Genomic DNA, 57,235 nt, shown 5'->3' with positions numbered 1-57,235 from the left:
ACAGGCTGTGTTACGTGCGCGGTCCCGCCGGCATCATCGTCGCGCTGGCAGAAGACCTGCGCCCCCGCATGTAGCTAGGCTGTGATCCTCGGGCGCGCAGAGAGTGTCCGTCTCACCCGGCGTCGGAGGCGGGCGGAGGGATGACGCACAGCCTTCTCTGACCGGCGGTTCCGGCTCAACGGTCGCCGGCGTCGGCCACGCCGTCAGGCACGCGAGACTCCGTCAGACCGCCTCCTCGTCGGTCCTCGACGTGCTGCGCCGTGCTGCCGTTCCAGAGCGTCCAGGCCGGGTTCTTCCTGCGGCCGAGCTTGACTTTGCCGAGACCGGGCGCAGAATGGGCGCAGTTCACACCAGCACACCATCCCGATTCCCGCAGGAGGTAGAGGATGACGGCCATCCCCGACGTTGCGCCCACCACGTCCTACGACATTCCCGCCATCATGGCCGGCCTGTACGGCGACGGCATCATCGGCCTGAAGGGCGCTTTTTCGCGCGAGTGGGTCGCGCATCTCGGCACGGAACTGCCCCGCCTGTACGAGGCGGCGCTCGCCCGCCCCGGCGGCGCGGTGGGACGCGGAACCAACCGGCACTACGTCGAGATCCACCCCGAGGACATCAGCGGGTTCCTGGACCTGGTCACGCACCCGTGGGTGACGACGGTGTGCCGGAGCGTGCTGGGACCGGAGTACAAGATCGTGGAGATCGGCTTCGACGTGCCCAATCCGGGCGCCCGGGACCAGCCGTGGCACCGCGACTTCCGCGCCGGACCCGAGACACTGGTGGACCGCCGCCTGAACTCGCTGGCGTTTAACCTCACCACCGTGGATGTCGAGCCGGACATGGGGCCTTTCGAGATCGCGCCCGGCACGCAGTGGGACGATCCCAGCGCCTTCGACCACGGCATGTTCCCGCCGGTGTCAATGTTCCCCCGCTACGGAGCGCTGGCGCAGCGCAAGCTGCCGAAGATGGGCGACATCTCCGTGCGCTCGGCGCTGACCATCCACCGCGGCACGGCCAACGTCAGCACCAAGCCCAGGCCAGTCCTGGTGCTGGGCGTGGACGCGCCGGGCGCCGGACACGACGAGTTCCACGACCTCCAGTTCACCCGCGCGTACTACGAGCAGTTGCCGGAGGACGTCCGGACGCACCTGATCTGCCGCGTGGTGGAGGAACTCGAACCCATCATGCAGGGGCACACCATCGAGGGCCTGATGATGGGTGACGCCTGAGCGTGCGCGAATTCAACGCGGTGGTGGCCCATTTCGGCGGCGCCGCGCTGACCGGTCGCCTCCAGGCGCTGGAGGGCGGCCGCGGCCTCATGCGGATCGCCCTCGACCCGGTCGGCGGTGACGCCGCCCTGCAGGAGGGCGCCGAGGGCGTGCTGGAGATGCACGACGGCGCCCGATTCCGCGTGAGTGTCCAGGAGAAGCTGGCGGACGCGGGCGAGTGGCGCGTGAAGCTGATCGGCCGGGCGTAACAGAGAGAAGGCCGAGCCCGAAAACCGGCTTCCAGTCATCGACCATGTGAGGCACAGCGCCCTGGAGCGGCCAGCTCTGCCGTGACGGGGCCGCCGCTTCCGTGGTCGGCTGCAAGCCTTCATCAGTCCACTCGTCACGGTCCCATTTCGCCGGGGGCCGTGACCCGTCAGAATGGGCCACACGCATGAACAGGAATCTGGATGGCCCGGGCCGCCGGACACGCCGTGACGTCCGGCTGGTCCGGCGCGGTCGCTGGTCCGACGGCCTGACCATGTCCACTGTTCCGGACGCCGCTCGTCACAAGGATGGTCCATGGCCCGAGTAAAGATCGCGTACATCGGCGGCGGCAGCACCCGCGCGCCCGGCACCCTCGCGTCGTTCATCCGGCAGGCGGGGAATTTCGCCGGCTCGGAGATCGTCCTGCACGACCTGGACGCGGAGCGGCTCGACCTCGTGTGCGCGCTCGCCCGGCGCATGGCGGCCGTGCAGGGAGCGGACCTGACCTTCACGGCCACCACGGACCGCCGGGCCGCGCTGGACGGCTGCGACGCCGTGCTGTCCAGCTACCGTCCCGGCGGCTTCGAGGCCCGCGCACTCGACGAACGCATCCCGCTGTCGCACGGCGTGGTGGGGCAGGAAACGCAGGGTGCCGGAGGCTTTTTCATGGCCCTGAGGGCCGTGCACGTGGCGCGCGGACTGGTCGCGGACATGGAAGCGGTGTGCCCGCAGGCGTGGCTGATGAACTACACCAATCCCGTGAACATCGTCGCCCAGGCGGTCGCGGACCACTCGCCCATCCGGGTCGTGTCGCTGTGCGAGGGTCCCATCGTGTTCCCGCGCGAGATCGCGGCCCTCGCCGGCCTCGATCCGGACCGCGTGCGGGCCACCATGGTGGGTCTGAACCACGCATGCTGGAGCGCGGATGCTACGTACGGCGGCGCCTCCGGCACCGAGCCGCTGCTGCCATTGCTGGCCGCGGCGCTGGACGGTGAATTGCCGGATGTGGGGGCGCGGCGCTGGATCGACCTGGCCGTGACGCTGGGCACGGTGCCCGCGTCGTACATGCGGTACTACTACTTCGAGCGCGAGATGGTCGCCGAGCTGCGCGCCCAGCCCACCACGCGCGCCCAGGACATCCTGGCGGAGGTACCGGAGTACTGGGCGCATTACCGCGAGCAGCTCACGGCCGACGCGCCGACGCTCGACCCGGAGCGCTCACGCGGCGGCATCTTCGAGCTGGAGGTCGCGGTGGACGTCATGGACGCGCTGTTCAACGACCGCGCCGAGGTGTGGCCGTGCAACGTCGTGAACCGGGGCGCGCTGGCGGACCTCCCGGACACGCTGGTGGTGGAGGGGCCGTGCGTGGTGGACGCCCAGGGTGTGCGGCCCGTCGCGGGCCACCGCGTGCCCCCCGCGGCCCGCGCCCTGACCGGCGCGCTGGGCGAGTACCAGCAGCTCGCCGCGACCGCCGCGTGGCGCGGGGACCGCCTGGACGCGCTGCGGGCGCTGGTCAGCAATCCGCTGGTGCGGACGCTGCCGCTGGCCCGGACGCTGTACGACGAACTGGCCGCGGCCCACCGCGCGTGGCTGCCGGACCGGCTGTGGTGACGCCGGGCGTCACCGTTCACGTCGTGCCGGACGCGCCGGCGCTGGCGGACGCCGCGGCCGAATGGCTGGCCCAGCGCATCGCCCGCACGCCAGCCCTCACGGTGCTGGTCGCGACCGGCCAGACGCCGATGGGCATGTACGCGCAGCTGGCCGAGCGGGTCCGGGCGGGCACGCTCGACTGCTCCGGCGTGACGGCCGTGCAGCTCGACGAATACGCCGGCCTGCCCGAGGGCGATCCCCGCAGCCTGCGGGCGTGGATGCTGCGGTCCTTCGTGACGCCGCTGGGCGTGCAGACCGTCGTGCCGCTGCTGGACCCGGCGGCCTTCACTGGCCGGCTGGCGGCGCTGGGCGGGCTCGACGTGGCGGTGCTTGGCCTGGGTCCGAACGGCCACGTCGGCTTCAACGAACCGCCCAGTGGTCCTGACGCGCCCACGCGGGAGGTCGCCCTGACGCCCGAGAGCCTGCGGAGCAACGCCGCGTACTGGAGTGGGCTGACGGTGCCCACACGGGCCGTCACGGCCGGCATGGACGTGATCCTCGGCGCCCGCGAGACGCTGCTCCTCGTCAGCGGAGCGCACAAGTGCGCCATCCTGAGCGAGGCGCTGGACGGCCCGGAGACCCCGCTGGTGCCGGCGAGTTTCCTGCGCCGAACAGCCCTGACCGTCCTCGCGGACCGGGACGCCCGGCCGTGACACCGGTGGCGGACGCCGTGCTGGGCATCGACGCGGGCAACACGAAGACGGTCGCGCTGCTGATCGACCCGGCGGGCCGCGTCCTCGGCTGGGGCCGCGCCGGGCCGTCGAACATCTACACCGGCGTTTCCCAGGCCCTCGAGAGCCTCGAGCACGCGGTCACGGCGGCCCTCGATCACGCAGGCCTGCGGGGCCGCCTACTGCGGGCGGCAGTCCTCAGCGCGAGCGGGGCGGACTGGCCGGAGGACTTCGCGCTGCTGCGCGGCGCCATGGCCCACCGGGGCTGGGCCGCGCAGATGGACGTCGTGAACGACGCGGTGGGGGCACTGCGGGCCGGTTCCGTGGACGGCCTGGGCGTGGCCGTCGTGTGCGGCACGAGTTCCGGCACCGCCGCCCGCGCGCCCGGCGGCCCCGTGTGGCATTCCTCGTTCTGGCAGGAACCCGAGGGCGCCGAGGACCTTGCCCGGCAGGCCCTGCGCGCCGTGTACCGCGCCCACCTGGGCATTGACCCGCCCACCACCCTCCGTGCCCGGGCGCTGGCCCTGTTCGGGGTGCCGGACGTGGCCGCCCTGATGCACCGGGTGACCGGACGCACGCAGGAGCCGGTGCTCCAGCCGGGCCGGTTCGCCCGTGCGCTGCTCGACGAGGCCGACGCGGGCGACGCCACCAGCCGCCGCATCGCCGTGCGGCACGGGGAGGCGCTCGGGGACTACGCCCTCGCGGCGGCGCGGCAGGTGGGCCTGCACGGAGGCTACCGCCTGGTCACCACCGGCGGCGTCATGCGCCACCCCAGCGCCCTGCTGCGCGGCGCGCTGGTCCGGCAGGTGCAGGCGGGCCATCCCGACGTCACGTGGCAGGCCGGCGCCCTGGAGCCGGTGTGCGGCGCAGCGCTGCTGGCCGCCGAACTGCACGGACCACCCGTGACCGCGGAGCAGTACGCCACTCTTGCGGCCACCACCCCGCATGCGGGCGTCTTCGAGACCTGACGCCTCTGCCTGTCGGCCGGCGACAGTCTCGGCCATCCGCCTGAACACCTCTCCAACGCGGTGGATGTCGGTGCGAACTCTCGCAGAGCACGTGGCATGGTGGCTTGCGGTGCTGACCGCCGAACGTCACGGCCTTGTGGACGATCCCATTGCCAGCGGGCAGGGAGGGTTTTTGTGGGCCGGCTCTGCCACAGGCCGAAGGCAATCACTGCATCCCGTAGACCCCTGACGCACCGGGCTCGACTGGACACGCGTCCAAAAACGCTGAATGACCCTCGTTTCAGTTGACCTGCACCGTCCGGGGCCCGAATCCCTTCCAGGGTCTGTCGGCGGTTTGCCCGCTATGGTGAGGCATGACCTCCGAGCCCGGTACCGACCTCGGGCCCCCCTCGTCCCTGATGGAGTACGTGCAGGGCGTCACCGAGGCTCTCGCGGCGAGCTGGACGCAGCGTGCGGTCGTCGAGATCATCCTGTCGGCGGGCCGGCAGGCGCTGGGCGCTGTCTCTGGAACTGTGCTGCTCGTCGAAGGCGCCGGCCGACAGCTGTCGGTCGCCGGCCGTCACGGCCACGGGGACCGCAGCGTGTGGCAGGACGGCCCGGTCGACGGGTATCCCCTGATCTCGGACGTCCTGCGCGGGCGGGAAGCGCTGTATTTCGAGCACCCCGGCGCGTTGCAGGCGGCCTACCCGGACCTCGAACACCGGACTGGCGCGCACGCAGCGGTCGCCACGGCGGCGCTCCCGATGTTCCTGGATGGCCGGCCCCTCGGGACCGTGGTGCTGGACTTCACGGAGCCGCACCCGTTTCCGCCGGCCGAGCGGCGGTTCCTGACCATCCTGGCGGCGCAGTGCGCGGTGGCGCTGGGCCGGGCGGAGGCCGTGCGGAAGCTGGAGGCGCGGGTCGAGGACCGCACCCGGCAACTGGAGGAGGAACGCTCGGCGCTGGAGGCCTTCACCCGCTTCACGGAACTGGTCGGCACCGAGACGCACGTGGAGACGCTGGTCCGGCAGGCCATCACCCTGCTGCACGAGACCTGCGACGTGGACGTCGCCTACTTCGAGCGTGAGGGAGAGCTGTTCAAGGCGACCGCGTGGAGCCACTGGGTGGACGTCGCCCTGCTGGCGCAGCTCCAGCGCGGCTTCCCACTCCAGCACTCCGAGATCGCGCAGGTGCTCCGGCGCCACACGGCAGCGTTCGTGGACCGCTGGAACGAGACGCCGCTGCTGATCGAGCAGACGGGCATCTTTCACGCGGTGGCCGGGTACCCGTACTTCGTGGAGGGAGAGTTGCAGGGCGTGCTCATGATGGCGTCGACAACGACGGCGACGTGGGCGGAGCGCGAAAAGGGCATCTTCCGGGCAGTGGGCCGCAGCCTGGACCTGGCCCTGGGCCGTGCCCAGCAGACCACCGCCCTGCGGGAGCAGCGCGACGCCCTGGACGCGCGGACCCAGGAACTCTCGGTCGCCAACGCGGAACTCGAGGCCTTCAGCTACTCGGTCTCGCACGACCTGCGCACGCCGGTGCGGCACATGTTGGGATTCCTGCACCTCGCCCGCGAGGCCCTGGGCAGCCACCTCGACGATCGGAGTGCCCGGTACCTCGACGTGGTGGGACAGGCCGGCATGCAGATGAACGCCCTGATCGACGCCATGCTGCACCTGTCGCAGGCGGCCCAGAGACCGCTGCAGCCGCAGACGGTGGACCTGGGCGACGTCATGGCGCAGATCCAGACGACGCTGCTTCCCGATCTGCTCACCCGGCGGGTGCAGTGGGAGGTCGCGCCCCTGCCCGCCGTGCACGGCGACCGGGACGCCCTGAAACAGGTCCTGACCGAGCTGACCGAGAACGCGCTGAAGTACACCCAGACCCGCGATCCGGCGGTCATCCGGGTGTGGGCGGAGGACGGCGGCGACCGCTGGGGCGTGTACGTGCGCGACAACGGCCTGGGCTTCGATCCGCGCTACCACAACCGCCTGTTCAGCATGTTCCAGCGGCTCCACACCGCCGACGAGGTCAAGGGCACGGGGGTCGGGCTGGCCAGCGTCCGCCGGCTGATCCTGAAGCACGGCGGTCAGGTGTACGCCGAGGGCCGGGTGGGCGAGGGTGCCACGTTCGGCTTCACGCTCCCCAAGTCCCGGCCGGCAGGGCCGTCTGTGCCTCGGCCCCGCGACCAGCAGGCGTGACGGCCGGCCCCGGTGTGCCACAGTGACGGCGTGCAACGTTCACCGAGGTGCGGGCCATGACCGGGGTCTCTACTAGCCCGACCCTGAGGGCGCTCATCGATACCATCCTCCCGGCCGACGATGCTCCGTCCGGGTGGCACGCCGGCGTGGGCGAGTTCCTGACCGGCATCTTCGGGCGTGACCTGCGGGCACGCCGCGCCGAGTTCGGCCGGGGCCTGGCCGCGCTGGACGCCGAGGCGCAGGCCCGGCACGGGCAGGACTTCGCGGCGCTGGGCGAGGACACGCAGCACGCCCTGATCCACGACCTGCTGGCCGGCACGAGCGCGGCGGACTGGGAGGACCTGAACCCGGCCGCGTACCTCCAGTGGACGATCCAGCTGTGCATGCAGGGGTACTACGGCGATCCCGGCAACGGCGGCAACCGAGATGGTGTGGCGTGGCGCACGCTGGGCTACCACCGTCTGCCGGACGGCGCGCAGTGGCCCGACGTCCGGGCAGAGCGGCCCGCCCTGACGGCGTGGGACGACCTGCACGCCGAGTACGACGCGGTCGTGGTGGGTGCCGGGGCTGGGGGCGGCGTGGCCGCGTGCGTGCTGGCGGAGGCGGGGCACCGGGTGCTGCTGGTCGAGCGCGGCGCGTGGCTGGGCACGCACGACCTGCGGGACGACCACCTGCGCAGCGCCCGGCTGTCGCTGGGCTACGAACCCGCGACCGGCCCGCCCCTGCACGGGAACCCGCGGGTGGCCGGGCACGCGGCGGTGCCGCCCAGCGATCCGCGCTGGCTGAACAATGCCATGACCGTGGGCGGCGGCACGCGCGTGTACGGCGCGCAGGCGTGGCGCTTCTCGCCCGAGGACTTCCGCATGGCCAGCACCTACGGGGTGCCGGAGGGCAGCGCCCTGGCCGACTGGCCGATCACCTACGACGACCTCGAACCCGACTACGAGCGCGCCGAGTGGGAGCTGGGCGTGTCCGGCGACGCGGCCGGGAACGCGTACGCCGGACCGCGCCGGCGCGGCTATCCCATGCCGCCGGTGGGGCCGAACGGCACGGTGCCCGCGCTGACCCGGGGAGCGCGGGCGCTGGGGCTGAGCACCTCGCCCGTGCCGCTGCTGATCAACTCGGTGCCGTATGGCGGGCGCGGCACGTGCCTGCAGTGCGGGGCGTGCGTGGGCTTCGCGTGCCCCGGCGAGTTCAAGACCGACACGCGCAATACGGTGATCCCCCGTGCCCTCGCCACCGGACGCTGCGACCTCGTGACGGGCGTGCAGGTCGAGCGCGTCATCACGGACGCGGCCGGACGGGTCACGGGCGTGGCGCTGGTGACCGGACCCGCGGACGCCGCGCAGCGCCGCACGGTTATGGCGGGGCAGGTGCTGCTCGGCGCCGGCGCCATCGAGACGGCGCGGCTCCTGCTGAACAGCGCGACCGCGCGCGAGCCCCACGGGTTGGGCAACACCCACGACCAGGTGGGCCGGCACCTGCAGGGGCACGTGTACGCCGGCGCCTTCGCAGTGTTCGATGAGCCGGTGCAGGACTGCCGCGGCCCCGGGCCGAGCCTCGCCACGAACGACTACCGGCACGGCAACCCGGGCATCGTTGGCGGCGCGATGATCGCCAACGACTTCGTGCCCATGCCGCTGTACGTGTACACCATGCTCACCGCCCTGAACCCCGAGCTGCCCACCTGGGGCGCGGCGAGCAAACGGGCGATGCGCCACCTCTACCCGCGCCTGGCGCTGGTGTTCGGCCCGGTGCAGGAGGTGCCGAATCCGGATGCCCGCGTGACTCTCGACCCGGACGTGCGCGACGCGTACGGCGTTCCCGCCGCGCGGCTGAGCGGGAATATCCACCCGGAAGACCGCCGCACCGCGCAGTTCATCGCGGAGCGCGTGACCGAGTGGGTGACGGCCAGCGGCGCTCGCGACGTGATTCCGCTGGTATTCGCGCCGGCCGAGGGACCCAGCGGCGGGCAGCACCAGGCCGGCACGTGCCGCATGGGCGACGATCCGCGCACCTCCGTCACGGACGCGTGGGGGCAGGTGTGGGGACACGACAACCTGCACGTGGTGGACGGCTCGCTGCACGTCACGAACGGGGGCGTGAACCCCGTGCTGACCATCCTGGCGCTCGCGTACCGCGTCAGCCGCCACGTGGCCCAGCGGATGGGCGCCGCGACGGGCTGAAGCCCTGCACGCGGGCCGCCCTTAGAGGTACCGCAGCGGGCTCAGCCTTGAGGCATGCACGGCAGGCGGCACTGCGGCCAGCAGGCCCAGCGGGATCAGCCACAGGGCGCGCGAGGCCAGCGCCCAGGTCAATTCGGGTGGGGCAAGCGTGAAGCCCAGCTGCGCGCCCAGGACGTTGCCGCCCACCCCGCTGACGAGCACGGCCAGCCCGAGCCCCAGCAGCACGCCCAGCGCGACGGTGAGGCCCGTCTCGACGAGGACCAGTGTGAAGACCGTGGCCCGTCCGGCCCCCAGGGTGCGCAGCAGCGCCACGGTCTTCGTCCGCTCGACGCCGGACGCGTAGACGCTCAGCCACACGGTGAGCGCGGCGATCCCCAGCACGAGCACCGAGAGCGCCGTGTAGGCCGCCTGCCCCTGGAGCAGCACGTTGCGCGCCTGCGCGAACACCTGCCCCGGGAAGACCGCCATCGCGTCCCGGCCCGCGTTGACGCGCTGGGCGACGGTGTAGATACCCGCCAAGTTCTCGGCGGAGTACAGCACGGCCGTGACCTCGCGGCTCGCCTGGGCTCCCTCGCCGTGGACCTCCCACACCGTCTCGATGGGCGTCAGGACCGCGCGGTCCACCGGGCCGCCCGTGGGAGCCAGGATGCCCGTCACGGTGTAGGACTCGTCGTGGTGGTCGCCCGACTCGCCGCCCGGCCCCTCTTCGTGGTCGGCCTCGTCGCGCAGGCCGTGGGCACCCTTGAAGGTGCTGCCCACGCGCAGACCCGCCGCCTGCGCCACCCGCGCGCCGAGCACCGCGTCGTGTTCGCGCGCGAAGACCTGACCCTGGGCCACCCGGAAGTACGGCGGCAGGGCGGGTTTCAGGCGCTGGTCGAAGAACTGCGCGGTCGTGCCCACGATGGGAAAGCCCGCGTAGTTGTCGCCCAGCGCGATAGGCACGGCGCGGCGCGTGCCCGGCAGCGTGCGCAGGTCCTCGTAGACGCGGTGCGGCACGTTGCCGATGGGCACGTCGAGGTAGAACAGCGTGGACATCACCGCCTGGGTGCCGCTGCCCGGCGCGGTCACGAGCAGGTCGAACACCTGCGCGGCGTCCTGCGCGCCCCGCTCGACCTGCCGGGTCACCAGCGGCACCACCAGCGCGGTCGCGGTCGCCAGGGCCACGGCCAGCACCGTGAGCAGCAGCGCCCCGGCGCGCGCCCGCAGGCCGCGCAGGGCCGTCCACAGGGCAACCCTCACGCGGTCACCGCCGTGTTCAGGTGCAGCTGCTCGCCGAAGTCCTGCGCCACCAGCGGGTCGTGCGTGACCACGATCAGGGTGGCACCCTGCTGCTGGGCCGCGCCGCGCAGCAGATCCAGCGCGACCCGGGCCCGCTCGCGGTCCAGGTGCGCCGTGGGCTCGTCCACCAGCAGCAGACCGGGGTTGTGCGCGACCGCGCGGGCAATCGCCACGCGCTGGCGCTCGCCGGTGGACAGTTCGGCGGGCCGGTGGCGCAGACGGTGGCCCAGGTCAAGCCGGGTCAGGGCCGCGCGGGCGACGTCACGCGGATCGGCCACGCCGGAGACCCGCAGGGCCAGCTCCACGTTCTCGAGGGCGCTCAGGCCCGGCATCAGGTGGAAGTCCTGGAACACGTAGCCCACAGCCCGGCGGCGGTAGGCGTCGCGGCCCGCCTCGGTGAGCGCGCCCAGCGACTGCCCGCCGTAGCGCACCTCGCCCGCGTCCGGAATCAGCAGGCCGGCCAGGACATGCAGCAGCGTCGTCTTGCCGGTTCCGCTGGGTCCGGTGACGGCCAAGTGGGTGCCCGGCGCGAGGTCGAAGTCCGGGTACGTGAGCACGGCGTCCGGACCCCGCGACACCGTCAGGCCGCGCACGCTCAGAGCAGCGGCGCGGATGGGACCTGCGGGGGTCACGCGCTGTCGACGCGGTCGGCGTACAGCCGCACCAGGCTCACGAAGCCAGTCTCGTCGTCCTTCTTCACGCCGATCTCCAGACGGCCCGTGACGGTCAGTCCGCGGGTGCTGGGATCGAGTTCGCGTCCCGGCGGCATGATCACCAGCACGATGTCGGCGGGCCAGTCGGCGGCGGTGGTGCAGAACGGACAGGTGCTCATCGGCTCACGCGTCAGCACGAAGAAGTCCAGCTTGGGCTTGAGCGGCGGGGCCATGTATCCCTGCATGCTCACGGCCTGCCCGGCCAGCGACTTGATCTTGCCGCTGTACTCGACGCCGCGCACGGTCACGCGGCCATACAGCTCGCTGAATTTCAGGCTCGCGGGCGCGGCGGCCCCGGCACGCCCCAACGCGGCCAGCGCGGGCACGGCGCCCAGGATTTTCACGACGGTTCGGCGGTTCATCACCACTCCTCTTGGGTCGGCGCTCCGGACGGCGAGCGGCGAACGGCACCCAGTGTCCGCCCGCCGCGTCTTGGCTGTGTCAGCCCGGCCGTCTTCACATCAGACCACAGCCGGGCGGGGTGGTGACCTGGGTCATCCCCCGCCCGGCCCGTGCGCTTACTTGCTCTTGGTGGCGTCCAGGCCCAGCGCCTTGGCGACGCCGAAGAAGATGTCGGTCTGGTCCATCATGCCGCTGAAGTTCTCCGCGCCGGCCCCGAAGGCGAAGAGCGGGAGGGGATCGGCGGTGTGCACGCCCTGGTTGCTGGTGGGCGGCAGGTTGCCGGTGCGCTGCACGCTGCCCTCGGCGCAGATCTTGGGGTTCGGGACGTAGCCGGCGGCAGTGCCGGTCTGCCCGTTGCTGACGGTCGGGTCGAGGAAGATGCGGCGACCCAGGTACGTTTCGCAGTAGTCCGGCACGGCCGCGAAGCCCACGGCGTAGGTGCGGTCGGTTTCGGGCAGCGGGAAGCCGTTGGCGTCGCGCTTGTCACCGTAGGTGGGGAAGCCGGCAGCCTCGTACACGCCCACCGCCTCGCGCTTGCCCGGGCCCTTGGTAGCGTCGTAGCCGCCGTACACGCTCAGCGAGTGCGCGTGGTCCGCCGTGACCAGCACCAGCGTGTCGGGGTGGGTCTTGGCGTACTCCTTGGCCCACGCCACAGCGCGGTCGAGTTCCAGCACGTCCCACACGGCACGCTGCCAGTCGAGCGGGTGCTCGTACTTGTCCACCATGCCCGCCTCGACCATGAGGAAGAAGCCGTTGGGGTTCTTCTCGAGGGTCTGCACGGCCTTCTGGGCGCTGTCCCACAGGTAGGGCATGTCGGTGAAGTCGCCCAGCATCTCCTTGCTCTTGTACTGCGCGCGGTCGAGGTAGCTGGGCACGTTGTCGATGTTGAACAGGCCGAACAGCTTCGTGGCGTTCGCGGCGTTCAGTTCGGTGCGGTTGGACACGAAGGTGTAGCCCATCTTCTGGCTGCCTTCGATCCAGTCGGTGGCATCCTTGCGGCGGCTGCCCGGCGCGGTGCTGGGGATGAAGTCACGGCTGCCGCCGATCAGCAGCACGTCCGGCTGCACGTCGCCCTTGAAGTACTGGTCGGCAATCGCGGAGTAGTCGCCGCGGCGACGGGTGTACGACGCGAAGGCGGCCGGCGTGGCGTCCACCCCGAAGGCGCTCGACACGATACCCACGCCCTTGCCCATCGCGCGCCGCAGCATCGCCGAGATGGTTTCCACGCGCGGGTTGTCCAGCGTGTCGGCGGTGTTGTCCGGGTACACGTTCAGAGCGTTCACCTGGATCTTCTGCCCGGTGGCAATGGAGCTGGCGGTGTTCGCGCTGTCGGCCAGAGCGCTGTCGTAGGAGCTGGTGTTCACGCTGGCCATGCTGCTCAGGTCGCTCATCATGGCGAGCTTGCCGGTGGGCATGCCGTTGGCCGGGTTGTACGGGTGGGCGATCAGGTTCGCGGCGTTCACCGTGTTCCAGCCCATGCCGTCCCCGATGAACAGGATCACGTTCTTGGCCTTCGCGGCCGCCGGCGCCACGGCATTCCAGCGCACCGACTTGATCTGGTCGCCGGCTCCGTCGCTGTAGCGCACGGTCAGGATGTGCGACCCGGCGGTCAGGCTCTGGGTCCGCAGCGTCCACTCCACGCTGGTGGGCTTGGTGGTCGTGCGCGTCAGGCCGTCCACAGTCCGGCCGTCCAGGGTCACGGTCGCCGTCTTGAAGTCCTTGACGTCCTCGGCCTCGATACGCAGGTCGAAGTGCTGACCGGCGAGCAGGCGGGCGCCGTCGTAGGGGTACACCTGGAGTTGGGCGGCGGTCGCAGCGGTGCTCAGCACCAGGGCGGCAGTCAGCAGGGCATGTCGCATACCCGGACAGTTCACTGGGCCTGTGTCAGCTTCATATCAGCCTTACCATCCTGGGATAAGGGCGGGATGTGCGCCCGGTGCCGCACGGAGGTCCGTTTCGCCCTTCCCGTCAACGTCCGTAAGACGCCGCTTGGGAACCGTCTGGTCGGGGGCGCTTGTCTGTCACGTTCGACGGGCAGGCATGAATCGTTCCATGACGTGGCACGGCTCGGCACGTTGAGCAGATCACCTGAATGTCCGTCCCGTGCAGTGAAGAGGCGCGATGACTGTGTAGACCGGCCCGTAGCCCGCTCTTTTGAAACGCGACGCCTCCATGATCTTGGGTGTCCCAACACCTGTCACAGCAGGCCACGGCGGAAGATACGGGTTCAGGAGGTACGCGCATGAGCGATGACAAGAGCGTGGGCGAACGTCTGGGCGACGCTGTGGACGCCGTGAAGCACAAGGCGAACGAGGGTGCCGACCGCGCCCGCGCCGAGGAGCACGACTACAGGGCAGAAACCAGCGACAACCCGCTGGAACGTGCCGTGGAGAAGGGCAAGGGCCTGGTCGACCGTGGCAAGGCCGAGATGCACGAGGCAGCCAGCGAACGCAACGCCAAAGAGTCCACCCGCTGAACAGTCCAATCGCGGTGCTCAAGTCGAGCGACATACCTTTCGCTGTCTGGGTCGTCACAAAGATGCTGGGCGCGTCTTGGAGATGAGCAGGGGCTCCTCAGCACAATTGGGGCACTAAGGCGTTCCGGCTGTGAAAAGTGCGCGGACAGTACATCGGGCTTTTTCGTGTCAAGTAACACATTGACGTAACTGCAGTGCAGATCCGCCTTTCACGGTTGCGGACCACATTGCCTCCGGCTGCGGTCACTTGAGCCCTAGAGCTGGCGCCGACTGTCATGTACCTGTAGAGATACTTCCAGTGGGAGTCTTCGGCTGCGGACCCTGCACCGCCGTACGCTCAGGGGAAGACGCACGTGCTCTACCCCGACAGCTTTCGGTCATCGTGGGCTTCGGGTCCGTGTGCACCACCACACCTGACGGAGAGGATCTGTGAATCTCTGTCCGTGCGCCACTCCCAAGATGCCCCCAGAGATGGCCCCTCCGGGGGCGCTTCTGCACGCCCGGTCACACTGCCCTGCTAGGGTGTGGCGATGGCCCTCAAACAGGAGCGGTTCAGCTTTCCCAGCAGCGCGTTCATCACGGCCTTCCTGGACATGCACAAGGTCGAGTGGGCGTGCTACCTGGACGAGGAGCAGGGGGAGTACTATCTGCGGGCCGAACACGCCCACTGGACGGTGCAGACGCCGCCCGCACCGACCGTCACGCACGACATGGGCATGCAGTTTCTGGAACTCGTCCGCAACCGCCTGGGCACGCGCCCGTAGGCTGCGCGTTCCCACCATGAAAAAGCCCCACCGGTGTGGGGCTGCCTGACCGCCTTCACCCGGGCGGCTTGTGTTGTTGGTACGAGGCCAGCGTACGCAACGAACGTTTGCTCCGCGTCAGCCTTTTGTCGGGAGGACGCGGGGCCGATTGGACTGGGATCACGCGCTGGACTGTACGCCGCTCGCCCTACTCCGTGTGCGGCACGGGGTTCCCGACGCCACCACTCCGCTCTCCCAGGTCCGCCGGGAAGGCGCAGCCTCATCCGCACCGATCTGAGGGACATCCGGCCGTCACCAACCGACCTGCTGCACCGGCCTGGCCGGGCGGAATCCGGCGCCTGACACCTGACTCTCACCACATGAAAAATCCGCCCCAGCGGGCGGACCGAACTCTTGAATTGTTGGGAAACTGAGCTAAAGGATGCCCCTTGCCGCCCTCTATGGCAAGGGACAGATGCCGCCCGGCTCAGCGTGGACGAGACTGGGGTTTAAACGCGACAGAGGCAACGAGTTGCATCGGCCGGATCGACGAGACCACCCCGGCTCTGGGCAATCGGGGGTCCCAGTCGTGCACTGCAGCCCAGTCCAGCGTCTTCTGAGCGCTGTGGCAGGTGGCCTACCGGGTGGCACCCTCGTCGGTCATCTGCTGAAGTTCGGCGTATCCGGAGGGGATCGGTGGGGCCAGGACCGGCTCCTGCCCGAGTGGCCGGTTGACCATCGTGGTGAATTCCCCCCGGCCGTCCAGCGAGGGACCGCTCGTCCAGCGGCCGGTGGGCGCCTCGACCCCCGCGACGCCAGTGCTCAGGAAGGTGTAACTGAGTCCCTCTACCTCCTGCGCCTGGTCAAAGGTGTTGGGAATCGGCAGGCTGCCCGGATGCCCGCCGAGTTCCTCGATCACCGCCAGCCACTGCTGCTGGTGCATGGTGTCGCGGGTGATCAGAAACCGCAGCATGTCCTTCATGCCGGGATCGTCCGTCATGTCGAACAGGCGGCACGCCAGCACCCGCCCGGTGGCTTCCGCGGCCACGTTGGAGTACATGTCCGCGGCGAGGTTGCCGCTGGCGTAGACGTGCGAGCCATTGAAGGGCACCCCGTTGGCGTCCGCGGCCAGCGCCGACATGCCGGCCGACAGGAACTGGCGCGGTTCCATGCCGCCGAGCGTGGCGGCCAGCAGTGGGTCTGCCTTGGCCATCTCCTCCTGCAGGTAGGCGGGCGAACCCTCGAGGTTCATGGCGACGGCCGTGGCGAGCATCTGGATGTGGCCGATCTCCTCGGTGCCGGTTTCCATCAGCATGTCCCGGTACTTGGCGGGACCGCGGGCGCCGAAGGACTGGAAAAGGTACTGGAGGCACACGCGGATCTCGCCCTCCACGCCCCCGATGGCCTGCTGGAGCATCTTGGCGAAGACGGGGCTGGGGGTATCGACGCGGACGGTGTACTGCAACTGCTTGTCGTGGTAGAACATTCGCTCTCTCCCGTAGCCGTGGCCTGTCCCGGTGGTGCCAGGACGCGCCGCGCTCTGCTGAGGCGTGTGCCATCACACAACGGCAGGCGGTGTGTCGAGACCGCCTGCCGTGTTGCCTGCCTCACGTGTGTCGGTGGGCGTCAGCGCCCCTGGTTACCGCCGCTCTGCCCGCTCTGGCCGCCCTGACCACTCTGGCCACCCTGGCTACCGCCGCTCTGGCCGCCCTGACCACTCTGGCCGCCCTGGCTGCCGCCGCTCTGGCCGCCCTGGTTCCCACTTTGACCGCCCTGATTGCCGCCGCTGGTGTTGCCGCTGTTCCCCTGAGTCATGGTCATACCTCCGCGAGAGCGAGGACCTTCATGCCACTCGGCACAGCGTTCACCATGCGCCAGAACGGTGTCCCGTCCGGTACCGGTCGAACCAAGCAAAGTGCGGGCGATTGCAGCCTGGAGTAAGCAGACGCCGAAGGTACCTTGACCCGCCGCACAGCCGTGGCCCAGGGATCCGGTCTGGCCGTGGATACGGCGGAGCCCGAACTCGCCGTCAAAGCGGGGTGGAGGCTGTGCCCGCCCAGGTGAACGTCATGGTGTTCGGCGCCCCCTTGCCCGACGTGGCGGTGCCGCTTCGTCCAGCGGGCACTCTCCCCCACCCGCACAGTCACGTCGCCCGGAGCGTAGGCGGAGCCTCGGCCCAGAAGCACACGAACACTCTGACCAGGGTGGCCTCCTGCACCGTCCCTTCTTGGAGTAACCCGGCGTGCGTATCCAGTTCGGCCGCGACCGGCACGAACGGCCGCCATCCTCGGTCGCCCGAAGTTCTGGCCCCACCTGCCACTCGGGGGAGCGCTCCTGCCAGCGGCCTCCTCGGCAGGAGCGTCAGGGGTCCGCGAAGGTGGCGATCACGGGCGCGTGGTCCGACGGGCGGGTGTGCCCCCGCGGGCCGACGTCGATCTCACAGCTCTGGCATACCGCCGCCAGCGGCGCCGAGACCAGAATGTGGTCGATCCGCAGGCCCCAGTTCCGGGGGAAGGCGAGGGCGCCGTAGTTCCACCAGCTGAACACCCGCTCCGGCTGGGGGTGCAGACGGAAGGCGTCATGCAGGCCGGTGCCGAGCAGCCCGCGGAAGGCGTCGCGTTCCGGCGCGCTGACGAGCACCTGGCCCTCCCAGCGCTTGGGGCTGTGCACGTCGCGGTCTTCCGGGGCAATGTTCAGGTCTCCCATCACGGCCACGCGGGTGTGCTCGGCCAGTTCAGCCTCAAGCCACGCCCGGGTGGCCGCCAGCCACTCCAGCTTGTAGGTGAACTTCTCCGAGCCCACCTGCTGCCCGTTGGGCACGTACACGCACACCACCCGGACGTCACCCACGGTGGCGGCCACGACGCGGCGTTGAGGATCGTCCAGACCGGGAACACCCACCTTCGGGTTGTCCAGGGGCCGGCGCGACAGCAGGGCCACCCCGTTGTAGGTCTTCTGACCGGCGAAGACGCTCCCGTACCCCAGAGCCTCCAGCGCCGCCACGGGGAAGCGCTCGTCGACCACCTTGGTTTCCTGGAGCGCCAGCACGTCGGGCTGGTGGAGGTCGAGCCACTCCAGCACCTGCGGCAGCCGCACGGTCAGCGAGTTGACGTTCCACGTCGCCAGCTTCACGGCGACCCGCCTGGAGCGTACGGTGGCAGGGCAGGAACAGTCACGGTGCGCCGATGATGGCATGACCCGGGCGCCTTCACCGCTGCGCCGGGAGGTCCATCAATGGGCGTGCACGATGGCGACGAGCTGGCCCGGCAGGTTCGCCCGTTCGATCTTGGTGATGACGCGCACGTGGCTCCCGATCCGGATGCGGTCTCCGACCTTCGGGGACGCGTTCGAGTCCTTGAACACGTACCGGTGGTGCGAGCCGGTGGTCCGGAAAGTCAGACGTTGGCCAGGGTTCAACAGATCGCTGGCGATGTAGGGCATGGCGTCAGTGTGATTCATGGTGCCGGCCCCGGCAGCGCAGTTCAAGCAACGATGGACTCATGAATGGCCGTGCACGCGCTGGCCCCGCCGTCATGGCCTGGGCGGGCTGGGCTGGTGCGTGCTGTGGTCGGCCCAGGGGTCGAGGATGCACTTGATGCAGCCGTCGTGCTTGTGCTTGAAGATGTGGTAGCCGTGCGGCGCGTCTTCCAGGCTGAGGCGATGGGTGATGATCCTGGTCGGGTCGATCCGGCCGTGCTGGATGTGGCCCAGCAGGGTGTCGAGGTAGCGGTGCACGTGCGTCTGGCCGGTCTTCAGGGTCAGGCCCTTGTTCATGAAGGCGCCGAGCGGAATCTTGTCGGCCAGGCCCCCGTACACGCCCGGCACGCTGACGGTGCCCCCCTTGCGGCACGCCATGATCGCGGCGCGCAGGGCGTGGGGGCGCTCGGTTTCCAGCACGCGGGTGGTCTGCTTGACCGCGTCGGCCACGCCCAGCAGGCCGTGCGCCTGGGCCTCGAGACCCACGGCGTCCATCACGCTGTCGGGGCCGCGACCGCCGGTCAGCTCCTTGAGACGCTCGAAGACGTTCTCCTCCTCGTAGTTGATCGTCTCGGCGCCGTAGGCGCGGGCCATCTCCAGCCGTTCGGGGAACCGGTCGATCGAGATCACGCGTTCCGCGCCCAGCACGAACGCGCTGGCGACGCCGAACAGCCCGACTGGCCCGGCACCGAAAATGGCGACCACGTCACCGCCCTCGATCTGGCAATTCTCGGCCGCCATGTAGCCGGTGGGCAGCACGTCGGTCAGGAACAGCACCTGTTCGTCGGTCAGGTCGTCCGGCACCGTGTAGAGATTGGCGTCGGCGAAGACGGTGCGCGCGAACTGCGCCTGTCCGCCCGCATACCCGCCGGTGATGTGCGAGTAGCCGTAGATACCGGCCGGCGCGTGGCCCCACATCGTCTCCGCGAGGGCCGGGTTGGGGTTGGAGTTGTCGCACAGCGAGGTCAGGCCCTGCTTGCAGTACCAGCACACACCGCACGAGATCGGGAAGGGCACGATCACCCGGTCACCGACCTTCACGCGGCGGACCTCGGGACCGACCTCCACGACCTCGCCCATGAACTCGTGGCCGAGGATGTCGCCGTGCACCATGCTGGGGACATAGCCGTCCATCAGGTGCAGGTCCGAGCCGCAGATCGCGGTGGCGCTCACGCGCACGATGGCGTCGGTGGGCCGCAGGATCTCGGGGTCGGGCACGGTCTCCACACGCATGCGGTTGACGCCCTGCCACACGACGGCCTTCACGAGGTTCTCCGGTTGTCGTACATCTTGGCCTCCGCCTTCGCCGGCCCCTTGCGGGCGCTGGACTGGCCCTCGGTGGTGGGTTCGTGCCCGACCTCGAGCACTCGCTTGAGCCGCCGCAGGTCCTGGGCGACCTGCATCTCGGGGTCCTCGCCCAGCAGCCGGGCGACGGTCGCGCCCAGGCTGCCGCCCGGCGGACGGTATGTCAGCGAGACGTGGAGTTCCGTGCCGCGGCCCTGCGGCGCCGGCCGGAACTCGACCTCGCCCTCGTTGGGTACGGTGGCGCCGGCCAGCGACCGCCACGCGATGCGGCGACCAGGTTCGTCGGCGGTGATCTCGGCGTCCCACGCGACATGCGTACCGGCGGGCGCCCGGGCGACCCAGTGCGAGCGCCGGCCGTCGCCGTCCTGGGTCGTCACCGAGTCCAGGTGCTGCATGAAACGCGGCAGGTTCTCCAGGTGACGCCAGAAGCTGTACAGGTCGTCGGCGCTCATGCCGATGGTGATCGCCTTCTGGACGCGGATGTGGTCGTCCTCGGTGCGGCGCACATGGGTCAGGGCAGGGCCGAGGCCCTCTCCCATCGCCGCGCCGGCGAGCAGAAGGGCGCCCCCGGCTCCGAGGAACACCCCGACGCTTCCGCGCTGGCGCACGCTCAGGGCGATGAGGCCGACGGCCAGCCCGCCGAACAGCAGGCGGTCGGCCGGACTGGAGTTCTGGGGGCTGTCGCGTCGGGCTTGGTCGTGGGTCGTCATGCTCATGTCCTCCCTGTCAGGCCGCGTGGGCGGCGATCCGGCGCGCCGGCGAGGGCGACGCGGCCTGGCTCAGCGCCCGCGCCACCAGGACGTCCAGCAGTGTCACGCCCGAGAGCATCAGCAGGCTCCGGGTCAGCCGCTGGTGGGCGTGCGGCTCGTCCGGCCGGGCGCGGCCCACGGTGGCGAGGTCCAGCACGTCGCCGGCCACCCGCGCCCACACCCACGGCGCGGCAGCGGCCGGCTGGGTCAGCAGGCCCAGCCCCGCGATCACTTCCCGCACCCCGTAGGCGCGGACGAGCCCGCCGTGGGTCTGAGCCGCGCGGGCACCCACGAACCGGCCCACGTGACCGGGGGCCAGCAGTTCCACGGTTCCGAGGCCGAGGCTGAACCAGCCCAGCCCCCTCGCCACCTGTTGTGCGTTCATGTCGCCTCCCGTGCGCCCGCCGCCGTCCAGTCGCCCTGCCCGCTCGCCCCGTACCCGGCACCGTGGACCGGGAGGGAGCGGTCGGCTGCAGGGTGGGCCGGCAGCGTGGTGTCACACGTCACCATGCCGTCCAGGGCGGGTGAATTGCCTTTAGACAACTTCTCGCACGGCATCCGAATCGGCTGAACGCGTCTTCATGGGCGTCCAATACACCGGCGCACATGGAGCCTGCACACCGCCCCGAAGTGGACTGGCCGCGGTGGACTCGCCGCGCAGCATGTCAGCGTGGCAACGTCCCGTCGGGTGCGGTTCGACCGGCACGCGCCGACGCGGGGCGGCCGGGGGCAAGGTGGGCACGGCTGAGTTCATGGAGCGCTCACCCACAGCGAACGGCGGGAGCACGCGTGTTAGCCTTGAGTTGTCCCATTTTCTCCGTCCCAGTCGCGCATGGCCCGTCGCCCCGCGCTGGAATTCCGTCCCGTTGCCGCCGTCCGTCCGGCGTGGATGCGCGGAGCCGCCACGCGCAGACGCCCGGCGGAACGTGAACGGGCCAGCCCCTGCCCCTCGCCACCTCAGGAGGTTCAGCGATGCGTACTCCCGGCCGTCCGTCTCCCTTCCGCCGTTTCCCGGTGTGGCCGGGCGTGGTGGCGCTCGGGCTGCTGTCCGGCTGCCACACCGTCACGTCCCCGACCGTGAGGCTGACGTACACCAATCCGCTACAGGTCGTGAAGGCGGACGGCACCCGGGTGCAGTCGTGCGCCGACCCGGCGGTGATCCAGTCGCGTACGACCGGCGACGCGGCGTGGTACCTGTACTGCACCACGGACCCGCACAACGCCGCCGATGTCGACGCGCAGGGCAACCTGACGTTCCACCTGATCTCCATGGCCCGCTCGACGGACCTGGTGCACTGGACGTATATCGGGGACGCCTTCGCCCAGAAGCCCGCGTGGGTGAAGGACGATGCCGGGCTGTGGGCTCCGGACGTCGAGTACGTGAACGGCAAGTACCGCCTGTACTACACCGCCAGCGACACCAAGGCGGGCGGCAGCGCCATCGGGGTGGCGACCAGCGACTCGCCGGCCGGGCCGTGGACCGACAGCGGCACGCCCGTGGTCGAACCACAGGCCCCTCCCGGCGGCACCCCGACCGACCGCCGCTGGGTGTTCGACCCGGACGTGATCGTGGACGACGCCGGACAGGCGTGGCTGTATTACGGCAGCTACTTCGGCGGCATCTCGGTGCGCCGGCTGAGCGCCGACGGGCTGAGCACCGACCCCGCCACCCAGGTGGAGGTCGCGCTCGACAACCGCTACGAGGGCGCCCAGGTGGTGCGGCACGGCACGTGGTACTACCTGATGGGCTCGGCCACCAACTGCTGCAACGGGCCACTGACGGGCTACAGCATCTTCGCCGGCCGCTCGGCGTCCCCGACCGGGCCGTTCGTGGACCGGGACGGCGTGTCGCTGCTCGATCCGCGGGTGGGCGGCACGCCGGTGATCAGCATGAACGGCAACCGCTGGGTCGGCCCCGGCCACAACGCGGTGTTCACGGACGCCGGCGGCCAGGACTGGACGCTGTACCACGCCATCGACCCGAACGACGCCTACTTCACGCCGGGCGGGGTCAACAAGCGGCCCGTGCTGCTCGATCCCCTCGACTGGATCGGCGGCTGGCCCACGGTGCGCGCCGGCAACTGGGCGTCCGACGGGGCGATGCCCGCACCCGCTGCCCAGCCCGGCCAGGTCAGTGCGTACACGCCCCAGCTGCCCACACCGGATGAGCTCGGTGCTCCGCTGGCCGACTCCAGCGACGACTTCGACGGCGCGGCCCTGGGCGCCCGCTGGAGCTGGGTGCGGCCGCCGGCCGCGGGGGTGGCCGGCGTGGAGGGCGGCGCGCTGCGCTTCGCCACGCAGGCGGCGGACCTGTATGTGGACAGCAACTCCGCCTCCGTGCTGACCGAGGCGGCCCCGGCCGGCGACTACGCGGTCGAGGTCAAGCTGACCATCGACCTGCCGGACCAGGGCTGCTGCTACAACTACGCGCAGGGCGGCGTGCTGATCTACGGCAACGACGACAACTTCATCAAGCTGGGCGTGGTGTCCATCTGGAACACCCGCCAGATCGAGTACGCCAAGGAACTCAGCCCGGTGCCGGCCCACTACCCGCGCTACGGCAACACGGTGCTGTCGGCCCCCGGCCCCGACACGTGGCTGCGGATCGTCCGGCGCGCCCGCCCGGCGCCCTCGACGGAGGAAACGTACACCGCGTATTCCAGCCGCGACGGCGTGACATGGACCCGGGGCGGCACGTGGACCCACACGCTGGGCCAGGCCCGGATCGGCCTGTTCTCGATGGGCGGCAGCGGCTTCACCACCCGCTTCGACAGCGTGCGCGTCTCTACGCTGAAGTAAACGGCGCCGAGAGGGGGTGGCCGGGGAAAATGTTCCCGGCCACCCGCCTGTTTTCAGGTCCAGCACCGAGGTGCCGGTGCCCACACGCCGTTGGGCGCGTCACACCGTGGCCTCCGACCTGCATCCGGTCTGCAGCGAGGAAGTCTGACGCGTCCTAGACAGTCCGGCCGCGCTCGGGGGTGGGCGGCCGCCTACTGTAGAATGACGTCAGTCACAGTTCTTGAACACGCAACCTCTCGACCCTGACGTGCGGCCGGCCCGCACGAGGAGTGACCCATGGTGAATTCCCCACGTGCGACGATGCGGCTTACGTTCTGGACGGCGGCGCTGTCCCTCGGCATGCTCGCCGGCGGCGCGGCCTCCGCGAAGACCGTGGCCATCCTGACGCCCTTCCAGCAGTCGGTGACGACCAACCAGATGATCGCGTCGTTGCAGGCCCAGGCCAGCAAACGCGGGTGGAAGACGAACGTGGTGGACACCAAGGGCGACGTCGGACAGCTCGCCAGCCGCATGGAGGACGTGATCGCCGCGAAGGCGGACGCGATCGTGATCGTCAGCACCGACCCGAATCAGCTGAAGAACCAGATCCGCGCCGCGAACGACGCCAAGATTCCCGTCTTCGGCCTCGACAGCGGCTACATCAGCGGCATGGCCATGAACGCCACCAGCGACAACACGGCCATGGGCAAGACCATCACCGAATACCTGTTCAAGGCGATGAACGGCAAGGGCAACCTCGTGGTGCTCACGTACCGGCCGCATCCGGGTGTGCTCAAACGCACCCTGGCGCTTGACGCGGCGCTCAAGGCCGCTCCGGGCATCAAGGTCGTGACCGAGCAGGAAGTGCAGGTGCCCGGTCCCATCGAGAACTCGCGCAAGCAGATGGAGAACATCCTGCTGGCCAACTCGCGCAAGGGCGCCATCACGGCCGTGTGGGCCGGCTGGGATGAACCGGCCATCGGCGTCGCGCAGGCCCTCCAGGCAGCCGGGCGTGACGACATCATCGTCGTGGGTATCGACGGCACCAGCCAGGCCGTGAGCATGATCCAGAAGGGCTCGCCCATCAAGGCGACGCTGAAGCAGAACTTCCCGCAGATGGCCGTGCTGGTCGCCCAGCAGATCGAGCGGGTCTTCGGCGGCCAGAAGGTGAGCGCCACGGAACTGTACGCGCCGGCCACGCTCGTCACCCGTCAGCCCTGACCCGCAGCCCAGACCCGGCCGTGTCCGCTGCGCCCCTGCTGACGCTGCGCGGCGTGACCCGCACCTTCGGCGCGCACGCGGCGCTTCAGGCCGTCGACCTCTCGCTCGGCGCCGGGGAGGTCCACGGCCTGGTGGGCGAGAACGGTGCGGGCAAGAGCACCCTGATCAAGGTGCTGAGCGGCCTGTACCCGCCCAGCGCGGGCGAATTGCTGTGGGACGGCGTGCCCGCACACGACCCTGGCCCCGAGGGCGCGCAGGCGCGCGGCATCCGCGTGGTGCATCAGGAGCGTCAGCTGGTGCCCGGGTTCAGCGTGCTCGAAAACCTGTACCTGGGGTCGGCGTACCCGCGGCGCGGCTGGGGCGTGGACTGGAGCGCCATGCGCCGCGCCGCGCGTGCGCTGCAAGACGAGTGGGGCGTGCACGTGCCGCTGGACGAACCCGCCCAGCACCTCACGCCCACGCAGCGCACCATGACGGAGGTGCTGCGGGCCGTGATGGTCCGCAGCCGCCTGCTGATCCTCGACGAGCCCACCGCGTCCCTGACACACCACGACGCGGAACTCCTGTTCACCCTGATCCGCCGCCTGCGGTCGGAGGGCACGGCCGTGCTGTACGTGTCGCACCGGCTCGCGGAGGTGCTCGATCTGGCCGATCACCTCACCGTGCTGCGCGGCGGACGGGTGGCCGCGCGGTTCCGGCGGGGCGAGGCAGACGCCGCGCGGCTGGTCGAGGCGATGTCCGGCCCGGCCACCACCCGTCCCGACCGGAGGACAGACGCGCCGGCCAATCACCCCACACCGGGCGGCCAGGCCCTGCTGGCGGTGGAGCACCTCGCCACGCGGGACGGCCGGGTGCGCGACGTGTCGTTCACGCTGCGCGCCGGGGAGATCCTCGGGGTGTACGGCCTCGGGGGAGCAGGCCGCACCGAGCTGCTGGAGGCGCTGGCGGGGCTGCGGGTCCGCGGCCGCGGAACGGTGCGGTGGGACGACGGCGCCCGGCCCGTCCTGATTCCGGAGGACCGCCGCCAGCAGGGCCTGGTGGGCCACCTGAGCGTCCGTGAGAACATGACGCTCGCGACGCTGGCCGACCACACCACGTGGGGCGTCGTGCGGCGCGCGCGCGAGCAGCGGGCGGTGGCGCAGGGCATGGGCGCGCTGACGATCCGCGCGAGCGGACCCGAGCAGCCCGTGGAGGAACTGAGTGGAGGAAACCAGCAAAAAGTCCTGTTCGCGCGCGCCCTGGCGGGCCGCCCCCGCGTGTGGCTGTGTGACGAGCCCACGCAGGCGGTGGACGTCATGACGCGCCGGGCCATCCACGACCTGCTGCGCGAGCAGGCGCGCGCAGGCGCGGGCGTGGTGTTCGTCACCTCGGACCTCGGCGAGCTGCTGGACATCGCAGACCGCGTGGCGGTGCTGCGTGCGGGCCGCACGGTGGCCGACCTGACCGGCGAGGAGCGGCGCGAGGACGCGGTGCTGCGCGCGTGCTACGGCGAGGGCGGGGCGGATGCAGGAGAGTAAGCGGGCGCCCGCACTGCGGGTCACGCACTTCACGCGCCGCTACGGCACCGCCGTGGCCGCGCTCGCCATCGTCGCCGTCTTCAGCGTCCTGAGCCCGGACGCGTTCTTCAGCGTGGAGAACGCCCTGAACATCACGCGGCAGATCTCGTTCCTGGTGATCATCGCCATCGCCGCGACCTTTGTGATGGTGGTGGGCGAGTTTGACCTCTCGGTGGGCGCGCTGGCCAGCCTGGGCGGCGTGGTGGCCGCGCAGCTCGCGGTGGCGGGCATGCCGGTGGCGGCGTGCTTCGCGGCGGCGGCGGCCGCAGGCGTGGTGACCGGGGTGGTGAACGGCTGGCTGATCACCCGGTTTGGCCTGCTGTCGTTTATCACCACGCTCGCCATGGGCACGGTGCTGGGAGGGCTGGTGTTCTGGATGACCGGCGGCAGCACCGTGTTCGAGAACATCCCCGACGCGTTCTCCGCGCTGGGGCGCGCGGCCGTACTGGGCGTGCCCGCGCTGTCGCTGGTGATGCTGGCCGTGGCGGTGCTGGCGTGGTTCGTCCTGACCCACACGCCCTTCGGCCGGCGCCTGTACGCCGTGGGCGGCAACCGGGCGGCCGCCCGCGTCGCGGGCATCAGTGTGGGGACGCATACGGTCGCGGCCTTTGCGGTGTCCGGCCTGCTGGCGGCCTTCACCGGGGCGCTGCTCGCGTCGCGCCTGGGCTCGGCGCAGCCCACCGGGGGCAACGGGCTGTTCCTGCCCGCGTACGCCGCCGCGTTCCTGGGCATGACCGCGTTCAAGGACGGCGTGCCGAACGTGCCGGGCACCGTGCTCGGCGCTCTGATCATCGGCGTGCTGGCCAACGGGCTCACCATCCTGCAGATCCCCACGTTCCTGCAGGACGTGATCACTGGCCTGATCGTCATCCTGGCGGTGATCGTGCAGCGGCTCGGCGCGGGGCGCGGTGAGCGGTGATCCGGCCGTGACCCGGCGTGGAGCGGCCCCGTGACCGACCGTCCACACGCCGTCGCGGCCGTGGACGTCGGCACCACGGCGGTCAAGGGCGTGCTGCTGGACCGTACCGGGGCGCTGATCGCCGCGCACGAGGTCCCGCTCGAGACGCGGCGGCCCGTGCCGGAGCATGTGGAACAGGACCCGGCGGCGTGGTGGGCCGCGCTGGTCGAGATCTGCGCCGCGTGGCGCGCCCAGGGCGCCGATCTGGACACGCTGGGCGCCCTGAGCCTGAGCGGCCAGATGCAGGACGTGGTGCTGACCCGCGCCGGCGTGGCCATCCATCCGGCCGTGCTGTACTCGGACACCCGCGCCGGGGCGGAGGCGGCCGAGGTGACGGCGCGGCTCGGCGTGGACGTGGCCGCGGCCACCGGCAATCCGTACGGAGCGGCGTCCGTGCTTCCCAAGCTGCGCTGGCTGGCCCGCCACGTGCCGGGCGTGCTGGCCGGCGACGTGCACCTGCACGTGGGCGCGGCCGGAGTGCTGACCGGGCGGCTGTGCGGCGAGCACGTCACGGACCACACCACGGCGGCGACGACGGGCCTGTACGACCTCGGGCGCGCCACGTGGTGGTCCGAATGGCTGCGCACCCTGGGGCTCGCAGTGGTGCTGCCGGACCTGCGCTGGCCGCACGAGCTGGCCGGACGGGTGCGCGCGGACGCGGCGGCACAGACGGGCCTGCCCGTAGGCCTGCCGGTCCTCACCGGGCTGGGCGACGCCGGGGCCACGACCCTGGGGGCCGGCGTCCTGGGCGAGGGCGAACGCTACGTGTACCTCGGTACCAGCGGGTGGGTGGGGGCCGTGCGGCGCCGCACGCCGGAGCCCGCGGGTGCGGGAGTATTCCGCCTGCCCCTCCTCCACGCAGACGACGTGCTGACGGTCGCGCCGGTCAGTAACGTCGGTTCCGCGCACCGCTGGGCCGCCGACACCTTTGCAGACGGCGACTACGCCCGGCTCGAGGCCCTGGTGGCCCGGGCCGCACCGGCCACGCTGCTGTGCCTGCCGTACCTGGATGGCGAGCGGTCACCCGTGAGCGACCCGCACGCCCGGGGCGTCTTCGTGGGCGTGGGCGGCCACAGCGCGGCGGGAGACCTCGCCCGCGCGGTGCTGGAGGGGGTGGCGTATGCCCTGAAGGCCACCAGCGGCACGCTGGGCGTGGTCCGTCCTTCCCTCGGCGGCGTGGTGCCGGTGCTGGGCGGAGGTGCCCGCAGCGCGGTGTGGTGTCAGATCCTCGCTGACGTGCTGGACGCGCCGGTCACCGTGCCCCCGGACGCCGCCCTGCTGCCGGTGCTGGGCAGCGCGTATTCAGCCTTCGCGTTTCTCGGCTGGGCACCGTCGTTCGCCGCGTACCGCGCCCAGGTGCTCGACCAGCGCGCCGGCACCCGCTTCACGCCGGACCCGGCGCGCGCCCGGCAGTACGCCGCGCACTCCGCGCGCTGGTCGGACCTGTACCCGGCGGTACAGCCCCTGTTCCGCCCCTGAGCACAGGGCACGGCCCGGTCATCCTGTGCAGATTCATGGGAAGGAAAGCCAACATGACGGCAGCCGCTGAAACAGCTCAAGCCTGAGCGGGGGCAGCTCTTATGTCGGCCCCGCACGCGCCCCCTACGCTGCACCCGGGCCGTGGGCTGGGCCTGGCCGGCGCCGACCGATGGGAACGGCGACTGCCGTCCTGCCAGGGCCGGCACACCTCTCCCGTCATCACCTGACCGAGTCACCGAACAAGGAGCGATCCCATGGGCATGCTGGACAACAAGGTCGCGTTCATCACAGGGGCCGCGAGCGGCATCGGGGCGAGTACGGCGCGGCGGTTCGCGCAGGAAGGCGCGCGGGTGGTCCTGGCCGACGTGCAACCGGAGGAGGGCGAACGCGTGCGCGCCGAGATCGAGGCAGCGGGCGGGTCCGCGCTCTACGTGGAGTGCGACGTCAGCGACGCAGAGGCTGTCCGCCGCGCCATCGATCAGGCTGTGACCGCCTACGGACAGCTCGACATCGTGTTCGCCAACGCGGGCATCAACGGCGTGTGGGCGCCCATCGACGAACTGCAGCCCGAGGAGTGGGACCGGACGCAGGCGACCAACCTGCGCAGCACATATCTCACGGTGCACTACGCCGTGCCGCACCTCAAACGGGCCGGCGGCGGCAGCATCCTGATCACCAGCAGTGTGAACGGGACCCGCACGTTCTCCAGCGCGGGCGCGAGCGCGTACAGCGCCTCCAAAGCCGGGCAGGTCGCGTTCATGAAGATGATCGCGCTGGAACTGGGCCGCCACCACATCCGCTGCAACGCCGTGTGCCCGGGCCTGATCCACACGCAGATCAGCCAGCGCACCGAGCAGCGCGGCACGGACAAGATCGGCATCAAGGTCGAGCTGCCGCTGGGCAACCCGGCGCTCAACGAGGGCGAGGGCGAGCCGGTGGACGTGGCGGACACCTGCGTCTTCCTCGCCTCGGACCTGGGGCGGCACGTGTCGGGAGTCGAGATCTACGTGGACGGCGGGGCTTCCCTGCTGCGCTGAGAGGATGATCGCCTTGGCCTGACAGCCAAACCAGGGGCTGGAGTGGTGCGGGGGGCGGCCCACGCCGGGTTCTACGGGCCCACTGGGGCCGCCCAGGCCCATGACCCCCTTCCCGACTTGTACGGGGGCGGCCTCCCTGCGTGGCCCAGCCTGCGGCGGCCCGGGGCTCGGAAGCGGGTCGCTCCAGTGTGCACCCCGGGAACCGGCGGAACCAGGGGCCGTCCCTTCACGCCGACGGGCCGCCGACGTCCGGGCGCCGTCTTCCCCTGTTCAGTGGCCGCTTCACGAAGAGGGCGTCTCGACTCCCAGCGTCAGCGCGGCGGCTCCCAGCAGGGCGGCGTGTTCAAAGCGCTCGCTTGGGCGCAGCAGGCCGGCGGGCAGGTGGGCGCCGGCAGCGGGGGCAAACACGTCGAAGGCGCGGCTGAGATTTCCACCGAGGACCACGGCCTCCGGACGGAAGTGCTGCACCCACGGCCGGAGCACGCCACCCAGCGCGTCCCCAAAGGCGGCGAAGGCGGCGCGGGCGGCTGGGGACCCGGCGCGGGCCGCCGCCGCGAGCGCCACCGGGGCCTGCTCCTCCCCGGTGTGGAGCCGCGCCAGGTGGGCCAGGGCGCGGCCGCTCACGATGTCCTCCGCGATCCCGCCGGCCACCGGCGTGTTCCACAGTTCGCCGTCCGGGGGGACGTCCGGGCCGGTCGTCACGATCCGGCCGTCCGCGACGAAGCCCGAGCCCAGGCCAGTGCCGAGGGTCACGCCGATCATCCGCGCGCAGCCGCGGGCCGCGCCGGCCCACCACTCGCCCAGGGCGAACACGTCGGCGTCGTTGCCGAAGACGACCGGGCCGGGCGGGTGACCCAGCCGCGCCCGCAGCGCGTCCCGCAGGGGCACGCCGTGCAGGGCGGGGAACTTGTGGAGCATCAGGGACCGCCCGCCCACCAGATCAAAGGGACTGGGCACCGCCACGCCCAGGGCCAGCGGGCCGGCGGCGCCGGCGGGCGTGACCTCGCGCAGGGCGTCCGCCCACGCGTCCAGCAGCTCCTCCGCGCCGCTGGTGTGGGGCAGGTCGCGCCGCGCGGTGGTGACCACGTCGCGGGACACGGGATCGACCAGCCCGGCCGTGACGTGGCTACCGCCCACGTCGAGCGCCAGGACGTGGGGGGGCGTCATGCCGGAGGACCCGATGTGCCCGCCGGAGTGGACTGGCGCAGGCGCAGGGTGAGGATCTCGAAGGGCCGGACGTCCAGGTCGAGCGGCGCGGGGCCGGTGAGGACCGGGCCGGCAGGGTCCTCCAGCAGCGTCACGCGCTGCGCCGACGCGAACCCGTTCAGGTCGAGGGTGGCCACGCCGCGCTGCCCGTGCGGTTCATACACGCGCAGGATCACGCCGTCGCCGTCCTGGCTGCGTTTGAGGCTGCTGAGCATCAGGGGCAGGCCGCCCAGGACCGGCGGGGCCGCCAGGGCCACGGTGCCGGGGTGGGCCAGCAGGGGGCTGTTCACGTCGAAGGCCTCGCGGGTGGTGTGCGCCGCGCGCCAGTCGCCGGCGTGCGGGTACAGCGCGTACGTGACCTCGTGCCGGCCCAGGTCCGCCTGCGGATCGGGCCACATCGGGCCGCGCACCACGCTCAGGGCGAGCGCACAGCCCAGGACGCTGTGGCCGTAGCGGCCGTCGTTCAGCAGCGACAGGCCCGCGCCGGGTTCCGAGACGTCGATCCAGCGGTGGGCGCTCACCTCGAAGCGGGCGGCGTCCGCCGGGGTGTTGCGGTGGGTGGGCCGGGCGTGCGCGCCCATGGCGGTCTCCGCCCACGCCTCGTGCGTGCGGACGTTCACGTCGCTGTGTGCCCGCAGCAGGGTGTGACGCTCGTGCCAGTCCACGTGCAGGTGCACGTCCAGCCGCCGCTGGCCGGCGCGCAGCACGAAGGTCTGCGTGATCCGGCTGTCGCGCCACACGCGCGTCACCCGCACCGACGCCTCAAGCGGCCCCGCCTCGACCACCTCGACGGTGCACAGGCCGTCCAGCGCCTCGGTGCGCGGAGCGTCGTCGGGGGCGGGCACGCCGCGCGCCACGTCCCACGCGTCCCACGCGTACGGCAGGTCCACGGTGGCGGTGAGGTGGTGCCCGGCCGGCCCGAGGACGTCGCGCCCGGCCACACGGTCGTACAGCCGGGTGACGTGGCCCTGCCCATTGATCTCGGCACGCAGGGCGGCGTTCACGAGGACGGCCCCCTCGCCGGCCGGCACGGCCGTGACGGTGCCGGCGGGTGCCGGGACGACTCCGGCGTCTGTGACCGCCACACGCAGCGAGCCCAGGGCCGGCACCAGCACATCCGGCGCGTGCACCAGCGTGCCGCCGGACACCGACTGCGCCGGCAGCAGCGCGCCCTGACCCTCCAGCGTGACGGCCGCGTGTACCCCCGGCAACACCACGCTCAGCGGGCGCGGCCAGGACGCGGGATTCACGACCGTCCACACGCCGTCCTGTGGAGACCAGTGTGCGGCTGCCAACGCGGCCGCCGCGGCGCACACGCCCTGGAGTTCCGGCACGGTGTCGCGGTAGACCTCACGGATGCTGGACCCCGGCAGGATGTCGTGGAACTGGTTGAGCAGCGTGGTCTGCCACAGCGCCGCGAAGGGCTCAGGCTCCGCCGGGACCGCGCCCGCCGCCCACGCCAGAGCAGCGACCGCCTCGGCCTCCAGCAGACGGTGCTCGGCCTGCCGGTTGAGGCGCTTGACGCGCGCCTGCGAGGTCAGGGTGCCGCGGTGCAGTTCCAGGTACAGTTCGCCCACCCACACCGGCAGGCCCTCCTGCGGCAACGCCCGGAAGAAGTCGTCTACGCGCGTCATGTGCAGTTCCGGCAGCGCCGGGAAGTCCCGCAGCAGGTCATAGGCGTCCAGCATCGGGGCGCTGGGGCCACCGCCGCCGTCGCCGTAGCCGAAGGTGTACAGGCCCTGGGCGGGCCGCTCGCCCCACGCGCGGGCCGTGCGGCCGCTGTAGCGTTCCCAGCTGCCGCGCAGGTCGGTGGGCAGGATGTCGCCGTTGTACCCGCCCAGGCCGGGGCGGCTGCCGCCGGGGTTGTTCACGCTGTGCGCGAGCACGCGGCTGCCGTCCAGGCCCTCCCAGGTGTACAGGTCGTGCGGGAAGACCGTTTCCTCGTTCCAGTTCAGCTTGGTGGTGAAAAAGCCCGTGATGCCCGCGGCGCGCAGGAGCTGCGGCAGGGCCGGCGTGAAGCCGAAGGTGTCGGGCAGCCACGCGACCTCGCAGGTGCGTCCGAACGTCTGGCGGAAGTACGACTGGCCGTACAGCAGTTGCCGCGCCAGCGACTCGCCGCCGGTCATCTGCCCGTCGGGCTCGACCCACATGCCGCCTACCGGCTCGAAGCGGCCCTCGTGCACCCGCGCCGTGAGCTGCGCGAACAGCTCCGGGTCGTCGTGCTCCATCCACGCGTACAGCTGCGCGGACGACTGGTTGAAGATGAACGACGGGTCGCGCTTCATCAGCTCCAGCACGGTGTGCAGCGTGCGGCGGCCCTTGCGGCGCGTCTCGTGCACCGGCCACAGCCACCCCAGGTCCAGGTGCGCGTGTCCGCTCAGGCCCAGCCGGCCGCGCGGCGGGAACAGCCCGCGCAGGGCCGCCAGGCCGCGGCGCAGCGCCGCGCGGGCCGCCACGGCACGGTCCAGCGCGGCGGAATCGGCCGGGGTCACGGCCGGCAGCTCGGCCGGCAGCGACCACAGGCCCTGCGTGAACGCCTCGCCGCCGCCCAGGTCGCGCAGCCGCGCCAGGTGCGCGTCGGCGCCTGAGGGCCAGTCGAGCGTGCCCAGCACGTCGTCCGTGAGGTTCAGCAGGCGCAGGGCGACCTCGGTATCCGGGTGACGGCCGTGCGGGTCGTCGCCGCGTTCCAGCGCGCCGCGGCCCAGGGTGCGGATCGCGGCGGCGGTCACGCTCAGGTCGGTGTGGAGGGCGTGGACCTCCGGCTGCGGCACGCACAGCCGGGCGCGTTCCAGGTGCGGGCGGGGTGTGGGCGACCCGAACAGGCCGCGTGGCACCGCCTCGACCGTCACCGTCAGGGTCTGCCCGGCCCGGGCGGCGGCCGTGAGGGGCGCTCGCCGGTGGTACGGGTTCAGGCCGCCGCAGTACACGACCTCGCCGTCCAGCGCAGCAGTGAGCAGCCCCTCGCCGCCGACGTCGAGCAGCACGTCCAGCGGCTGACCGTCCAGCGCCGGCGGCACGGTGGTGCTCACGGTAAACAGCACGGGCTGCTCGGCCAGCGTGTCCGGATCGACCGGCCACGGCTCGCCCTCGCGGATGGGCAGAGGTTCCTGGCCGGGCGCGGTGAACGACCAGCCGTCCAGCGGGAGCGAGCGGGCGTCCTGCCACGCGCCCAGACGGGCCACGTGGGCCTCGAGTTCGCGCAGGCGCCGCTCCAGGCGTGTCAGGGTCACGCCGGCTCCTCCAGGATGTCCACGCACCGCAGGACCGTCTCGGCCAGCAGGCTGTTCGCCCACGCGAACCACGGGCGGGTAAAGGTGCGGGGGTCGTCCGGATTGAAGCTCTCGTGCATCAGGCCGGTGCCGGCGGTCGTGGCGGCCAGGGTGTCCAGCAGGCCGCGGACCTCCTGCCGGCCCCCGGCCGTCCCGGGCGCGGCGGTCAGGGCCTGCACGCACAGCGCGATCGGCCAGATGCGCCGCCCCGGCGTGTGCGGACTGCCGATGCCGGCCGCGTGCGTGCCCGCGTGGTAGTGCGGGTTCGCGGCGCTCAGCAGCATGCGGCGGGTGTTGAGGTACGTGGGGTCGTCTGCCGGGGCGTAGCCCAGGTACGGCAGCGCGAGCAGGCTCGGCACGTTCGCGTCGTCCATCAGGACGTGCCGGCCCAGGCCGTCAGTCTCGTAGGCGTACACCCGGCCGTATTCGGGGTGCACCACCACGCCGTGCGCCTCGATGCCGGCGCGCACCGCCGCGCCCAGCGCGTCCGCGCGCGCTGCGAGGGCCTCGTCCGCGTAGACCTCACGGGCGAGTTGCGCGGCGTACCCCAGGACCACGGCGGCGAACATGTTCGCGGGCACCAGGTACGGATACGTGCAGGCGTCGTCACTGGGCCGGAAACCCGACCAGATCATGCCGGTCGGCGCGTGCGGCGCGCCACGGCCGCCACGCACCAGGGTGTCCGTCGGCAGCACGCACGCCTCGGCGGGCCGCTCAAAGGTGTACGCCGAGCGCGCGTCGTGGTCCTGCTCGGTCTCCATCACGTCCAGAATGGTGCCCAGCGTGGGCCGCAGGTCGAGGGGCAGCTCCCCGGTCACGCGCCAGTAGCGCCACGCAAGCCACACCGGAAAGCACAGCGAGTCCAGCTCGAACTTGCGCTCCCACACCCACGGCCCCGGCGGCGGCACGTCGAAGGAGTACTCGGAACCGGGCTCGCGGTTGAAGGCGTTCGCGTACGAATCGACCGTGAGCAGGTGCGCGTGCTGCCGGATCACGCCCGCCACCACGCCGCGCACCTCGGGATCGTCCGCGCACAGCGGCAGGTACGGACTCACCTGCGCGGCCGAGTCGCGCAGCCACATCGCGGGGATGTCCCCGGTCTGCACGAAGGTGCGGCCGTCCGGCAGCGCCTCCACGGTGGTTTCCCAGGTGTTCGGGTAGCACGCGGCGAACAGGGCCGCCACGGCCGGCGTGTGGCCCAGGCGGCGCGTCACGTCGGCGACCACGGCGCGCATCGCGGGGGTGGGGGCCTGGCGGGGGGCCGGCATGGGCACGTCGTGGATCGGGGGCTGGACGGGAGCTGGATGCTGGTTCACGGATGACCCTTCGTGGTGCGTGGAGTGCGGATGACGGACGCGAACGCGCGTGCCCACTGCCCGTTTCCGGTCAGCGGGCACGGCGTCAGGGGGGAGGTCCGGGGCCGGTGAAGAACGTTCCGCGCAACGAATTCACCGAACCGGGAGAATGGAGCCGGGAGCACCGTGCGGCTGGGGGGAAGCGGGCGTGGTCCCGAGCAGCGTACCGCGACGCTCGGCGCTTACTTGCAGGTGGACTTGTAGACGTACTGCGAGTAGGCCGGCAGGCCGATGTTGCTGGCGGTCAGGCCCACGCCGCCGGTCGGGATGGACTTGGCGACCGGCTGGCCCATCAGGGCCTTGCGGGCCATCTGCACGGCCAGGGCACCCATCTGGGCGGGCTTTTGCGCCACGATGGCCTGGATCTGGTTGGCCTTGAGGGCGTCCACCAGCGCCGGGGCCGCGTCGAAGCTCACGACGCTGATCTTGTCGCGGCGCTCGGCGGGCAGCTGGCGGATCGCGCCGGCCGCGACCAGGGCCTCGTTGTTGGCGATCAGGAACATGCCGGTGATGTCGGGGTTGGCAGCGAACGCCGCGCTGAAGGCCGACGCGTCCTCGCTGATGCCCTTGTACACGATCTTGATGTTCTTGTGCTTGGCCTTCATCTCGTCGATGAAGCCCTGGATGCGGTCGGCGACGGTGGTGATGCCGGGCGTGATGGGGGGAATCAGGGCCGTGCCCTTCTCGCCCATCAGCTTGGCGAGGGTGCGGGCCGCCTCGGCGCCCAGCGCGCGGTTGTCCGAGGAGATGTTGGTGACCACGAAGCTGGAGTCGGCCAGGCGGGTATCGACGCCCAGAATCTTGATGCCCTTGTCGCTGGCGGCCTTGAGGGGCGCGTACAGGGCGCGGCCGTCGTTCACGGCGATGGCGATGGCCTGCACGCCGCTGGCCGTCACGGCGTTCACGACCGGGGTCTGGAGGGTGGCGTCCCAGCGCGGCGCGCCCTGCACCGTGAGTTCCACGTCGCCCAGCTTGCGGGCGGCCTCGACGGCGCCGCACTGCATGGAGGTGTAGAAGTTGTCGGTGGTGGTGCCCAGGATCAGGGCGATCTTGTACTTGCCGCCGATGGGCGCGGTCTGCGCCGAGGCGGGAAGGGCGCTCGCGAGGAGCAGGGCGGACAGACCAGCAGTGAACACGTGACGCATACGGACTCCTTGTGTGGCCTGATCAGGCCGGGACGGGGGGAAGCGGGTGAAGGGTGAAGGGGCCGGGCGGCGAGTCGGGGGGGGCGGTCAGCCGCCCTCGGTGCGCCCGCGGCGCTTGACGAGGTCGATGTACACGACGCCGATCAGCACGACGCCGACGATGATGTACTGCCAGTACGGAACGACGTGCATCATCACCAGGCCGTTGGAGAGCACGCCGGGGATGAACACCCCGATGGCCGTGCCGACCACGGTGCCGGTGCCGCCGAAGAGGCTGGTGCCGCCCAGCACGACGCCGAGCAGCGCGGTGAGGTTGTCGTTCTGGTGCGCGGCGAGGGTGGTGGAGCCGAAGCGCGCCAGGCTCATGAAGCCCGCCAGCCCGGCCCCCGCGCCGGAGATGAGGTACAGCGTGATGGCGACGCGGTCAACGTTGATGCCCGCGCGGCGCGCCGCCTCGGCGTTCGAGCCGATGGCGCTGGTGTACTGCCCGAAGCGCGTCTGCGACAGCACGAAGGCACCCACCAGCACCGCCGCCACGGCGACCAGGATCGGCACCGGCAGGCCCAGCACGCGGCCCTGACCGAGCGTGTCCAGCATGACCTGCGGCACCGAGTACAGATCGACGCCGCCGGTGATGACGTACGCGGCGCCCTGCGCGACGCTGAGGGTGCCCAGCGTGACGATGATGCTCGGCACGCGCGCCTTGACGATCAGCAGGCCGTTGATCAGGCCGGCGAGCAGCCCGGTGCCCAGGCACACGATCAGGCCGCCGGCGACCGCCAGCCAGCCGCCGGTAGTGCCGCCCAGCAGGCCCATGGCCTTGGTGCCGAGCACGCAGGACACCACCAGCACGGCGCCGACCGACAGGTCGAAGCGGGCGCTGGTCATGATGAAGGTCAGGCCCACACCCAGCAGCACGATGCCGGAGTAGTCCACCAGCAGCGTCTGGAGGTTATAGGGCGTGGCGAACTTGCCCGGGAACAGCACGGTGAAGATCGCCATGACGGCGAGCAGCGTGCCGGCCGTCAGCATCGCCTGCGACGACAGCAGGCGCCGGGCGGTCACGGCGGCGGGCGACGCCGACTTGGTGGCTGCCGACAGACTCACGCGGCCCCCGGGATGCTCAGGCCGGTCATGGCAGCGACGACGTCCTCGATGGTGGTCTCGCTCTTGCGGAACTGCGCGACGCGCTGGCCCAGGCGCAGCACCTCGATGCGGTCGGCAACCTCGAACACGTGCTGCATGTTGTGGCTGACCAGCACCACGGCCACGCCCTGCGCCTTGACGCGCAGGATCAGGTCATTCACGTGCCGGGACTGCACCACGCCCAGAGCGGCGGTGGGCTCGTCCATCAGCACCATCTTGCTGGCCCACACCATCGCGCGGGCCACAGCCACGCCCTGGCGCTGTCCACCGGACATGCCCAGCACCTTGCCCTGGGGGTCCTGAATGTTCACGCCCAGCCGGGTAAAGGCCTCGATGGTGCGCTGGCGCATGACCTTGCGGTCGATGACGCCCAGGCGGCCGAGCAGGCCGGGACGCAGCACCTCGCGGCCCAGGAACAGGTTCGCGGCGGGGTCCATGTCCGGCACCAGCGCCAGGTCCTGAAACACCGTCTCGATGCCCAGCGAACGCGCGTCGAGCGGCGACGTCATCTGGACCGGCCGGCCCTCGAAGTACACCTGGCCCTCGTCGGGCTGGATGGTGCCGGTGATGGCTTTGACCAGCGTGCTCTTGCCGGCGCCGTTGTCACCGAGGAGCGCGACGACCTCGCCGGGGTAGACCGTGAAGTCCGCGCCGCGCAGGGCCTCGACGTGGCCGTAGCGTTTGGTGATGCCGCGGGTCTCGAGCAGGGGCGTGGGGGGCTGGACAGACGAATGGGTCATGGCGCTCCTTGCGGACAGGCCAGCAGGTGGCGTCCGGACGGCGATCGTGGCGTGGCGGCAGGTCCGCCCCTGAAGTTCCCGACGGGAACAGTTGTGACAACGTTGACATGATGATAGGAGGGCGACTCGGCCGTGTCAAGCGGCGTCAGAGCGCAGAGGCCAGTGGGTTCGTTTTGTCGTCTGAGCAGTCTTTCTCTGGCATACGGTCCCGGCCAGCCCGACTACGAGCACTCGCCTGCACCGCCGGGTGGTCTAGACCTGCCCGGAGCGTGCCGCAGCGACAAAAATGACCTGCGGGTCAGGGATTATAGCAAAATGTACATCCTAGCCGGCAAATTTCGCATCACCGCGTTGCTGTAACTCAGACAACGTTGTCGCAAATCGGACATGACACTGCGAATGTCCAGCCCCCACCGGCCGCACTGTCTACACTTCGGCGTATGACCGCCCGCCCCACCATGCACGATGTCGCCCGGCTCGCCGGCGTGAGCATCAAGACCGTGTCCAGGGTGGTGAACGACGAGCCACGCGTCGACCCGGGCACCCGCAGCCGCGTGCAGGCGGCCATCGACCACCTGGGGTTCCGGCGCAACGAACAGGCCCGCAGCCTGCGGCCCGGACAGTCCACCGCCCTGATCGGCCTCGTGACTGGCGACATGGGCAACCCCTTCTACTCGGCCATCGCGCGCGGCATCGAGGACGTCGCCCGGCAGCACGGACACCTGCTGCTCACGGCCAGCAGCGAGGAGCAGCCGGAACGCGAACGTCAGGTCATCGGCGCGTTCCTGCAACACAACGTCGCGGGCCTGATCGTGGTGCCCACGGTGCTCGCCCACCAGACGCTCACACCCGACGTGCTGGAGAGCCTGCCGGTCGTCGCGGTGGACCGTCCGCTGAGCCCCCCGTCGGCCGTGGACACCGTGCTGCTGAGCAATCGGGACGGCGCGCACCGGGCCGTGCAGCACCTCCTGCGCGACGGCCACACCCGTATCGCCATGATCGACGGCGACCCGGAGGTCTACACGGGGCGCGAACGCACCGCCGGGTATCTCGACGCGCTGCGCGAGGCGGGGCTGTCGCCGGACCGGGCGCTGATCCTCCAGGGGTACCACGGCGACCGGCAGGCGGAAGCGGCCATGCACGCGCTGCTCGACCTGCCCACGCGGCCTACCGCCGTCTTCGTGACCAACAACCGCATCGTGGTGGGGGCGCTCAAGGCCATGCATGACCGCCGCCACTGGCTGCCGCTGGCCAGCTTCGACGATTTCGAGTTCGCGGACCTGCTGACCACGCCCATCACGGTGGTGAGCTACGACCCCATCGAGATGGGAAAACAGGCCGGCGAGCAGCTGTTCCGGCGCATCGGCGGCAGCACCCTGCCCCCGGTGCACACCCAGATCCAGGTGGCGTTGCGCACGCCGGCAGACCTGCGGCCGGGCGCCGGCCCGTCGTCCTGAAGCGGGCTGGCCTCTCCCCTGCTGGCGAGGACGGCTGGCCCACCGCCCATCTGCCCGCCGCCACCGGGAGTTGCCCGCGTCCACGCGCGCTGCGGTACCCTGGCGGCATTCGCAGGACACCGGCCACGGCAGCACCACCCCGGACCGTTCCCCATCACTCCGGGGCGCGGGTGGCTGCGCTGCCGCGCCCCATTCCCGTTGGAGGTCACCACGTGCAAGGAATCATGCATCCACGTCGGCTCACCCGACCATTCCACCGCTCGCAGACCGTCCGGTGGTTAGCTCGTGCCCTTGCGGTCGCGCTGGCCGTGGTCGGCCTCGCGGGGGCGGAGGGGGGTCAGGTTTCGCTCCAGCCAAAGGAACCCCTCCTGCGGACGCCGTGGACCGCGCAGGTGTCCACCACCCGGCCGCTGCCGGAGTATCCCCGGCCGCAGCTCGTGCGCCCGGAATGGCTGAATCTGAACGGCCCATGGCAGTTCCAGGCGGCCGGTAGCGGTGACGCCGTGCCCGTGCGCCGCACGCTGCGCGAGACCGTGCTGGTGCCGTTCCCGGTCGAGTCCGCGCTGTCCGGCGTGGCCCGCCACGAGGCTGCAATGTGGTACCGGCGGACGTTCACGCTGCCGGCGGGCTGGACCGGGCGGCGCGTCCTGCTGCACTTCGGCGCGGTGGACACGGTCGCGGCCGTGTACGTCAACGGTCGCCCGGTCGGCACGCACCGCGGCGGCTACGACGCCTTCAGCTTCGACATCACGCCGCAGCTCGTGCGCGGCGTGAACGAGGTGATCGTGCACGTGCTGGACGACACCGGCGAGGGCGGGGCTCCCGTCGGCAAGCAGCGCCTGGAGCCGAGCGGAATCTTCTATGCCGCCAGTTCCGGTATCTGGCAGACCGTATGGTTGGAACCCGTCGCCGCGACACATGTGTCGCGGCTGACCCTCACGCCGGACGTGCCGGGCCGCGCCCTGCGCGCGACCGTACAGGGCACCGGGCAGGGCCGCGTGCACCTGACAGCGAAGGCCGGGGCGACGGTCGTGGGGACGGCCACCGGGGAGCTGGGCCAGGAGATCCGGCTGCCCGTGCCGGCCGCGCACCTGTGGTCGCCGGACGATCCGTTCCTGTACACTCTCACGGTCACTGTGGAGCAGGGCGGCAGGACCGTGGACCGCGTGCAGAGCTACTTCGGCATGCGCTCGATCGGCCTGGCGACGGTGAACGGCTGGACCCGGCCGGTGCTCAACGGCAAGTTCGTGTTCCAGCTCGGCACGCTCGACCAGGGCTACTGGCCCGACGGCCTGTACACCGCGCCCACCGACGACGCGCTGAAGTTTGACCTCGTGAAGCACAAGGAGCTGGGCTTCAACATGGTGCGCAAGCACATCAAGGTCGAGCCGCAGCGCTGGTACTACTGGGCCGACAAGCTCGGTCTGCTGGTGTGGCAGGACATGCCCAGCATGATGACCGAACTGCCGGTCACGCCGGGCGCGGCCAACGAGTTTGTCCGCGAATACCGGCGGATCATCGACCAGCACCGCTCCTCGCCGGCCATCGTGACGTGGGTGAATCAGAACGAGGGCTGGGGGCAGTTCGCGCAGGCGCCGCTGGCCGAGGCCGTCAGGCGCTGGGACCCCAGCCGACTGGTCAACAACATGAGCGGCATCAACTGCTGCGGCGCCCGCGACGGCGGCAACGGCGACCTGGCCGACTGGCACGTGTACGTCGGGCCGAGTTCCCCGTCGCCCAGCGCGCGGCGTGCGGCGGTGCTGGGCGAGTTCGGCGGGCTGGGCCTGCGCACGCCCGGCCACGAGTGGTCGCCGGCGACCAGCTTCTCGTACGAGATGCAGGACACCGCCGCCGACCTGAACCGCCGCTACCTGGGCCTGATCGGCAGCCTGCGGCCCATGATCGCCAACGCGGGCCTCAGCGCCGCCATCTACACCGAGATCACCGACGTGGAGGGCGAGGTCAACGGCCTGCTCACCTACGACCGGCAGGTCCTGAAGGTGGACGCCGCGCGCGTGCGGGCCGCGCACCGCGCGCTGATCGCCGCGTCCGGCGCGCCGTCCACCCGCGTGCCCATCCGGCCCGGCCCCGTGGCCCTCGGGGTGCCCGGCGGAGCCTCGTTCCTGCTGTACACCGCCGATCCCCTGCAATACGGGCCGCTGCCGGCCAGCGCCAGCGTGACAGACCTCCTGGGCGCGACGCTGGTATCGGTGCCGGGCCTGGCCGACCCCACGTGCACGTCCTTCCGGTCCGCCCGCGATCCGCAGAGCTACCTGCGCCACCGGGAGTCCCTGCTGCACGTGGAGGCCGACGACGTGACCTCGCTGGGCTTCCGGCAGGACGCCACCTTCTGCCCGCAGCGGAGCGCCGACGGCGCCGGCGTCACCCTGGTGTCCTACAACTTCCGCGCGGCCGCGATCCGCCGCTACCAGGGCACGCTCTGGCTCGCGGACCCGGGCGGCACCCAGCCGTGGGACGGCGGGAGCACGTACACCCGGGACGTGACGTGGACGATCGGCGCGCCTCCCAAGCCGTGACCGGCCGCCGCCCGCGGTGTGGGCCGGGCGCCCTCCGCTACAGTGCGGCGAGCACACGGGCTGCCTGGGAGACGCCGGCGCCCGGCGGGAGGTCGCAATGCGGGTTGTGGTGATTGGCGGGACAGGACACATAGGCACCCACCTGGTGCCGAGGCTGCTGGCGCTCGGCTGCGACGTGGTCTCGGTGAGCCGGCAGCAGCGCGAGCCGTACCAGCACGGCGCCGCGTGGCGGGCCGTGGAACAGGTCGCCATCGACCGCGCCGGGGCCGAAGCGGCGGGCGAGTTCGGCCGCGAGATCCTGGCGCTGCGGCCGGACGCCGTGATCGACCTGATCTGCTTCACGCCGGACAGCAACCGCCACCTGGTCGAAGCGCTCCGCGGCCATGTGCAGCACTTCCTGCACTGCGGCACCATCTGGGTCCACGGCCCGTCCGCCGAGGTGCCCACCCCAGAGAGCGCGCCCCGGCGCCCGTTCGGCACGTACGGCACCGACAAGGCCACCATCGAACGCGAGCTGCTCACGGAGGCCCGGCAGCGCGGATTTCCCGCCACGGTGCTGCACCCCGGCCACATCGTCGGGGTCGGCTGGGCACCCCTGAATCCGGCCGGTCACTTCAACCCGGAGGTCTTCACGACGCTCGCGCGGGGCGACTCCCTGAGCCTGCCGAACTTCGGGCTGGAGACGGTGCACCACGTCCACGCCGACGACGTGGCCCAGGGCTTCGAGCGGGCGCTGACCCACTGGCGGGCGGCGGTGGGCGAGGCCTTCCACGTCGTGTCCCCCGCCGCCCTGACGCTGCGCGGTTACGCCGAGGCGGTCGCCCGCTGGTTCGGGCACGACGCGGCCCTCACGTACGCGCCCTTCGAGGAGTGGCGCTCGTCGGTCGCGGCCGGAGACGCCGAGGCCACGTGGGAGCACATCGCGCGCAGTCCGTCAGCCAGCATCGAGAAGGCGCGCCGGGCGCTGGGGTACGCGCCGCGGTACTCGTCGCTGGAGGCGGTGCGCGAATCGCTCGACGCCCTGATCGCCGCCGGCGTGGTCACGCCCTGAGCTGCCGGACCACCGGGTATGCATCCCGGCCGTGCGAGCCTGCCACGGGGAGGCCGACTGAGACGGGAAAAACCTCGCCCGCCGGTTGGAGTTGCATTTCCGTGAATACCGAGCTATTGTAGAGAAATCAAAGCGGCCTCTCGGCCGCTTTTTTCGTGCCGCTTGCCGGAGATGGTCGCGGCGGCCGTCAAGAGCGAGACCGCGAGCCCCAGAGCACTCGGGGAGAACGGGGAGAGTCCGGCCTTCTCCACCTGATCAGGCCGCTCAGTGTGGGCCGCTCACCCGGCGCCCTGCTGCCGGAGCCGCCAGCGGCGCAGGAGTTCTCCCAGGGCGGTGACGATCAGGACGCCGGCCATCACCGTGACCGCGCTGCGGACGGTGGGGGGAAAGCCGCCCAGCGAAGCGAGCAGCGTCGTCGCGGCGGCGGGCGGGTGCGACGCGCGGAGCAGCAGGCCCACCAGTACCGTCAGGATGATCGCCAGGGCGGACGCCCAGACCCGCGGTGACGTCAGGGTGTGCGTGGCCAGCACACTCGGGGCGCTGGAGGCGCCGAACAGCCACACGGCCAGGAAACCCGCCAGCAGGCCCATCGCGTGACCGACAACGCTGTTGTACGCCCGCGCACTGGGCTGGTCCGGCGTCTCGGTCTGCAGGAACGCGGTCGGGCCCAGGCTGGGAAACAGCAGCGGCTGATGCGCGAGCAGGCCGATCCCGCCCACGACCAGCAGCAGGGCGCCGGCGGCCAGGGGCGCCCAGACCACGTCGGGAATGGCCGCCCGGTGCTCGTCGGGCTTGCCGGTCATGACGCTCCGCCTTGCCGGCCCGCCACAACCTGCGCGTGGTTGAGGGCCGCGACCAGGGCCACGCCGCCCAGAATGTTGCCGCTCAACGTGGGCAGCATGTAGTCCAGCACGCACTTCCCGAAGGTCAGGGCGCCGGTGGACACGAGGTACAGCACCTCCACCGAGCCCGCGATGATGTGACTGAACTCGCCGAGGCCCACCAGGAAGGTGATGATGACGATGATGCTCACCCGGGCCATCTCGGCGGCCGGCAGCAGCCAGACCATCAGGGCGATGAGCCACCCGGCGAACACGGCCCGGATCAGGATGGTTCCGGGCGGATGGTCGGCCGCCGCCCGGCCGAGGTCCGCGAAGGCGGCGCGGGCGGCAGGATCGAACACTTCCGTGTTGCCGGCCACCCACGCGAACACTAACGCTCCGATCAGGTTGGTGAACAGCACGGTGAGCCACAGACGCAGCACCTGCCACGCCCGGTGGCCCGTGAACTCGTGCAGCAGGGGCAGCACGGGCGTGAGGGTGTTCTCGGTGAAGAGCTGCTGGCGACCCAGCACCACGATCAGAAAGCCGACGCTGTACCCGAATTTGGAGACCAGCGGCCGCCACGACACGTCCGGCAGATGGCGCTGGAGCAGGCCCTCGGCCACCAGCGAGAACCCCATCGAGAGGCCCGCCGCGAGCCCCGACCAGCCGAGCGCGGCGGTGGAGCGGCCGAGTTCCTCCTCGCCCTCCTTGCGGATCGCCTCGTGGACCACGGTGGGCGAGATGGCCTGGCGTTCCCTGGCCTCGGCCGCCGCCTCGTCACGCTGGTTTCCGGCCGGAGGCTGGTCCGGCGTCACGACGCGACCACCAGGGCCTGGGGCGCGGCCTGCTTGATGCGGGTCAGCAGAAATGCCGTCTGCCGCTTGGTGTCCCGGCCGCACTCCTGGCACACACGTTCCAGCTCGTCGTCGCGCAGGGCCTGGGCGGCCTGTTCCAGCACCGTCCAGCACAGCTGCACCTCGTTGGTGAGCAGCCACAGGTCGTGCAGGTCGCGCAGCAGTGCCAGGCTCCCGCGGCGCGGTCCGTGGAACAGCGCCTGCTCCATGTGGGCGGGCTCGGCGCTTCTCCGTTCGCCGTACTTCTGCACGAGCGGAGCAAGGTGCGTCAGGTGCTGCCGGGACCACGACGCCATAAGCTGGCAGGTCTCGGTGATGTCTGGTTCGTCGCGGTGGTGGTCGGCGACCTTCGTCAGGGCGTCCACCAGGTGCTGCTCGCTGCCGTGCGCCAGTCCCAGGTAATTGCCGACGTGCATGTCAGCCGTCCACCCTCTGGCCCGTCGTGGGCCGCGGCGTGTGTGGCTGCGGGGCAGGAGCGGCGGGGGCCGGGCTGCCCACCAGCCGCTGTACGGCGTCCACCGCGCGGCCCAGCAGGCCCGGGGGCGGGGTGGCGGTGTACCGGCTGATCCGGACAGCGGCGTACTTGAAGTGCGGCTGCTTGCTAACAGGGTCCCACTCGGACAGGGTGAGTTCGTTGGCGGCGCGCGGGCGGCTGGGGTCGTCCCACGAGCCGTAGTGCCACGGGATGAATACCAGACCCGGCACGATGTGTCCGATGCGGGCGCGTTCGATCACCACGCCGCGCCGGGATTCCACCAGCACCCACTCGCCGTCCTCGATCCCGGCCGCCGCCGCGTCCTCGGCCGACAGCTGCACGAAGGCGTCGGGCGCCGCGCGGTTCAGCTCCTCCGAGCGCCCGGTCTTCGTGCGCGTGTGGAAGTGGTACACCTGCCGGCCCGTCGTGAGCCACAGCGGGTAGGCCTCGTCGGGCACCTCGTGCGGCTCGCGGTAGTGCGTGGCCTTGATCACGGCCCTGCCCTGCGGATCGTTGGCGCGGTATTCCTCCGGGCTCACCGCCGCGCCCGTGTCGAGGTCCTGCCCGTAGGTCTCGGCGTAGTCCGCGCTCGTCGGGAACACGCCGTCCTCGTACAGGCGCTTGGTACCGTCCGGGTGCTGCTCGTTGACCGGCCACGGAATGCCGCTGCCGGCCAGCAGCTTGTCGTAGGTCAGAGCGGTGTAGTCGCAGGGCCGCCCGCGCGTGCACGCCTTCCACGCCTCGAAGGTGCTCTCGGGGTCGTGCCACTTGATCAGCGGCTGGCCGTCCCCGTCACGGAAGTCCATACGGCGCGCGTAGTCGAGGAAGATGTCGAGGTCGCTGCGCGCCTGCCCCGGCGGTTCCACGGCCTTGCAGGAGATGTGCACGGTGCGGCTGACGTTGGTGAAGGTGCCGGTCTTCTCGCCCCACAGGGCAGCGGGCAGCACGACGTCGGCGTGGCGGGCGGTCTCGGTCAGGAACGCGTCCTGCACGATCACGAACAGGTCGTCCTTGTCCAGGATGCGGCGGACCCGCCCGAGGTCCGGCATGGACACGGCCGGGTTGGTGGCCTGGATCCACAGCATCTTGATACTGCCCTGCTCGCAGTACCGCCAGATCTGCATGGCGTGCGTGGGCGGACTCCAGTGCGGAATCACGTTCACGGGCACGTTCCACAGCCGCGCGAGCTGCCGGATATGCTCGGGATTGCTCCAGTTGCGGAAGCCCGGCAGGTCGCCGTCGGCGCCGGTCTCGCGGGTGTTCTGCGCGGTGGGCTGCCCGTTCATCTGGAGGATGCCGCTGCCGGGCTTGCCGATCAGGCCGCGGATCAGGTGCAGGTTGTTCACCTGCACGGCCGCCGCAGTGGCCTGCATGGACTGGTACACGCCCTGCAACACGGTGGACACCAGCGTCTCGGTGCTCGCCAGGATCTCGCCCGCCGCGCGCAGATCGGCGGCCGGCACGCCCGACAGCTCCTCGACGTACTCGGGCGTGTAGGTCTCGACCGTGCTCTTCAGCTCGTCGAAGCCGACGGTGTGCGCCTGCACGAAGGCCGTGTCCACCCGGCCCGCGCGGATGATCAGGTGCAGCAGGCCGTTCAGGACGGCGACATTCGTTCCGACCCTCGGCGCGAGGTGCACCGTCGCCCGCTCAGCGGTGAAGGTCTGGCGCGGGTCGATCACGATCACCCTGGGCGGATTCGGCGCGGCGAGGCGGTCGAGGATCCGCATCCACAGCACCGTCTGCTGTGACGCGACGTTGTGCCCGACGTGCAGCAGGCAGTCCGTCACGTCGAGGTCCTCGTAGCTGCCGGGCTGGCCGTCGGACCCGAAGGATTCCTTGAGGGCGGCTGCGGCCGTGGCGGTGCACAGGCGGGTGTTGCCGTCCATGTGCGGCGTGCCCAGGCCCGCCTTGCCGATCACGCCGAGGGTGTAGTACTCCTCCAGAAACAGCTGTCCGGAGGTGTAGAAGCCGATGGACCCGGCGGTGTGCTCCTTCACCAGCGCCCGCGATCGCTGAACGATCAGGTCCATCGCCTCGTCCCAGGTGGCGGCCTGGAGCTGCCCATCACGCCGGATCAGGGGAGTCGTGAGGCGGTCCTCGCTGTTGTTGGCGACCCAGCCGTGCAGGCCCTTCGGCCCGAGCCGTCCCCGGTTGGTCACGTCCGTGGCGAGGCCGCGCACCCCCACGATCCGGCCGTCCTTCACGCCGATGTCCAGGCCGCAGCCGTTGGAGCACAGCACACAGGTGCCGCGCACCCAGCGCTCCGGCGTCTGGGTCACGCGCTCGTCCACCCGCGCGGGCCACGGCTGACCGGCCGCGTGCGGGGTGCGGTCGCCCCAGATGTCCTCGATGCTGTTTCGCGTCTCGCTTGGCATGGCTGGCGCCTCCTGCCCCATTCATCCGCGCTTGGCCGGCTGCAAGATGAGAATGACGAATCGCTCTACGTCGAGCTTGCGCGTGCTGGAGCCGCGATTTCAGCGTGGCGGACGGTGGATTTTGGAACGACCGTCCGGAGTGGGGGGTGGGTTCCGGCCCCACCGCGATCAACGCCGCTCCCGCGCCGAAGGGGGCGGCCGGGCCAATCTGATCGCCGGGCGGTGGTCAGGCACTCACCACGGACACCGGCCCTGCGGATCAGGTCGGCTCCGGCTCGAAGCCGGGAAGGTGGTCCAGGTCCAGCTGCTGGTCTCCGCCGACGCGCAGCAGGTCCAGGTCCACGCGGTTCTGGCGGCGGGCGGCCACAGCGGCGAACGCGCCGGGCGTCAGACTGGACAGCGCCCTGAACTCCCTGATCAGGTGCGCCTGGTCGAAGAACCCCAGGTCGAAGGTCAGCTCGGCCATGGGGACCGATGGGTCGGTGCGAATCCGGGTGTTGGCCTCGTCGAAGCGCACCACGCGCGCGAGCGTCTTGGGGCTCACTCCCACCTGCTGCGCGAACTGGCGTTCCAGCGTGCGCGGGCTGACGTTCAGTTCCTCGGCCAGGTCAGCCACCCGCGCCGCACCGAGGGAGTCGTAGATCCGGCGGGCTGCCACCACGCCTGCGCCCGGCTCGCCCTGCCGGGCCGTCACGGACCGCAGATGAGCCTCCAGCGCGCCGCGTGCCGCGGTCCACTCGCCCTGCCGCACGAGCGCGACCACCTCGCGTCCCCACGCACTGGCGCTGAGGGCTGCGTCCAGGGCCTCCGGCGCCGTGTCCGGGCTCCACGCCAGCAGTTGCCGCGCGCCCCACGGGTAGAGTTCGGCCACCAGCACGCGCAGCCTGCCCTGCCCCACCGTGCGTTCGGGGTGCCGGGTGAACGGGGTGAGCGCGACCGGCGGCAGGGGCCGCAGCGCGCCGGGGTGCGGGCCGAGCATCAGCGTCTCGGCGGAGAACATCAGGCGCATGGTGCGTTCGGGCAGGGTGTAGTTCTGCTCCGGCCACGCCAGGTGCACGTCCTCGAGTTCCCAGTACCCCTGCACCACGTCGCGCAGGTGCGGATCTGGAGCGTGATGCCGGAACCGCATGGAGCCAGTGTGACAGGCCGTCCGGACGCGACCGTGGCCGTGACGACGGGATGACCCCAGGTGGGTCAGCGCAGAACCGGCGTTCAGGAGACCAGCACGGCGACCAGTCACGCGCCTCAGAGCCGACACTCTGTCACTTGACAGTCTGTCAGGATTGGCGCAGACTGGCCCAGATGACAAAGTGTCACCACTCCGACTCCTCCCTGCCCGAGGCCTGACCATGCCACAAGACGCTCCCCGGCGCCGCACGCTCCGCACCGACTACGCCGCCCTCACGCCCAGCGAACGCTCGCTGTGGCGCTACCCGCTGATGTGGGCATCGGCCTTCGCCATCCTGTTCATTCCCGTGATTTACGTGGCGATCTATCTCGCCAGCGTGTGGGACCCCTACCAGAAGCTCACCGACCTGCCCGTCGCCCTCGTGAACGCGGATGCCGGCACCACCGCGCGGGGCAAGACGTACCACCTCGGCCACGACCTCGTGACCACCCTGCACAACGACCCGCCGGTCAAGCTCATTCCCTACCCCAGCGAGCAGGCCGCGCAGACCGCCGTCCGGCGCGGCGACATCTACTTTGCGCTCACCATTCCCCAGGACTTCAGCCGCAAGGCGGTCGCCGGGGACAGCGCCGAGCACGGGCAGCTGCGCCTGTACAGCGCGCCAGGCAGCAGTTACTTCGCCAGCCGGGTGGGCAGCAGCGTCGCCAAGGAGATCGCCACCACGCTGAACGAGACGCTGGGCAGCACCCGCTGGGAAGTGGTGCAGGCCAGCCTGGACAAGGTTCAGACCGGGTTCGCCGACATCCGCGACGCCACCCGCCGCCTCGGGGCCGGGGCCGGGCGGCTGGCAGACGGCGCGGGCGACCTCGCCAGCGGTGCCCAGACGCTCGCCAGCGGCGCGCAGACGGCGCGACAGGGCGCCGAGCAGCTGACCCAGGGCACCCGGACCCTCTCGACGGGCGTGACCCGCCTGACCACCGGCACCACGGCGCTCTCGACGGGCCTGCGGCACCTCGAGGCGGCCGCACCCGGGCAGACGCAGTTGCGCCCCCTTCAGACCGGCGCGGCGCAGGTGGCGACGGGCAGCACCCAGCTCGCCGGGGGGCTCGCGCAGCTCCAGGTGGGGGCACAACAGGTCGCCACCGGAGCGGACACGCTCGCTGGCGGCATGGCCCGCGAGGCCAGCGGCACCCACGCACTCGCCACATCGCTGCCCAAGCTGTCCAGCGGCCTCGGGCAGCTGAAGGCCGGCGCCCAGCAGCTCAGCGGCGGCGCCGCGGCCGTGGCCACAGGGGCCGGACAGGTGCACACCGGCGCGCAGGCGCTGGCGCAGCGGCTGCCGGCCATCCAGACCGGTCTGGGGCAACTCCAGGGCGGCGCGCAGCAGCTCAGCAGCGGCGCCGCCGACGTGGCTGGGGGGGCCGGGCAGGTGCAGGGCGGCGCCCAGCAGCTGGCGACCCGGTTGCCGGCCCTCCGCTCGGGTCTGGAGCAGCTCGCCACCGGGGCCGACACCGTGGCGGACGGGGCCAGCAGCCTGACCACCAGGCTCACGCAGGCGGACGCCGGCGCCCAGCAGCTCGCCGCGCAGCTGCCGGCCCTCCAGACCGGCGTGCAGCAGCTCGCGGGCGGCGCGAACGACGTGAACACGGGTGCCGCGGCGCTCGCGCAGGGCAGCCAGCGGCTCGCGGACGCCGTGAAGGGCCAGGCGCTGGTGCCCGGCACGCTCAGGCAGGGCACGGTGGACCTTGCCACGGGAGCGGCGCAGCTCCACACCGGCACCGCGCAGCTGGTGACCGGCGCCGGACAGGTGAGCAGCGCAGCCGGCGCCGCGGTTGAGGGCGCGCAGCAGCTCGCGGCCGGCACCCGTCAGCTCGTTCCTGGCGGCCCCCAGCTCGAAGCGGGCGCCCGGCGCGTGGCCGAGAACGCCCGCACGGCGGCCACCGGCAGTGCGGCGGCCGTCAGCGGGGCGGCCGAGCTTGCAAACGGAGCCGGACAGCTTCAGGAGGGCGCGACCACCCTGCAGACCGGCGCGGCGACCCTCGCGGACAAGCTGGGCGAGGCCGCCCAGGGCAGCGCGGCGGCCGTGAGCGGCGCGGCGCAGCTCGCGCGGGGCGCCGCTCAGGTCGACGCCGGGGCGCAGCAGGTGCACAGCGGCGCCGCGACCCTCTCGCAGCGGGCCGGGCAGGCGGCCACGGGGGCGCAGCAGGCCGCGGCCGGTGCCCAGCAGCTCGCCACCGGCGCCGCGCAGCTCCAGACCGGTGCCCGCCAGCTCCAGACGGGCAGCGCGGCGCTGGCCGGCAAGACCGCCGAGGCGGCGACCGGTGCCCGGCAGCTGGCACAGGGAGCGCAGGCCCTCCAGGGCGGCGTGACCACGCTGGTGCAGGGGAGTGTCAAGCTCAAGAACGCCCTGGGGAGCATCACCCGGCAGCTCCCGGCACAGGCGGACCTCGAACAGCTGAGCGGCGGGGCCGCCACGGTGGCGAGCAGTACCGCGCAGCTCAGCGGCGGCATCACGTCGCTGGCCTCGGGGGCCGCGCGCATCTCGGACGGCGCCACCACCCTCCAGGGCGGCGCGGCGCAGCTCCGGGACGGCCTGAAGCAGCTGTACGACAGGGTGCCTGCCACCATCGACCAGCTCGGCGGCGACCCGCAGGGCCTGTCGGCCAGCGTGGTGGTCGTCGAGCAGACCACCGCCGCCGTCCAGAACAACGGGTCGGCGTTCGCGCCGTACTTCATGGCGCTGGCGCTGTGGGTCGGCTGCACGCTGACCACCTTCATCTTCCCATACCTGCTGCTGCCGGAGAGCGGCCGGGGCACGTCGCAGCTCGCCCGCGTGCTGCGCAAGCTGGCGGTGCCCGCCGCCTACGTGATCGCGCAGGCCCTGGTGGTGATCGTGGGCGTGCACCTGCTGGGCGTCGGGTTCCTGCACCCCGGACTGGTGGTGCTCACCACCGTGCTGGGCAGCGTGACGTTCATGCTGCTGGTGCTGGCCCTCAACCTGCTGCTGGGCGGCGCCGGGCGCCTGCTGGCCCTGGTGCTGCTGGTGGTGCAACTCGCCGCGTCCGGCGGCAGCTACCCGGTGGAACTCGCGTCGCCGTTCTTCCAGGCGATCCATACCCTCGTGCCGGTGACGGACGTGATCGGCGCCCTGCGGTACGCGATGTTCGGTGCGTACGAGGGGCAGTACGGCGTGTTCATCCTGCGCATGCTGCTGGTGGGGGCGCTGGCGTTCGGGGCCGCGCTGCTGGGCCGCCGGTTCTGGCAGTACACCCCGGACGACCGCTTCCGCTCGCCGATCATCACGGACGTGGGCTGAGCGCCGCTCCACCGACCTGAGCGGCAGACCGTGCTCCTGCGAGGGTGGGGCGCGGTCTGTCTGCTGTGGGTCGCCCCCGATTCCGGTGCTGTCACGCCGCCTCGGGGTGTGGGGCCGGCCGGGCCGGCAGCAGCACCAGGGCGGCCACCCCGCCGAGCACGGTGATCGACCCGGCGAGCACGAGCAGCGGCACCGGCCCGGTGCCCGCCCCGGCGACCGCCGCGCTCCCCGTGGCCAGCACGCCGACCAGAGCGTTCGTGGTGCCCAGGGCGCCGTACACCCGGCCGCGGTACACGTCGGGGGTCGCGGCCTGCACCAGCGTGGAGATCGCGACGTTCGCCACGACCATCGGCACGCCCAGCAGCGCCATCAGACCCAGGGCCGTGGGCACGGTCGTGCGGGTATACAGCGCGAGCATCACGGCGCCCACCGCCAGCGTGCCGCCCACGATCAGTCGCCGCAGGGGCACGCGGTCGACCGCCCACCCGGCGACCACCCCGCCCAGCAGGGTGCTGAGGCCCATCAAGGTGCCGAGCAGCCCGACGGTGGCGGCGTCCGCGTGCAGCACGGCCTGCATCCACGGCATGTACGCCGGATCGACCAGGGTGCCGCCCAGGCTGGTCAGGCCCAGCACGACCACCAGCGCCACGATCACGCGCTCACGCCGCACGATGCTCAGGCCCTCCCGCCACTCGCGGCCGAGGTCCCACCACGTGCCGAGCAGCGTGGCCGGCGCGTCCGGAGCCGGGGCCAGCCGGGGCGCAGGCACCTCCGGCAGCCGGGCGAAGCACGCCGCGGCCACGAGGAAGGTGAGCGCGTCGAACACGACGACGCCGCGCACGCCGCCCCACGCGGCCAGCACGCCGCCCAGCGGCGGCCCCAGCAGGCGGGCGACGGTGCTGCCGACCGCGAGCGTGGCGTTCGCCCGGCCCAGCCGCTGCTCCCCGACGAGGCCCGGCAGGAGCGCCGCGCCGGCGGGCAGCGCGACGAGGCTGAGGGTCAGCTCGGCAAACGTCACGGCGTAGGCCACCCACAGCCACCCGGGCCGCTCGGCGAGCAGCAGGAGCAGCATCACGCCGCCCTGCAGGACCTGGCTCACGAGCAGCACCCGCCGGCGCGGCCAGCGGTCGGCCAGCACGCCCGCGAACGACCCGAACAGCAGCCCCGGCAGGTACGACGCCAGCGCCAGCAGGGCCGTGGCGGTCACGGATCCCGTCACACGGTACGCGAAGTACCCCAGCGCCAGGCTCAGGGCGCGGTCGCCCACCTGCGACACCACCTGCCCGGTCCACAGGGCCAGGAAAGAACGCTCGCTCAGCAGCCGGAACACGGGGTCTCCATGCCCCGCAGCGTGCCCGCTACCCTGGTGAACATGACACGCCGCGATTCACCTAGCCCGTGGCAGCGGCTGGAGACCCCGGAGGCCGCGCGGGTGCTGGCCGACGGCTACCTGCGGCAGTTCTTCGAGCCGTTCATCTGGCGCGAGCGCCGCGTGTCCGACGTGGCGCGCGAGGTGGGCGTGTCCACCAACGCGATGCTGTACCGCGTGCGGCAGTTCATGCGTCTGGGCGTGCTGGAAGTCACGCGCACCGAGGCGAGGGCAGGCCGCGCCGTGCGGTACTACCGCGCGACCTCCAGGGGCTACTTCGTGCCGTTCGCGGCGACGGACGCGCCGTCTGTCGCGGCCCTGTACGAGACGTCGCTCGACCACGCGCGGCGCTCGGTCCTCGCGGCGCTGACGCAGGCGTGGAGCGCGCTGGCAGACGATCCCCGCTGGTTCGGCCTGTACACCTACGGCGACGAGGACGGCCTGCACAGCCACGTGCTGCTGCCGTTCCCACCGGACCTCACGCAGCCGAAGTCCGGCCGCGGCCTGCTGGCGCCGCTGCTGGACGAGGGGCACCCCGCGATCTGGGACAACGCCACCACGCTGCGCCTCGCCCCCGCCGACGCCAAGGCCCTGCAACGCGAACTGCACAACCTTCACCAGCGCTACCGGGCGCGCGCTCAGCCGGCCGGGCAGCCTCACCTGCTGCGCGTGACGCTCGCTCCCCTCGACGACGGGTGACCGCCCGGGCGGATCGGGGGCGGTCCGTGGCCGGGCGGTCGTGGGGTAGGGCGAGCGGCCGTTACAGCAGGGGTCGGCGGGCGCGGGCCGCCACGAGGCCCATGACCACCAGCAGCGCCGCGGCGAGCGCCACGCCGGCCGTCACCAGCGCCACCTCCGGCCGGGCGAGGTACACGCCCAGGAAGGCCCACAGCAGCACCAGCGCAAACGCGTAATCCCGGAACCGCGCCAGGAACACGCTGCCCAGCGCCGCGGCCACCACGACCAACACGGCCGACCACGTCGCCGGCGCCAGGCCCAGCGCGCCGGCGGTCACGCCCGCACTCACCAGGGCCGCGGTGATGTTCGCCATGGTCGCCACGCTGATCCACGCCAGATACAGGCTGGTCGGCACCTGCAGCGTCCAGACCTCGGCGCCCTGCGGAGGCAGGGCACGCACCGTGCGGTACAGCCAGATCAGGCTGGCCAGCAGCCCCAGCATGATCACCACGCTCAGGCCATAGTGCAGGCTCTGGAACGCCAGGAGCCACGCCACGTTCAACACGTTGCCCAGCAGGAACGGCCAGAACACCCGGTCGAGGCGCGGACCGCGCTGGGCGGGCAGGGCCTGGTACACCGCGAAGGCCGCCAGCCCCAGGAAGATCGGTCCCCACACGGCAAACGTCAGGCCGGCGGGCGTGAAGGCGTTCGGCAGCGCGTCGCTGATCTCCTTGTTGGAATTCCCGAACAGCGGCAGGGCGGTGCTCAGGTAATTCATCACCAGGGTCAGGACGGTGGCGGCCAGCAGGATCACCTGTCGGGGAAGTCCACTCATGGGGCCACGGTAGGAGCGCTCCAGAGCGCCGGCTGTCATATCGCTGACTGAATCCTTGGTCAGCTTCGGCGAGCGCCTTGGGACATTCTTAGGACGTGTGGCCGGTCGGGCTGGACCACCGTCAGCCCGTGGCGGTCCAGCCGCCGTGCCCGGTCTCCTCCCGGCGGCGTCCGATCACCTCGGCGGCAAGGTCCAGGGTGGTGAGGACGTCCTGCACCAGACACACGGTGCCCTCGAAGTCGTGCGGCTTCTGGAAATAAGCGCGGGCGCCTGCCTGCTGCGCCTCGTGCCGGTCCTTCGGAGAGGCGGACATGGTGAGCATGACCACCGGCACGTCCGGCCACGCGCTGTCGCCCCGCATGGCCTGCAGGAGTTCCAGACCCGAGACGGCGGGCATGTTGATGTCCATCAGCACGCCGGCGGGGCGCCGCGCTGCCGGATCAGCCAGGCGACACAGCACGGTCCGGCTGTCGTCGATCAGCTCGAGTTCGAAGGTCGGCGCGATGACCTGGAAGGCCTCGCACAGCAGTTCCTGGTCCAGCGGACTGTCATCGACCAGCAGCAACAGGTGGGGAGGAGTGGTTCGGGCGCTGGACATGAAGTTCGCATGTTGTAGCAGGGCGCGCCGGCCGCGATGATCCCGGCAACATGAAGACGCCCTCCAGATGTCTTCATGTTGAAGGGATCGCTGCGGTCACAGGCCACCCGTGACGCAGCGCGCCTCAGTCCTGCGGGGGCTCCTCGGTCCACCAGCACGCCTGCCAGAAGCGGACGAGCGCCGAGATCTGCGCCTCGAAATCGTCCAGGCTGGGCACCTTCTGCATCACCGCGCTCGCCCGCAGCGCGTAGGCCCGCGCCCGGTCCGCCGGGTTATGCGACGTCGTCAGGATCACGACCGGGAGGTGCTGCAATTCGTGGTCGGCCTAGAGCTGGGCGAGCACGTCGAAGCCCGATGTCCCCGGCATGTTGATGTCCAGCACGATGACATGCGGCCGTGGCCGCCGCCGGTCGTGCAGCGCGTCCAGGGCCGACTCGCCGCTGTCGAAGGTGGTGACATTGACCGCGTCTCCGTGCTCCTCGAACGCGAGCCGGGCGAGTTCCAGGGCGTGTTCGTTGTCGTCGATCACCATGACGCGCAGACGGTCGGCCATTGAGAGCGGAGTATAAGTCCCGCCCGTCCGGACGGCAGCGGCCCCGGGTGGCCCGGCCGGCCGCTCCGGCGCGGTGGGGGTCAAAGCTTACCGCCGCGCCACCCTGACGGCTGTTAGGCTGACATCATGCCGCACAGGAGCACGTCCCCCGGACGCTACGCGATCGCTGCGTTCGATGCCCTGTCGGCCCACGTGGCGATTCTGGACGTGAACGGCATCGTGCTGGCCGTCAACCGCGCGTGGGACGCGTTCGCACACAGCAACGGCGGCCACAGCGAACTCGGCACCAACTACCTGACGGTGTGCCGGCTGGTGCAGGGCCCGGACCGCGAGGACGCCCTCGCCATCGAGCGCGGCATCCGCTCGGTGCTCGACGGCAAGGTGGACACCTTCGAGTGGGAGTACCCCTGCCACGCCCCGACCGAGCAGCGGTACTTCGTGGCGCGCGTGACGAGCTTCGTGCAGGACCGCGAGACCTACGCCCTGGTCGCTCACGAGAACATCACGCGGCGCAAGCTCGCGGAACTGGAGGCGCGCGACCTCAACCGCACGCTGGAGGCCCGCGTGCACCAGCGCACCGTGGAACTCGAGACCAGCCAGCGAGCTCTGGAAGCGCAGAACCGCGAGCTGGAGATCAGCAACCGCGAACTCAGCCAGTTCGCCGCGGTGGCCTCGCACGACCTGCAGGAACCGCTGCGGACCCTGAGCCTGCACGCGGACATCCTGCTCGAGCGCTACCGCGGCCAGCAGCTCGACGAGCGCGCCGACCGCTACCTGATGCACATCATCGCGCAGGCGGGCCGGGCCCGGCGGCTGGTACAGGACGTCCTGACCATGGCCGACATCACGGCCGACGTGGCGGTGGAAGCGGTCGACCTGGGCGCCCTGCTCCCGGACCTGCTCGACTCGCTGAACTGGCCGGACACCTCGCCAGTGCGCTGGAACGACGTGCCGCCGGTGCGGGCCAACGTGGCGCAGATGCGTCAGGTGCTGGCCAACCTGCTCGGCAACGCCC

Annotated in this window: 50 protein-coding genes (2 of these 50 cut by a window edge); 22 read left to right on the top strand and 28 right to left on the bottom strand. The window is 71.5% G+C overall.

Annotated features, from left to right (window positions below; translation table 11 throughout):
- A protein-coding gene (locus tag HNQ07_RS09590) for a VOC family protein (RefSeq protein ID WP_184111124.1) crosses the window boundary here: on the top strand, positions 1-74 show its final stretch. 376 nt of this gene lie to the left of the window's left edge; only the last 74 of its 450 coding nucleotides appear in the window; its start codon lies beyond the left edge, outside the window; its stop codon occupies positions 72-74.
- Positions 75-175: 101 nt separating this feature from the next.
- On the opposite strand, the gene HNQ07_RS09585 is transcribed toward HNQ07_RS09590, so the two are convergent.
- Positions 176-397, bottom strand: coding sequence for a hypothetical protein (locus tag HNQ07_RS09585; protein WP_184111122.1), 222 nt, complete (start codon positions 395-397; stop codon positions 176-178).
- On the opposite strand from HNQ07_RS09585, the gene HNQ07_RS09580 reads away from it, so the two are divergent.
- The 7 genes from HNQ07_RS09580 to HNQ07_RS09550 all read left to right on the top strand — a co-directional run bounded on the left by HNQ07_RS09580 (position 387) and on the right by HNQ07_RS09550 (position 9,133).
- Positions 387-1,229, top strand: coding sequence for a phytanoyl-CoA dioxygenase family protein (locus tag HNQ07_RS09580; protein ID WP_184111120.1), 843 nt, complete (start codon positions 387-389; stop codon positions 1,227-1,229). The two genes, HNQ07_RS09585 and HNQ07_RS09580, sit on opposite strands and share 11 nt — an antisense overlap.
- A gap of 2 nt (positions 1,230-1,231) precedes the next feature.
- Positions 1,232-1,477, top strand: coding sequence for a hypothetical protein (locus HNQ07_RS09575; RefSeq protein ID WP_184111118.1), 246 nt, complete (start codon positions 1,232-1,234; stop codon positions 1,475-1,477).
- A 313-nt stretch (positions 1,478-1,790) separates the two neighbouring features.
- The gene (locus tag HNQ07_RS09570) at positions 1,791-3,086 is read left to right on the top strand and encodes a family 4 glycosyl hydrolase (RefSeq protein WP_184111116.1); all 1,296 of its coding nucleotides are present in this window, start codon (positions 1,791-1,793) and stop codon (positions 3,084-3,086) included.
- Positions 3,083-3,778 carry a glucosamine-6-phosphate deaminase gene (locus HNQ07_RS09565; protein ID WP_184111114.1) on the top strand — a complete coding sequence of 232 codons (696 nt, stop codon included), beginning with the start codon at positions 3,083-3,085 and terminating at the stop codon, positions 3,776-3,778. Before HNQ07_RS09570 ends, HNQ07_RS09565 begins: the two co-directional genes overlap by 4 nt.
- Complete coding sequence (locus HNQ07_RS09560) at positions 3,775-4,764, top strand: N-acetylglucosamine kinase (RefSeq protein ID WP_184111112.1); 990 nt, start codon at positions 3,775-3,777, stop codon at positions 4,762-4,764. The genes HNQ07_RS09565 and HNQ07_RS09560 overlap by 4 nt, the downstream gene beginning before the upstream one ends.
- 353 nt (positions 4,765-5,117) lie before the next feature.
- Positions 5,118-6,947 carry a sensor histidine kinase gene (locus HNQ07_RS09555; protein WP_184111110.1) on the top strand — a complete coding sequence of 610 codons (1,830 nt, stop codon included), beginning with the start codon at positions 5,118-5,120 and terminating at the stop codon, positions 6,945-6,947.
- A 56-nt stretch (positions 6,948-7,003) separates the two neighbouring features.
- A complete protein-coding gene (locus HNQ07_RS09550) occupies positions 7,004-9,133 on the top strand; it encodes a GMC family oxidoreductase (RefSeq protein WP_184111108.1) in 2,130 nt (709 codons plus the stop codon).
- 21 nt (positions 9,134-9,154) lie between these two features.
- Here the strand turns inward: HNQ07_RS09550 and HNQ07_RS09545 are convergent, their stop codons facing one another.
- The 4 genes from HNQ07_RS09545 to HNQ07_RS09530 all read right to left on the bottom strand — a co-directional run bounded on the left by HNQ07_RS09545 (position 9,155) and on the right by HNQ07_RS09530 (position 13,385).
- Positions 9,155-10,372 carry an ABC transporter permease gene (locus tag HNQ07_RS09545; protein WP_184111106.1) on the bottom strand — a complete coding sequence of 406 codons (1,218 nt, stop codon included), beginning with the start codon at positions 10,370-10,372 and terminating at the stop codon, positions 9,155-9,157.
- Positions 10,369-11,043 carry an ABC transporter ATP-binding protein gene (locus tag HNQ07_RS09540; protein ID WP_229831932.1) on the bottom strand — a complete coding sequence of 225 codons (675 nt, stop codon included), beginning with the start codon at positions 11,041-11,043 and terminating at the stop codon, positions 10,369-10,371. Before HNQ07_RS09540 ends, HNQ07_RS09545 begins: the two co-directional genes overlap by 4 nt.
- Positions 11,040-11,486: a hypothetical protein gene (locus HNQ07_RS09535; RefSeq protein WP_184111104.1), complete on the bottom strand. Its 447-nt coding sequence runs from the start codon at positions 11,484-11,486 to the stop codon at positions 11,040-11,042. The genes HNQ07_RS09540 and HNQ07_RS09535 overlap by 4 nt, the downstream gene beginning before the upstream one ends.
- A 156-nt stretch (positions 11,487-11,642) precedes the next feature.
- Positions 11,643-13,385 carry an alkaline phosphatase gene (locus HNQ07_RS09530; RefSeq protein WP_184111102.1) on the bottom strand — a complete coding sequence of 581 codons (1,743 nt, stop codon included), beginning with the start codon at positions 13,383-13,385 and terminating at the stop codon, positions 11,643-11,645.
- 383 nt (positions 13,386-13,768) lie between these two features.
- Here HNQ07_RS09530 and HNQ07_RS09525 point away from each other — a divergent pair, with 383 nt between their 5' ends.
- Both HNQ07_RS09525 and HNQ07_RS09520 read left to right on the top strand, forming a co-directional pair.
- On the top strand, positions 13,769-14,002 hold the full coding sequence (locus HNQ07_RS09525) for a hypothetical protein (protein WP_184111101.1): 234 nt from the start codon (positions 13,769-13,771) through the stop codon (positions 14,000-14,002).
- 530 nt (positions 14,003-14,532) lie between these two features.
- A complete protein-coding gene (locus tag HNQ07_RS09520) occupies positions 14,533-14,766 on the top strand; it encodes a hypothetical protein (RefSeq protein ID WP_184111100.1) in 234 nt (77 codons plus the stop codon).
- A 616-nt stretch (positions 14,767-15,382) separates the two neighbouring features.
- Here the strand turns inward: HNQ07_RS09520 and HNQ07_RS09515 are convergent.
- The 7 genes from HNQ07_RS09515 to HNQ07_RS09485 form a co-directional block, all read right to left on the bottom strand.
- The gene (locus HNQ07_RS09515; protein ID WP_184111099.1) at positions 15,383-16,231 is read right to left on the bottom strand and encodes a manganese catalase family protein; all 849 of its coding nucleotides are present in this window, start codon (positions 16,229-16,231) and stop codon (positions 15,383-15,385) included.
- A 140-nt stretch (positions 16,232-16,371) separates the two neighbouring features.
- On the bottom strand, positions 16,372-16,566 hold the full coding sequence (locus HNQ07_RS09510; protein ID WP_184111098.1) for a hypothetical protein: 195 nt from the start codon (positions 16,564-16,566) through the stop codon (positions 16,372-16,374).
- A gap of 540 nt (positions 16,567-17,106) precedes the next feature.
- A complete protein-coding gene (gene xth, locus HNQ07_RS09505) occupies positions 17,107-17,877 on the bottom strand; it encodes an exodeoxyribonuclease III (RefSeq protein WP_184111097.1) in 771 nt (256 codons plus the stop codon).
- A gap of 99 nt (positions 17,878-17,976) precedes the next feature.
- Entirely contained in the window at positions 17,977-18,186 is a 210-nt protein-coding gene (locus HNQ07_RS09500; protein WP_184111096.1) for a hypothetical protein, read from the bottom strand.
- A gap of 90 nt (positions 18,187-18,276) precedes the next feature.
- On the bottom strand, positions 18,277-19,488 hold the full coding sequence (locus tag HNQ07_RS09495; RefSeq protein ID WP_184111094.1) for a zinc-dependent alcohol dehydrogenase: 1,212 nt from the start codon (positions 19,486-19,488) through the stop codon (positions 18,277-18,279).
- Positions 19,485-20,237, bottom strand: a complete 753-nt coding sequence (locus HNQ07_RS09490; RefSeq protein WP_184111093.1) for an SRPBCC family protein — start codon at positions 20,235-20,237, stop codon at positions 19,485-19,487. Before HNQ07_RS09490 ends, HNQ07_RS09495 begins: the two co-directional genes overlap by 4 nt.
- Positions 20,238-20,253: 16 nt before the next feature.
- On the bottom strand, positions 20,254-20,661 hold the full coding sequence (locus HNQ07_RS09485) for a hypothetical protein (protein WP_184111092.1): 408 nt from the start codon (positions 20,659-20,661) through the stop codon (positions 20,254-20,256).
- 587 nt (positions 20,662-21,248) lie between these two features.
- On the opposite strand from HNQ07_RS09485, the gene HNQ07_RS09480 reads away from it, so the two are divergent.
- The 6 genes from HNQ07_RS09480 (at position 21,249) to HNQ07_RS09455 (ending at position 29,305) form a co-directional block, all read left to right on the top strand.
- Positions 21,249-23,075, top strand: coding sequence for a glycoside hydrolase family 43 protein (locus HNQ07_RS09480; RefSeq protein WP_184111091.1), 1,827 nt, complete (start codon positions 21,249-21,251; stop codon positions 23,073-23,075).
- 276 nt (positions 23,076-23,351) lie between these two features.
- Positions 23,352-24,275, top strand: coding sequence for a sugar ABC transporter substrate-binding protein (locus tag HNQ07_RS09475; RefSeq protein WP_184111090.1), 924 nt, complete (start codon positions 23,352-23,354; stop codon positions 24,273-24,275).
- Positions 24,276-24,295: 20 nt separating this feature from the next.
- Positions 24,296-25,792, top strand: coding sequence for a sugar ABC transporter ATP-binding protein (locus HNQ07_RS09470; RefSeq protein WP_184111089.1), 1,497 nt, complete (start codon positions 24,296-24,298; stop codon positions 25,790-25,792).
- On the top strand, positions 25,779-26,750 hold the full coding sequence (locus tag HNQ07_RS09465; RefSeq protein WP_184111088.1) for an ABC transporter permease: 972 nt from the start codon (positions 25,779-25,781) through the stop codon (positions 26,748-26,750). Before HNQ07_RS09470 ends, HNQ07_RS09465 begins: the two co-directional genes overlap by 14 nt.
- A gap of 30 nt (positions 26,751-26,780) precedes the next feature.
- Complete coding sequence (locus HNQ07_RS24355) at positions 26,781-28,268, top strand: xylulokinase (RefSeq protein ID WP_184111086.1); 1,488 nt, start codon at positions 26,781-26,783, stop codon at positions 28,266-28,268.
- Between the two features lie 254 nt (positions 28,269-28,522).
- On the top strand, positions 28,523-29,305 hold the full coding sequence (locus HNQ07_RS09455; protein ID WP_184111084.1) for an SDR family oxidoreductase: 783 nt from the start codon (positions 28,523-28,525) through the stop codon (positions 29,303-29,305).
- 282 nt (positions 29,306-29,587) lie between these two features.
- On the opposite strand, the gene HNQ07_RS09450 is transcribed toward HNQ07_RS09455, so the two are convergent.
- From HNQ07_RS09450 to HNQ07_RS09425, 6 genes are all read right to left on the bottom strand, one after another.
- Positions 29,588-30,472, bottom strand: coding sequence for an ROK family protein (locus HNQ07_RS09450; RefSeq protein WP_184111082.1), 885 nt, complete (start codon positions 30,470-30,472; stop codon positions 29,588-29,590).
- The gene (locus tag HNQ07_RS09445; protein ID WP_184111080.1) at positions 30,469-33,741 is read right to left on the bottom strand and encodes an alpha-mannosidase; all 3,273 of its coding nucleotides are present in this window, start codon (positions 33,739-33,741) and stop codon (positions 30,469-30,471) included. The genes HNQ07_RS09450 and HNQ07_RS09445 overlap by 4 nt, the downstream gene beginning before the upstream one ends.
- A complete protein-coding gene (locus HNQ07_RS09440; RefSeq protein WP_184111078.1) occupies positions 33,738-35,048 on the bottom strand; it encodes a glycoside hydrolase family 125 protein in 1,311 nt (436 codons plus the stop codon). The genes HNQ07_RS09445 and HNQ07_RS09440 overlap by 4 nt, the downstream gene beginning before the upstream one ends.
- Before the next feature lie 269 nt (positions 35,049-35,317).
- Entirely contained in the window at positions 35,318-36,280 is a 963-nt protein-coding gene (locus HNQ07_RS09435) for an ABC transporter substrate-binding protein (RefSeq protein ID WP_184111076.1), read from the bottom strand.
- 87 nt (positions 36,281-36,367) lie between these two features.
- Positions 36,368-37,387, bottom strand: a complete 1,020-nt coding sequence (locus HNQ07_RS09430; RefSeq protein ID WP_184111074.1) for an ABC transporter permease — start codon at positions 37,385-37,387, stop codon at positions 36,368-36,370.
- Positions 37,384-38,166: an ATP-binding cassette domain-containing protein gene (locus HNQ07_RS09425; protein WP_184111072.1), complete on the bottom strand. Its 783-nt coding sequence runs from the start codon at positions 38,164-38,166 to the stop codon at positions 37,384-37,386. Before HNQ07_RS09425 ends, HNQ07_RS09430 begins: the two co-directional genes overlap by 4 nt.
- A gap of 440 nt (positions 38,167-38,606) precedes the next feature.
- Here HNQ07_RS09425 and HNQ07_RS09420 point away from each other — a divergent pair, with 440 nt between their 5' ends.
- The 3 genes from HNQ07_RS09420 to HNQ07_RS09410 all read left to right on the top strand — a co-directional run bounded on the left by HNQ07_RS09420 (position 38,607) and on the right by HNQ07_RS09410 (position 43,211).
- A complete protein-coding gene (locus HNQ07_RS09420) occupies positions 38,607-39,623 on the top strand; it encodes a LacI family DNA-binding transcriptional regulator (RefSeq protein WP_184111070.1) in 1,017 nt (338 codons plus the stop codon).
- Positions 39,624-40,015: 392 nt separating this feature from the next.
- A complete protein-coding gene (locus HNQ07_RS09415) occupies positions 40,016-42,160 on the top strand; it encodes an AbfB domain-containing protein (protein WP_221274905.1) in 2,145 nt (714 codons plus the stop codon).
- 97 nt (positions 42,161-42,257) lie between these two features.
- Positions 42,258-43,211: an NAD-dependent epimerase/dehydratase family protein gene (locus tag HNQ07_RS09410; RefSeq protein WP_184111068.1), complete on the top strand. Its 954-nt coding sequence runs from the start codon at positions 42,258-42,260 to the stop codon at positions 43,209-43,211.
- A 278-nt stretch (positions 43,212-43,489) separates the two neighbouring features.
- On the opposite strand, the gene HNQ07_RS09405 is transcribed toward HNQ07_RS09410, so the two are convergent.
- The 5 genes from HNQ07_RS09405 to HNQ07_RS09385 form a co-directional block, all read right to left on the bottom strand.
- A complete protein-coding gene (locus HNQ07_RS09405; RefSeq protein ID WP_184111066.1) occupies positions 43,490-44,014 on the bottom strand; it encodes an HPP family protein in 525 nt (174 codons plus the stop codon).
- Complete coding sequence (locus HNQ07_RS09400; protein ID WP_184111064.1) at positions 44,011-44,850, bottom strand: formate/nitrite transporter family protein; 840 nt, start codon at positions 44,848-44,850, stop codon at positions 44,011-44,013. Before HNQ07_RS09400 ends, HNQ07_RS09405 begins: the two co-directional genes overlap by 4 nt.
- Entirely contained in the window at positions 44,847-45,305 is a 459-nt protein-coding gene (locus HNQ07_RS09395) for a molybdopterin oxidoreductase (protein WP_184111062.1), read from the bottom strand. Before HNQ07_RS09395 ends, HNQ07_RS09400 begins: the two co-directional genes overlap by 4 nt.
- 1 nt (position 45,306) lies before the next feature.
- Positions 45,307-47,742 carry a molybdopterin oxidoreductase family protein gene (locus HNQ07_RS09390; RefSeq protein ID WP_184111060.1) on the bottom strand — a complete coding sequence of 812 codons (2,436 nt, stop codon included), beginning with the start codon at positions 47,740-47,742 and terminating at the stop codon, positions 45,307-45,309.
- Between the two features lie 259 nt (positions 47,743-48,001).
- Entirely contained in the window at positions 48,002-48,871 is an 870-nt protein-coding gene (locus HNQ07_RS09385; RefSeq protein WP_184111058.1) for an AraC family transcriptional regulator, read from the bottom strand.
- A gap of 220 nt (positions 48,872-49,091) precedes the next feature.
- Here HNQ07_RS09385 and HNQ07_RS09380 point away from each other — a divergent pair, with 220 nt between their 5' ends.
- Positions 49,092-52,187 (top strand): YhgE/Pip domain-containing protein, encoded by a 3,096-nt coding sequence (locus tag HNQ07_RS09380; protein WP_184111056.1) that lies wholly within the window; start codon positions 49,092-49,094, stop codon positions 52,185-52,187.
- Between the two features lie 91 nt (positions 52,188-52,278).
- Here HNQ07_RS09380 and HNQ07_RS09375 read toward each other — a convergent pair whose 3' ends face one another.
- On the bottom strand, positions 52,279-53,517 hold the full coding sequence (locus HNQ07_RS09375) for an MFS transporter (RefSeq protein ID WP_184111054.1): 1,239 nt from the start codon (positions 53,515-53,517) through the stop codon (positions 52,279-52,281).
- A 42-nt stretch (positions 53,518-53,559) separates the two neighbouring features.
- Here HNQ07_RS09375 and HNQ07_RS09370 point away from each other — a divergent pair, with 42 nt between their 5' ends.
- Positions 53,560-54,255, top strand: coding sequence for a helix-turn-helix domain-containing protein (locus tag HNQ07_RS09370; protein WP_184111052.1), 696 nt, complete (start codon positions 53,560-53,562; stop codon positions 54,253-54,255).
- Between the two features lie 61 nt (positions 54,256-54,316).
- On the opposite strand, the gene HNQ07_RS09365 is transcribed toward HNQ07_RS09370, so the two are convergent.
- The 4 genes from HNQ07_RS09365 to HNQ07_RS09350 all read right to left on the bottom strand — a co-directional run bounded on the left by HNQ07_RS09365 (position 54,317) and on the right by HNQ07_RS09350 (position 56,220).
- The gene (locus tag HNQ07_RS09365; protein WP_184111050.1) at positions 54,317-55,069 is read right to left on the bottom strand and encodes a TspO/MBR family protein; all 753 of its coding nucleotides are present in this window, start codon (positions 55,067-55,069) and stop codon (positions 54,317-54,319) included.
- 121 nt (positions 55,070-55,190) lie between these two features.
- Positions 55,191-55,667 (bottom strand): response regulator, encoded by a 477-nt coding sequence (locus tag HNQ07_RS09360; protein ID WP_184111048.1) that lies wholly within the window; start codon positions 55,665-55,667, stop codon positions 55,191-55,193.
- Positions 55,668-55,791: 124 nt separating this feature from the next.
- Positions 55,792-55,980, bottom strand: coding sequence for a response regulator (locus tag HNQ07_RS09355; RefSeq protein WP_184111046.1), 189 nt, complete (start codon positions 55,978-55,980; stop codon positions 55,792-55,794).
- Positions 55,981-55,992: 12 nt separating this feature from the next.
- Complete coding sequence (locus HNQ07_RS09350; RefSeq protein ID WP_184111044.1) at positions 55,993-56,220, bottom strand: response regulator; 228 nt, start codon at positions 56,218-56,220, stop codon at positions 55,993-55,995.
- Positions 56,221-56,346: 126 nt separating this feature from the next.
- Here HNQ07_RS09350 and HNQ07_RS09345 point away from each other — a divergent pair, with 126 nt between their 5' ends.
- Positions 56,347-57,235 carry the 5' portion of a sensor histidine kinase gene (locus HNQ07_RS09345; RefSeq protein ID WP_184111042.1) on the top strand. The gene runs 320 nt beyond the window's last position, so only the first 889 of its 1,209 coding nucleotides appear in the window; the start codon lies at positions 56,347-56,349; the stop codon falls past the right edge of the window.

Source organism: Deinococcus metalli, assembly GCF_014201805.1.
GTDB lineage: Bacteria > Deinococcota > Deinococci > Deinococcales > Deinococcaceae > Deinococcus > Deinococcus metalli.
This window is presented reverse-complemented; position numbering and strand designations above follow the sequence as displayed.

What these genes read in the sequence shown, in the direction of transcription:
- HNQ07_RS09490 (WP_184111093.1), bottom strand. Translation starts at nt 20,237, where the DNA reads ATGACGACCCACGACCAAGCCCGACGCGACAGCCCCCAGAACTCCAGT.
- HNQ07_RS09395 (WP_184111062.1), bottom strand. Translation starts at nt 45,305, where the DNA reads ATGCACGTCGGCAATTACCTGGGACTGGCGCACGGCAGCGAGCAGCAC.
- HNQ07_RS09510 (WP_184111098.1), bottom strand. Translation starts at nt 16,566, where the DNA reads ATGACCATGACTCAGGGGAACAGCGGCAACACCAGCGGCGGCAATCAG.
- HNQ07_RS09535 (WP_184111104.1), bottom strand. Translation starts at nt 11,486, where the DNA reads ATGAACCGCCGAACCGTCGTGAAAATCCTGGGCGCCGTGCCCGCGCTG.
- HNQ07_RS09555 (WP_184111110.1), top strand. Translation starts at nt 5,118, where the DNA reads ATGACCTCCGAGCCCGGTACCGACCTCGGGCCCCCCTCGTCCCTGATG.
- HNQ07_RS09475 (WP_184111090.1), top strand. Translation starts at nt 23,352, where the DNA reads ATGGTGAATTCCCCACGTGCGACGATGCGGCTTACGTTCTGGACGGCG.
- HNQ07_RS09425 (WP_184111072.1), bottom strand. Translation starts at nt 38,166, where the DNA reads ATGACCCATTCGTCTGTCCAGCCCCCCACGCCCCTGCTCGAGACCCGC.
- HNQ07_RS09370 (WP_184111052.1), top strand. Translation starts at nt 53,560, where the DNA reads ATGACACGCCGCGATTCACCTAGCCCGTGGCAGCGGCTGGAGACCCCG.
- HNQ07_RS09450 (WP_184111082.1), bottom strand. Translation starts at nt 30,472, where the DNA reads ATGACGCCCCCCCACGTCCTGGCGCTCGACGTGGGCGGTAGCCACGTC.
- HNQ07_RS09585 (WP_184111122.1), bottom strand. Translation starts at nt 397, where the DNA reads ATGGCCGTCATCCTCTACCTCCTGCGGGAATCGGGATGGTGTGCTGGT.
- HNQ07_RS09420 (WP_184111070.1), top strand. Translation starts at nt 38,607, where the DNA reads ATGACCGCCCGCCCCACCATGCACGATGTCGCCCGGCTCGCCGGCGTG.
- HNQ07_RS09485 (WP_184111092.1), bottom strand. Translation starts at nt 20,661, where the DNA reads ATGAACGCACAACAGGTGGCGAGGGGGCTGGGCTGGTTCAGCCTCGGC.
- HNQ07_RS09570 (WP_184111116.1), top strand. Translation starts at nt 1,791, where the DNA reads ATGGCCCGAGTAAAGATCGCGTACATCGGCGGCGGCAGCACCCGCGCG.
- HNQ07_RS09390 (WP_184111060.1), bottom strand. Translation starts at nt 47,742, where the DNA reads ATGCCAAGCGAGACGCGAAACAGCATCGAGGACATCTGGGGCGACCGC.
- HNQ07_RS09405 (WP_184111066.1), bottom strand. Translation starts at nt 44,014, where the DNA reads ATGACCGGCAAGCCCGACGAGCACCGGGCGGCCATTCCCGACGTGGTC.
- HNQ07_RS09580 (WP_184111120.1), top strand. Translation starts at nt 387, where the DNA reads ATGACGGCCATCCCCGACGTTGCGCCCACCACGTCCTACGACATTCCC.
- HNQ07_RS09480 (WP_184111091.1), top strand. Translation starts at nt 21,249, where the DNA reads ATGCGTACTCCCGGCCGTCCGTCTCCCTTCCGCCGTTTCCCGGTGTGG.
- HNQ07_RS09550 (WP_184111108.1), top strand. Translation starts at nt 7,004, where the DNA reads ATGACCGGGGTCTCTACTAGCCCGACCCTGAGGGCGCTCATCGATACC.
- HNQ07_RS09435 (WP_184111076.1), bottom strand. Translation starts at nt 36,280, where the DNA reads ATGCGTCACGTGTTCACTGCTGGTCTGTCCGCCCTGCTCCTCGCGAGC.
- HNQ07_RS09360 (WP_184111048.1), bottom strand. Translation starts at nt 55,667, where the DNA reads ATGTCCAGCGCCCGAACCACTCCTCCCCACCTGTTGCTGCTGGTCGAT.
- HNQ07_RS09515 (WP_184111099.1), bottom strand. Translation starts at nt 16,231, where the DNA reads ATGTTCTACCACGACAAGCAGTTGCAGTACACCGTCCGCGTCGATACC.
- HNQ07_RS09380 (WP_184111056.1), top strand. Translation starts at nt 49,092, where the DNA reads ATGCCACAAGACGCTCCCCGGCGCCGCACGCTCCGCACCGACTACGCC.
- HNQ07_RS09350 (WP_184111044.1), bottom strand. Translation starts at nt 56,220, where the DNA reads ATGGCCGACCGTCTGCGCGTCATGGTGATCGACGACAACGAACACGCC.
- HNQ07_RS09500 (WP_184111096.1), bottom strand. Translation starts at nt 18,186, where the DNA reads ATGCCCTACATCGCCAGCGATCTGTTGAACCCTGGCCAACGTCTGACT.
- HNQ07_RS09385 (WP_184111058.1), bottom strand. Translation starts at nt 48,871, where the DNA reads ATGCGGTTCCGGCATCACGCTCCAGATCCGCACCTGCGCGACGTGGTG.
- HNQ07_RS09525 (WP_184111101.1), top strand. Translation starts at nt 13,769, where the DNA reads ATGAGCGATGACAAGAGCGTGGGCGAACGTCTGGGCGACGCTGTGGAC.
- HNQ07_RS09365 (WP_184111050.1), bottom strand. Translation starts at nt 55,069, where the DNA reads ATGAGTGGACTTCCCCGACAGGTGATCCTGCTGGCCGCCACCGTCCTG.
- HNQ07_RS09455 (WP_184111084.1), top strand. Translation starts at nt 28,523, where the DNA reads ATGGGCATGCTGGACAACAAGGTCGCGTTCATCACAGGGGCCGCGAGC.
- HNQ07_RS09440 (WP_184111078.1), bottom strand. Translation starts at nt 35,048, where the DNA reads ATGCCGGCCCCCCGCCAGGCCCCCACCCCCGCGATGCGCGCCGTGGTC.
- HNQ07_RS09410 (WP_184111068.1), top strand. Translation starts at nt 42,258, where the DNA reads ATGCGGGTTGTGGTGATTGGCGGGACAGGACACATAGGCACCCACCTG.
- HNQ07_RS09520 (WP_184111100.1), top strand. Translation starts at nt 14,533, where the DNA reads ATGGCCCTCAAACAGGAGCGGTTCAGCTTTCCCAGCAGCGCGTTCATC.
- HNQ07_RS09465 (WP_184111088.1), top strand. Translation starts at nt 25,779, where the DNA reads ATGCAGGAGAGTAAGCGGGCGCCCGCACTGCGGGTCACGCACTTCACG.
- HNQ07_RS09530 (WP_184111102.1), bottom strand. Translation starts at nt 13,385, where the DNA reads ATGCGACATGCCCTGCTGACTGCCGCCCTGGTGCTGAGCACCGCTGCG.